The organism is Mucilaginibacter sp. MD40 (assembly GCF_002288635.1).
In the GTDB taxonomy this organism is placed as follows: Bacteria; Bacteroidota; Bacteroidia; order Sphingobacteriales; family Sphingobacteriaceae; genus Mucilaginibacter.
The window spans coordinates 1,795,715-1,853,385 of the sequence record NZ_NRSW01000001.1; the positions used below are offsets into that span (position 1 = coordinate 1,795,715).

The window sequence follows — 57,671 nt, forward strand, 5'->3', positions numbered from 1 at the left end:
GGGCATATTGGCTATTACGCCTGTTACTTTAAAGTTCTCGTTATTGTTAGCCATGGTCAGCACCCGGCCAACAGCATAAGTGGTATTAAAGTATTTTAAAGCGGCCCTTTGAGTCAATACAATGGAATGCGGTTCTGCAAGTGCCGTATGCGGATCGCCGTGAAGCATAGGGAAGGTGAACACCTCAAAAAACGTAGAATCCACATTGGCTACTTTGGGTTCACTGATATTTTCCGGTCCTTTTTTAAAGCGCACTTCAGTAGCAGCGGTTATGCGCACAGCCTTTTCTACCTGGGGTAGTTTATTTACTGCTTCCGCGGCCAGGGGCGGGGGGCCAATAGCGTAAGAGCTTGCGTTGCCACCGTAACTGATATCGGTATTAACGCGGTAAATGCGGTTGGCATTAGTATTAAATTTATCAAAGCTCAATTCATCAACCACATAAAATACAATGAGCAGGCAGCTCGCCAACCCCAAAGCCAGCCCAAATATGTTAATGAGCGTTACGCCTTTATTTTTAAACAGATTTTTAAATGCGATTTTTATTAGGGTTTTGAGCATGGTGGATGATGATATTTAGGTGGTTATCTTACGTTTATAAAAGTAGTGTTCGTTTACATAACAATATGTTAAATAAAGTTAAACTAAATTTTTAGTTATACGAAGCATTTTACTCAACTTTATTTTTAAAATATTGCCGGTATATGCGGTTAATGCTTTCTTTTGCATAAAAAACAACAACATGGCTATACAAATAGGAGAGGCTGCCCCTCAGTTTAAATTGGTATCATCAGATCTGAAAGAAGTATCATTAGCAGATTTCGCAGGAAAAAAGGTAGTGCTGCATTTTTTCCCGATGGCGTTTACCGGCGTTTGTACCACCCAGCTTTGCACCATGCGAGATAGCTTTGGCTATTATGAAGGCTTAAACGCGCAAATACTGGGCATTTCGGTTGATTCGCCTTTTACGCTGGCTAAGTTTAAAGAGGAGCAAAAATACCAGTTCCCGTTATTGTCTGATTTTAATAAAGAGGTATCAACCGCTTACGGCGCCATCTATAATGAGTTTGTTTTTGGCCTTAAAGGCGTTTCCAAACGTGCGGCTTTTGTGATTGATGAACAGCAGCAAGTAATTTATGCTGAGGTACTTGAGAACGCCGGCGACCTGCCTGATTTTAATGCCATTGCAGAAAAAGTAAAGTAATTGATAAAAAAGTTTGCAACGGATATAAGATTATTCTATTTTTGCAGTCCGTTAAAAACGGGACGTTGTTGGTTAAACAATAGCGTGTTTTACATAGTAAAGCGCACTTGTAGCTCAATTGGATAGAGCATCTCACTACGGATGAGAAGGTTTGGGGTTCGAATCCCTACAAGTGCACATAATTCTAAAGCCTTTCCGTATCCAGATGCAGAAAGGCTTTTAACTTTAATCACTCACAGGGATGCTTAACTTAGTTCTGTTTGGTCCGCCCGGTGCCGGGAAAGGTACTCAATCACAAAAACTTATCGAAAAATACGGCCTTATTCACCTATCAACCGGTGACTTGCTACGCGGCGAAATTGCACAGGGCACCACGCTTGGCCTTGAAGCAAAAAAGCTGATGGATGAGGGCCAGTTAGTACCCGATGCGGTTGTTATTGGTATGATAAGCAATAAGCTTGATGCTAATAAAGATGCAGAGGGCTTCATTTTTGACGGTTTCCCGCGTACGGTAGCGCAAGCCGAAGCATTGGATGAGCTATTAGCATCAAAGGGTTCGGCCATATCAGGCATGATCGCCTTAGAGGTGAATGACCAGGAACTGGAGCAGCGTTTGTTAAAACGTGGCGAAACATCTGGCAGGCCGGATGATGCCAATCCGGAAGTGATCCGTAAGCGTATTAAAGAGTACAATGATAAAACCGCGCCTGTTGCCGGTTTTTATCAAAACCAGAATAAGTTTACCAGCATTAACGGCATAGGTTCAATAGAAGATATCTTTGCATCTATCAACAGCGTTATTGCTAAGTATTAAATAATTAGGATAGTCTGTAAGTCGGGAAGTCCGAAAGTCGGTAAGTCGCATGACATGCTGTCTTTCGGACTTTCCGTCTAAAAGCTTTCCGACTAAATAAAAAGCCATGTCTCAGGGATCTAACTTTGTTGATTACGTAAAAATTTGCTGTCGTTCGGGCCATGGCGGGCCGGGCTCCGCACATTTGCATCGTGATGTTTTTACAGCAAAGGGCGGCCCTGATGGTGGTGATGGCGGCCGTGGCGGGCACGTGATTGTAAAAGGTAACGCCCAGTTATGGACATTGCTTCACCTTAAATACCGTAAGCACGTTATAGCTGGTGATGGCGAATCGGGCGGTAGTTCTTTGCGTTCAGGAAAAACCGGTCGTGATGAGATATTAGAAGTACCCTTGGGTACCATTGCCCGCAATGCTGAAACAGGTGAGGTTTTGTTCGAGATCAATACCGACGGCGAGACCAAAATATTAACGCCGGGTGGCCGTGGCGGCTTAGGCAACTGGCATTTTAAATCGCCAACCCAGCAAACGCCGCGTTTTGCCCAGCCCGGCGAAGATGGCCGTGAGGACTGGAACATACTTGAATTGAAATTGCTGGCGGATGTTGGTTTGGTAGGATTCCCTAATGCGGGTAAATCAACCTTGTTATCAGTTGTATCTGCAGCTAAGCCGGAGATTGCCGATTATGCCTTTACTACGCTGGTTCCTAACCTTGGTATCGTAAGCTATCGCGATAACCGTTCATTTGTGATGGCCGATATTCCGGGTATCATAGAGGGTGCTTCGCAGGGCAGGGGCTTAGGTATCCGTTTCCTTCGCCATATCGAGCGTAACTCCACGCTATTGTTTATGGTGCCTGCCGATACTAACCGCACCATTAAAGAAGAGTACGAAATACTTCTGAATGAGCTTAACGAGTACAACCCTGAACTGATGCACAAACCACGTGTTTTGGCAATTACCAAAGCTGATATGCTTGACCAGGAATTACAGGAAGAAATGGAAAGGGAAGTGCCGAAGGATGTGCCTCACATCTTCATTTCAGCGGTTGCTCAAAAAGGGATCACTGAGCTTAAAGATCTGCTTTGGAAAGAAATTAACCGTTAAGCTACCTTGCCTGTGTGGCAAAATATAATACATAATCGTCGCTTAATTCTTTAAGCGAGAAGCCTTTATATCCCGGAAAAGCTTTTAATATCATATTGGCACGTACACCAATGTACTCATGCGGCAGCAGGATATAAACCGGCCCCGCGTGGCCTTTATGCACATAATCGTCAAAGTTGATGCTGATATCCCGGTTGAGCGGATCAAGCGTAATGATACGGTTATTTTGTATTTCGAGGCCGAGGTCGGGGCTTAGGAACACAAAAATAGCGTTGTGGTTGTGTACATCTAACTGATGGATATAATTAAGGCTGGGCTGGTCAATAAACTGTTGTGCTATGCCTGTTGGCCCATGTGCGGTATCTTGTTTAAGGGCAATGTATGAGCGGGTGTAAAAACGTATGCTAAAGAAACCGATGGTTGCCACCAGGATGCCAAGCATATAAACAAAGATCCTGCTTGTGTTACTGAACAAGTAAAGCGTACCGGGAACCATTATCAGGCCCACCGTACGAAAATGGCGGCCTTCATATGAAATATCCGCTTTGCGCAGATAAGCCCATCCAAAAAATAGTATAGCGAATCCGTAAACCAACATCATTAGCATGTTGTACGCCGTATAAGGTGAGCGTTTACAGATAAAATATACCAATACGACACTTAATAAAGCCAATATAGCTATGATGATATTAGCCTGTGCCGGGCTAAATAATATGGTGTCATTATGAAAGATGAAGCCGTTGGCCAGGTCATCAAAAGAGAAACCCGCCAATAACGGCGAGGCCAGCGGAAAAGTAAAAGCGTTTAAAGAAAAACTTAAACCACCCGATTGAGAGGATGGATTATTACCTTTAGAAAGATAAAGCAAATAGATCACCGCAACAGATAACACTGCAGGCACGCCAATCCAAAAGCCGTTTTTTAACCATGTAGTTATTGCGCGGCCATGTTTTGAGAGTTGTATCCATATAAAAACAAGGCCTGCGCCATACATCCACAGGAATGACGATTTGGCAATAAAACCCACCCAGCCGGATAATAATACGAAGACAACCAATGCCGGGCCCGGTGTTTTTACAGATAAACAACCATATAAAAACCAGCCTATTACACCAAACAGTAGTACCTCGCCGCCACTGTAAAAAATGTAAGGACTAAAAAACGCTTGTTGCAGGCAAATTACCCCAACGCTAAGGGCACTAATGATTTGGCTAAAGCCCGCCTTTTTAAAAAATATGTATAAACCTGCAAGGCCGGATAGCTGGCACAGGATTATGGTAATACTGATGGCCTGCCCCAACTTGATACCCAAAAGGGTTTTAAACAGCGCAGGCACCAGGTATTGCCCCGGCGACCACCACGATTTAAACTCAGATGTATTGGCTGAGATATCCCAGGTGCTTACCTGGGTCATGATGTTAAAGCCACTGCCGTGTTGCATAGACCGTAATACCTGGAACCCCCATGAAGCGTCGGGAAAAATTGCGGCAGGATTAAGCAACAGCAGTATATTTAAAATAATAACACCTGTAAAAATAACAGATAGAATAAGGTGATGTATTTTATATGGCTTAGTAAGCATCATCGTTATTGCATTATACGGTCGCGTATTTTTACCGCCGGGTTGCCCTGGTATATGCCATGTGGCTCCAGGCTTTTATTGGCCACCGAGCCACTGCTTAAAATAGCATGGTTACCGAGTGTTACTCCTTTATTGATAATGGCCCCGCAGCCTACCCACGCACCATCTTCAATTATAATAGGGCCTATAATAAGGTCAAAAGTTGGCTTTTTGTAATTATGACTTCCGGTTTGTAACATAACGCCCTGAGACAGGCAAACATTATTCCCTATTGTTACTGTAGTTAAATTATCTATCCACACACCTTCGCCTATCCAGCTATAATTGCTTATGCGCAAGTGCCAGGGATATTTAATGTTTACCCGTGGTTTTATAATTACGCCATTACCTACTTGGGCACCAAACAGCTTTAGTAAACCTATCTTTAATGAGTTGAACGGCAACCACGCTGTATTAATTATAAAAGCGTTTACATAATACCAAAGCAGCCGTTTAAACGCGTTTCCGCCCGGCTGATAAGGATGGTTATTATAAATAGCGAGATCAGTTTGCTGCATGCAGGGGCTGTTTATCCTGGTGGCGAATGTAGAAATATATACTGATACCTATAAGCAGGTAAACTACTATATTGAATATAGTGTGGTGGTCTGATATAAAAGCATGGTTGTGCTTCCAGTAAAGCGATAGCAGCACAATACGAATGATATTAAGCAGCTGGATGCATAAGATACCCGCAAAGCCGAAAATTAGCCTGGTGCGAAGTGTTGCCGGGTAAGCGATCACAAACGCGGCAAAAAAACACATCACGGCAATACCCAAGCAATCATAACCAATATGTACAATGTTATGGCCTACTACCAGCATTTGCTCGGCACTTGTTTTGGTTTGATACCCCAGCAGGTTAAGGACATCCGAACTAATGCCTATAAGCAACGTTCTGAAGGCGTTGATAAAATTAAAGTGCTCATCCAGATAGGCGTTATAATACCCTCCAGGAGATACTACGCCGAGGTATAAAAGATAAAAGCCATAAAATGCCCCGAATAAAAGCAAGAATTTGATGATGAAAATAATAGCCGGGTTAATTTTCTTCCTGGTGCTTTTCATGCTGCCGTTGTTGTTTTAGCAGTTCATCTATTTTAATATCAACCACCATCCGGAACCAATAGCCCTGCATGAAATGGAAGATCATGCCGGTGCGCCCATCTAATATACCTAATTTAAAAATAGTACGGTAAATAAAATAGAGCATTGGTCGTGTATAACGCGGCATTTTCCACCAGCGGTATTTTAACCAAGCCGTACGTTCATCGGGCGAGCCCCAAAAAACGGGTTTTATGGTTTGCTTGCGCAAATTCTTTATCCTTTCCACTTCTTCAATAGCCAGTAGATCGCTATATCGGTTATGCTTCGCTATCCAAAAACTGATGTTATTTTCTTTCAGGTTTTCTTCAATAATATGCCCGTTCTTCCAGATCAAAGTTTTACCGGGTACAACCAGCCGGTGGTCCATATTTTCATGGGTGTCAGAAAATCCTATGCCATACCTCACCATTTTAAGCAAGTAAAAAGGATAGTAACCGCCGTATTTGAGCCATTTGCCTTTAAATATGTTTTTGCGGTTAAAGTAAATGCCATTAACATCAAGGTAATTCTCATCCCTGAAATCTTCTAACTGCCGGTAAAGTTCGGGTGTTACTATCTGGTCGGCATCAAGGCAAATAACCCAGGGCGTACTTACCGGGAGGTTTTTTAAAGCGAAATCCCATTGCAGGGGATGGTTAACAAACGCGTGATGAGTTACTAAAGCGCCATTTTGTTCTGCAATGGCTATGGTATTATCTGTACTCCCCGAATCAACTATAAAAGTACGCGCCTGTAACCCGGCTATTGACGCGAGCAGCCTGGGTAGATGCATTTCCTCGTTATAGGTGAGGACAATAAAAGTAAAATGCGCGTTCAAGATAATTTTGCTGTTACAAGCATTGATTTCCAAAGATAGGGCATCCTGCCGCATCCTTTAAAGGTAATATCATTGAACCCCTTATCAGCTAATACTTTACTCAATGTACGGTACGACCATATTTTGATATGCCCGCCAAGCCATAACGGGTCCATATGCCGGTCCCATTTGTTGAATATACTTAGCACCAGGTTTTTTAAATAGCCATGATAGGGAGTAGATAAAATAACTTCACCGCTGTTACCGAGAATGTCTTTACAGAACTGTATAAACTGCGCAGGGTCATACAAGTGTTCAATTACCTCCGTTGATATAATGGTATCAAATTTTATATGGCGTAGGGGCAAGGGTAGTTTACCGGTTGAGAGATCCTGTAAGAAAAACCTTTCAGGATTATTTCTTTGAGCTATTGCTATACCTTCTGCAGAAGCATCTGTGCCGTAAATATTATAGCCCTGTTGAAGCAGATAATTTACCAGGTATCCGTTGCCGCAGCCCAAATCAAGTATAACCAGGTTTCGGCTTTTGTCCAATGTTTGCAATAATGGTTTCAATATATAGCCAAAGTTGTGGGTGGCTTCGGCGTTATTGTAACCGTAGTCGTGGTAGTTACTCATTAATTACTTTGCTGTAAAGTTGAATATACTGTTTTACCAGTTCATCAGCGGCAAAATCTCGACGGATAATCAGCGGCGCTGCTTGCCTGATAAGGTTAATTTGAGCCTGATTATGCTGATAAATATCGTTAAGTGTATCACTAAGGGCGGTAACGCTGGCGGCACATACCCACCCTAACACATTTTCTTGAACATAACCGGCAAGGCCAACTCCGGTGCTTACCAATACAGGCGTCCCGGTGCTGAGGCTTTCTATTACCACGTTACCAAAGTTTTCGTCGTGCGATGGCAGCACCATCAAGTGGTGATTGCTTAGCAGGTTAAACTTGTCATCATGATGAAAACCCGCCCAGTTTACTTTTTCTGAAAGATGCTCAGGTATCAGTTTTTTCAATTCATTAATATACCCGGACTCACCGCTTCCGGCAATCGTTAAGGTAAACGGGAAGTTGAGGGATGTAAGCGCCATCAGTAAAATATCAAGACCCTTTTTCTCTTCGATCCGCGAAAAAAATAACAGTTTGAGCGGCTTATCAGCAGCTATGCTGGTGTTATATGCAGTAAGTAGCGGTAGCTTTACAAAATTAGGTATAACGTTACAGGATATGGGCTCAATTAAGGATCTTACCGCGTTAGCCTCGTTATTTGTAGTAGCGTGTATATGTATTTTTCGTAAAAGTTTCTTCCCTAACAGTTGGTGTATCCAGGCTTTTTTACCGCTGTTTTTGTTGTTGAAGGAATAAGCGCTTAACGTACCTCTTGGAGATAGAATAACAGGGATGCGTTTCCATACGGCTATTAAACAGACCAGTACCGATACTAAATTCCACCAGGCGTGTATATGTACGGCATCAAATTCGGTAACACGTTTATACAAATTCTTTAGCAACCTGGGCGAAAAGTGTGTATGGTCTTTTGTAAGGCGTTTGAAATACGTAACCTCAACACCATCAATTAACAATGGGGTATTGGCTACAACATCCAGTTCTAATGGCCCGTTAGCGGTGGTGGTAAACACCTCTACGGTAACGCCGGCCTGATGTAACCGCTCGCAAAGCATACTTACCGACATGGTAGGGCCGCCATAAATATAGGCCGGTTTGTAAGAGGCGTTAATGTGTAATATTTTCAAACCCTGCGTAAGAAATTAGCGCCCACCATAATCCGGTGAATGACAAGCATGGTTATAAATCCCCAAAAAACCGAGTTGGACATAAATTCAAAACTAAGACCGCGCCATACAATCTGGAAAAGACCGCTGAAAATAAGGGCTACGCCAAGCAAATAACCACCAAACAGTTCTTCTGCCTTTTGCGAAATTAGTTGTACTACCGCACCGTATGCGAACAAGGAGAGCAATACGCCCAGCCACCCACCTGAAAGGTAGCCATCTACAATATAAGCCGGTTTGGCAGATACTGCAGAGCCGCGATAAACAACACCGGCATCATACACCCGCTCCATCACCATTTCTTCGGTAATGGGTTTTGATGGCCAGAATATGCGTGGTACAATAGCATATACAGATTGTTGCACCAGGCTTAGCCCATAATAATCTACCTTTTCCGGCGTAGATTGTATGAATGTGGTAAACATATCAACTTCGCTTAGCCGGTATACTAAAAAGTCCCAGTTGTTGGAAGTGCCTTCCGCGTTTAGCGTGGCATCCAGTGCCGCTTCGTAAGCTTCGTCGCTATCCGCGTTATCAGCCCAGGCATTTTGCCTGAAAACCTGGTTATAAGTTGGCAGATAAACAAAAAGTAGAATAAGCAGGGGGATGAAGATTATGGATACGGTTCTTTTATACGACGGATATAAAAAGATGCCTAACACCAGTATACTGATGATGATAGGCTCTTTGAAGCCCGATACCAGAGCCTGATAAAAATTTGTAGCATATAAAAAACCGCAAACAGCGGTGTTTGCCAATTTTTGCAGCGGGATAGCGAAAGCAAGTGCCAGCGTACCGGCGAAAAAGCTTAGGGATGATAGCTGGATATAAAATTGTGATAACCCGGGTATTTTGTTTGATAATATGGATAACGGTAAACAAACAATAGCCATTACCATGAGTACATTGGCTAAGCGGCTTTTATCATAGGTGTATTTTATTTGAACAGGGTATTTCATGCAGGCGAGTATACCGGTAACAAAGGCGGCATGGCCTAAAACATAATATTGCTGGCACTGTGCAGCCAATGGTATTTTATCATCGAGGGAAAGATCTTGGTAACTGATAAGGTTGATGAAGTAGAAGATAGACGTGCAGGCCATATAACCGATAAAAATGATCTGCACAATGTATACAGGCCGCATAATTTGTTCACCCACGCTAAGATCTTTCGGCATAGGTTTTATTTTGCCGGTGTAACACATGTAAAATATGTAGAATGAGCCCAGCCATGAGATAAAATAAGACATCACCGGATCGGCCCTTAGCAAATAGGCTAATACCCATGGGATGTATAGCAACAGATAGCGTTCTAAGCCCCTGCTCATTTCGTCGTTGGTTTTACTACAGTAGTCTGCACATTATCGTTGTTTAACAAGCGGGTTTCTATGGCCTGCGCGATAGCGCTAAAGTTCCAGTTCTTTATTATACTGGATGAGTTTTTACCATACTCAATTAATTGCTGTTTGAATCGTGTTAATTCCCTCAATGCATTAGCAAGGCTTTCCACATCATCGCTTTTAAATATAGCGCCATTAATGCCCGGTTTTACCAGATCGGCGGCGCAGCCAACTTTGTCTGATACTAATACAGCCTTGCTGCAGGCCATCGCTTCGTTTACGGCAAGTCCCCATGTTTCGGAAACCGATGGCAGGCAATAAATATCGGCGGCGGCATAGACAACGGGTATGTAAGTCTGATTGACAAAATCCATAAAATGAATATGGCTGTTTACACAAGTTTTAGCCGCCTGCGTTTTCAGGGCATCTTCATCAGGTCCGTTACCGGTTAACAGTAAATGGGCCTTGGTATTATTTAGCTTTTCAAAAGCCGAAATTAGCAGTTTAACATTTTTAACCGGCTCAAATTTGCCGGCATAAACTATCAGAATATCGTTTGCCGGTATATGGAGTTTCTCCCTTAGGTTGATGCCTTCCTGTTGCCTGGCTTCCTTAAAACGGCTGTTATCAATAGCATGTGGCGCAAAACTTAGCTGATGTTCTTTTAAGCCATATTTTTTAAAATAGGCTTTGTTATTGCTGCCTACATAAAACGCATGATCTACATGCCGGTAAACCCATTTAAGATAAATAGTTTTTAATAATGCTTTGAATGGATGTACAGGATTTAACAGGGTTGAGTCGCCCCTGAAAAACACCGGTATTTTGTTCTTAAAATACCGCATGGCCTTTAAATGGCTCGTATAGTTCCACCCAAAAAACAGAACCACATCCGGCTGCCAGGCGTTTATCTGATGAATAAGGCCGGGGTTTACAATTCCCTTTGGATGATGCGAGCCGGGTGAAGTAGAAGTGTTGGCTACCCATTCATAATCGTAACCATCCAATAAAGGGATATCCCATGCTATTTTCTGGGCAAAGCCGTGGTCGTATCCTACATTGTGTTCGCCCAAAGTGTAAAAGACTTTTACTGCGATATGCGCGCGTTGTTGCAACAGCTTAAACACCGGCGCGTAATACTGGATAGGGTGCGTAGTAACGATAGCCAGCTTTTTCAAATGGATTTTACCTCTTGTTTGGATTTCAAAACCCCGGCGAATAATTCAACCTGTTTTAGGGTTGATTGCTTAGCGCTATATTTTTCAAATTCCGGCGTGGTTTCAACCGGGTCGAAGCTGCCCTGTACCCATGCGCTTAATAAAGCACCTATGCCGGCCTGAGTGGCGGCATCATTTGCCGGTATGGTATATACCGAAGCTTTTGGAGCGCTCTGCTTAATAATGCCTACAGCGCTGCTTTTTTCGTTAAATACAGCCAGTAAAGGTTTTTTGCTGAGCAGGTAAGGGTATATTTTTGATGCGGTATAGTCCGGATCGTCAGAACCCGCAATAAACAGCGCATGGGCTTGCTGTAAAGTGGCAAGGGTATGAAAATAGCTTATCCTATTGGTTACTTCTACCACGCTTTGTTGTACGCCCAGTTCTTGGGCAAGCGGTAATATGGTTGGCTTACCCTGGCCGGCGGGGGCGTAACTGGTGCCTATAAAATAAAATTTAAGCTTGCCATATAAATCTTCATTCTGTAACAGTAACTGCTTAAACACTTCCAGAACAGGCCGAATAGCTTTGTGCATATCGTAACCACCCCGCCCCACGTAAACAATATTTATATGGTTTTTACTCAATAGCGGTTCAAACGAGTGTTCATGTTTTAATGCTATAGCTAAATCGGGTGCAAAGGCGCCAAATGTAATAGTATCAGCAGGTATAGCTTTAATCTCAGGATACCGTGTTTTTAAATTATAAATATAATTAGCTGATACCGCTATTAAACCATCCGCATGTTTAAGCGCGATGGGTTCGAGCATTTTATTTAGCCTATAGGAGAACCAGTACTTAGGAGGCCTTTGCTCTTTAGGCTTATCCTGGTAGTATTCGGAATGCCAGGGGTCCTGCATATCTATTACGTACGGTATACCAAATCTTTTTTTCCAGTAAGCGCCGAGTACGCACACTGGGAACTGTGTTGTTGAAAAGTACATAAGGTCAAACCGGGTTTGTTTAAGTAAACGATTAACCTTAGCGTAAAAGAACCATAGCGAACGTAGCGCCAGGCTTCCTAAGCCTAATTTAGATGTCCATTTGCGGTTGAGCGCTTTAACCTTATGTACTTTGATGTAGTCCGGAACGGTCTGGAGCAGTAAATGATCTGTTGGGAGTGGCGAATAGCTTTCATCAACCGTTACCACTTCTGCATCCCAGCCAAACTCTTTAAAATAAGGTAAACTGGTACGCACTCGCTGCATATCAGCCGCGTTTTGCGGAGGGAAATGTGGCGAAATAATCAATACCTTCAAGCTTTTAGCCTTAGAAACTTTAATATTTTTAATTTCATGCTCGCCTCTCTTATCTGGTTACGCGCATCTTCCCAATTGATCATGGAATCATTGATGTCATAATAGCCCCGTTGCTGCTCAGGGATGTTATTGTTTTCAATATTCGAAACCAATAAAGGGAGATCCCTAAAAAATTGAGGGTTACGAAACGGCGGATGTAATGACCATAATCCGTTTTCCGCACCCATAAAGTCCACCCTTTTTAATCCCTTTTCACGCATAATATCCGTTATCACATCTTCCGGCAACATATAAACCGGATTACCCCTTAATAATGCTCTTAGTACTGTAGTAAAACCTGCAATACGTACAGGCAGCGGACACAGGTGCCTGGCGAAAGATCGCCTGTCAATAAAAAATATGCGGGTGCTGAAGCTGTCAAATACTACTTTTCGTAATGGCGTATCATCTGTTTTGCCATCCTGATCCATCAGTTTGCCGTCCTTACGGGGCGGGCCGGGGTGCGGACTGCAGGCAATAACATCCTGATCGCTTTGCATAAGCGTTATAGCCTGTTGTACCCATGCCGGGCTGTGTCCGCCAAAAAACATGTCGCAGTCGGTATTTAGGATATAATCATATCGGGCTTTGTAAATACCGTAAAAATAGGAGTAATAAGGCCCGTAACGGTGCGTTTTAAGCGGCACAGGCTTAGACCCAAAATAAGCGTCGCTTACGGCTTTTCTGGCCGGTGCGGAATAATCTACTTTTACCAGATTGATTGCGGGATAAGTTAAACTTAACTCTTTGATAAAACCCTCCAGGTCTTGAATAATAGCTGTATACATCCCCGTATCATAGCCATGGAGATCAAACACAATTAACACTTCGCTTACCTGGCTGTACCATACCTTTAACTGGTGCGGCAGCAGGTGCTTAATATATTGATGATCGCGTGGCGAAAGGCTGATCTTAAGGGTTACGCCGTTAGCAGGCATGTTTAGTTTGATTAAATGGCGCTTCCAGTAAGCGGCTTGCTGCCGATAGTAATTGATTTGCCTGGTTTTCCCAATGATAGTATTGCGCTGCCTCAATAGCTCGTTCACGGGCAGCTATAAGTTCGGCCTGGTTACTTAGCCATGCCGACAGTTGGATACCGTCATACTCCGAGTAATGCTGCGATAGCATGATACCCGGTTTAAATTTTTTAAAGGCCTCTGTTTGCCCCCGTGTGTTGCTGGCTATCACGGGTAGGCCAGCCTGTATGTACTGAAAAAATTTATTGGTGATGGTAAGATCTCGGCTTGGCGGGGTGGCCAGCTCCAGTGCCAGGCCAATATCAAAGCCGGCTATCTTATCGGCAAGTTGCTTATCGGGCACCGGGCCGTGAAAAAAAAGCTGATGCTGTGCAGGTGTAATGCCAATAAGCTCTGATCGAAAATCAGCATCAACATTACCCAACAAGTGTATCTCTAATGAATGATTAACTGCTGTTGAAAGCTTTATAAATTGCTCGAGCCCGCGCCCCCTGCCAATGGTTTGCGAAAACCAAAAGAGTTTTAAAGGCTGTTCATAGGTTTTGTTGGCCTGCAGCAGATCGTCCCTTTTGTTAAATACATTATAAACAACAGTTGGTTCAGGGCAATTACACACCCCGGCGAGTTCTACTGCTAATATGTTTGAAGTGGTAATATTACAGATGCCTTTTTGAAGAGCTTTTTTTTCCAGCCTGCGTAACAATTTTACCGGGCGGTAGCTGATCGCATCAGGCAGCAGGTCGGCCGAGTACCAGTCTTCAAAATCAAAACCTACCCGTTTACCATCATCCAGTAAACGGCAGCCGCAGTAAAGCCCCAGTTCCTGGTGACCCATGTACGCGTCGGCATTTAACTTTAAAGCGGCAGACACGAATCTGTCGGCTCCATAGCCCAGTGCAAGGTGAGTTTGTATACCGGTGAATTTCACCAGCCAATCGGCCATTTTTTTTATTAACCGGTCTGTAAAAGAGATAATGTTCTTGTTTTGCAGTTGCGATATACTGATCAGCTTAACGTTGTAACCGGCGATCAATTCCTCATCTTCAATACTAAGTGCAGCATCATAAGTGTTATTGATAATGGTAACATTATAATAGCGCGATAACAGGCGTGCTTCTTTAACCACCCTCGGGTTACGGCACAGGTGCGATTGTGTGATGATGCAGATGTGTTTATTCGCTTGCATTTGTATACACGCTGTTGATGATACTTAGCATAGCAGAAGCGCTTTTCTCTAAGGTGAGATTCTCCAATATATACCGGCGCGGCGCAAACTTATTTTTATTTACTGATGACCAGAATAAGGCGAAATGTTCTTTAAAGTCGGCTATATCCGTAAACTTCTTTCCGCATCGTTCATCAAAAAAAGGCGTGGAGGTAGCCTTAACAACAGGCGTTCTCCATTTAAAGCGATTAGGGTCCAGCCAGTAACCCTGGTCCCAGGCGTAAACGGGTACATCCATGGCCATCGCCTCGCAACAGGCAAAACCCTGGCTCTCATGCTCGCATAAGAAGATCATTGCTTTGCATTGCTTCAGCAGATTCATGTACGCTGGCTCTGTATAATTCCCATAGGCAATTTCCCGGTAGGTAAGGCCTAAGCTGTTCAATTTTTCAATGATCGGCTGTGCCACTTCCTCCTCAGCATGCTCTTTATTCCACAGGAATTTTTTATAGATGAGCATGTCAAACGTCTTATTAATGTGGCCGTCCGGCTTCCAATGCCCGGTATCAATACCGGCCGGCCAAAGCGCACAATTGGCTTCTCCGTAAAATGGGATGTAAATATGATTAGCCCATGCGGAATGCTGCAGGTATTTGGCCACAGGATATTCTTGCATCAGATCGGGCCATTCAGCCGGGTGTGTCATCAGGCCTATGCCTGCAATAACAGGGTTGGGCTGTTGGTAACCCTCCAACGCATAGGTACCATCACCTAAAACCACAACGGGTTCTCCCGGTGCTATTTTATTAAAGGGTAAGTTAATATCATAATCAACCTGTAAAAGGTCGAAACCTTTACAAAGGTTAATAAATACCTTCTTTACGCCGCTTACTTTCTCACCCTTTATCAGGCGCCTGATAGCGTGTACCAGCCGGCGATCGCCGGGAAGGTAGCGGCTCTTAGGCGGCCGGATTCTGAAGTAGACGTGTATCTTTTTCATTTTTAGTGAAGTAGCGCCTTACAGCCGGCTGGAAATGTATCTCTAACCAATAGGCAAGCGAAAAAGTAAGGATGAGCCATAGCAGGTATTTCAACGTAACCTCCGCAAGCTGGTTATGGATAACGATATATTTTTTGATAAGCAAGGCCATGGGTACATGTAAAATGTATAAGCCGTAAGATATTTTACCAATGCCCGTAAACCTGTTCATGATAAACATGGAGATACGCGTTTCGAAATAAAAAAGCAGCGATAGCAGCCAATAAATAAGGCACATCACCCAGCGGGTATCTTCAAATATTCTGTTGGTAATGATCAGGTAGATAAAAACACCTGCGGGTAATGCATAAGTAATCAGTTTATTGTATCGTAAAAGGCGATTGTCTGTACCTGTCAGGGTGCTCATCACCATGAGGCAAAAGGGGAGATCAAATATCCAATTTAAATTAGAATGGGTGTATATGCCTAATGTATGCAGTACAATTTGCCCTATACCTAAATGATTAAGCGATAAGTGTAAAAAAAGTATGCTGATAAAAGGCACAATGTTTTTAGGCGCATCCGGTTGTTTTGAAATCAAATTCCAGCTTAGTATGAGGCCTAACAACCAGAAATAGAAACCATTGAGATAACCACCCATAAAATAGAATGGTTCGGTGATGGGAATTGAAACTACGCTCATAATGAACATTGCAAGCAGTACTTTCCACAAACGGGGCTTGTAAATCATAAGAGGGATGAAAAGCAAATAGTAAAGTACCTCGTAATTTAAACTCCAGGTAGCATAATTAACCAGCACGGGAATCTTAAAATGATAGTACGATAGCCCATTTTGTAAAAATAAAAGATTGCCCAGCAATACAGGCAAGCTCACTTTACCAGCCACCACAATACAGATGATGATAGAGATGATATAAATAGGATACAGCCTTAATGCCCTCTTTTTTAAATAGCTTTTAATGCTGAAACCTGTACTGCTGGTAATACCTATCACGTAGCCCGACATACAAAAGAACACCATGACTGACAAGTAGCCGGCTCCCATGTATTGCATAAACAGAGGCCACGAAAAATTATTCACCAGTAATTTAGGATCGCCAACCGCATGGGTTAGCAAAACCAGTATGGCACAAAGCCCCCGGTATTGCTCTATGGAGTAATTATACTTGTATTTAATACCCGGTGGTTGTAACCGCTGCTTAAAGAAATTTACAATGACAGCCTGCATAGTATTTTCTTTAACGTTTGCGGGATGCAGTGATCTGTAAGCGCGCGATGCTGTCCGTTTATCTTCAATTTCTTACGCTTTTCAGGGTTGTTTTTTAATTCGGTTATCTTGGCTGATAGCTCTACGGCAGTTTTATACGTTTCTATTTCGTTGCCAAGCTCATATAATTGGTCAAGTCCCGGCGTGCATTCGGTGAGGTAGCATGCCCCCAGCACAGGCGCCTCAATATCTCTCAGCCTGGAGTAAGTATCAGGCTGATGTAGCGGGAACGCGTATGAGGGATAGCGGTTAACACCAAGGGTGATCATGCTGCCCGAGGTAAGCAGGTTATATTCATCATACGGAGGAATGCCTTTGAGCTTTGTTGATAACGTGCGGCTCATTTCTATATGTAGCCTGCGTTGCTTTAGTTTTTCCGCGTAACCACGCACACCATATTTGCTTACCACCTTTAACTGATGGGCTATTTTTTCATTTAAGCCGTATTGTGGCTGATGTATTTGTGCTATCGACGTTTGCTGCCAACCGCTGCCATAAACTGCCAGATCTATATCAGGCGTAAGCTTTAAAAGTTCTTCCAATAATAAATGGCGTTGTATATCCTTTGAGCCTATGAAGGTGATCTGCTGGTTTACCTCGGCTTTAAAACCCCTGTATTCAGGAGCCACCCACATGGGCATTGGCAGGTGGATAAAGTTATAACCCGCTTTCTCATATATTTCCAATGCTTTGTACTCGGGTACCCAGTTCAGGTCAAATACGCCAAATTCTTTAGGGGCCTTTTTAAACTCGCGCACATTGTCGCAAAAAAAGTTCACAGTAGGTATGCCCATGTTCTTTATCTGCTTAACTGCACCCACGTCAACCTGGTGCGGATACAGATAACTCAGGAAAACATCGGGCCTATTGTTTTTCAGATATTTGATGGTTTGCTCCCAGACATCAGCCCGCCATTGGCTAAGCATATCAACAGATTGTGGTACCAGGCCTTTCGCCCAATCAACATCAGGGCACTCCATCCATTCATGGCCAGCCTCTTTTATCCCGTTTTTAAGGTAGTGTTCCCAAAAATCATAGGCTGGTACAGGATGCCTTACCGGCGATTGTAGGAATGATAAAAAGAACTTCATTCTATGATCTCTTCGCGCTGGTTGTTACCTGCAACCAGGCCGCGTATACCTAACTGCGGCAGCAGTGCTACGTTTAGCTTACCTCTTTTTAGCACATTGGCGGCCGCAAATTCAATAGATGCATTTACCGGTATGTACGGTTTTTTAAAAGCGAGTTGAATTGTTTTTTTGATAAGGCTACGTATACCCACTATCCGTTCGGGGTAGGCAAACACTTCCGTAAGGCAATCTTTTAAGAAGCACTGAAGCTTATCCGCATCCTTTACCCAGTAGCCGCGTGTTGAAACAGCCCCGTTACGCGAGTGGTACTCATACCCCTTAACAGCGAATGCTGGAAAGTCCGGTACTGTAAAATGTTCTGTAAGGCAATACCTGCCGCTTATTTTAAATATAGGCTGGTCTTTTGGTAGATGCTCGCTCAGCAATAAAAGCATCAGTATCTCATTAATGCCCTTATTATCAAACTGATATTGATTGGTGTGATAAACGTTTAAATGCCTGGAACCAGTAAATATGCTTTGCAGATCAGCCTCAGTTAAAGAAGGAGAATTATCAACCAGGTAAACATGCTCAAAGCCATGTTGATAAAGGCTTTTTACTGTTTGCAAGGTTTGCGCCAAACGTTCATTATCATTATAAAATCCCCTTGTGCTTTTATTGCCCGGTTGAAGTGTGGAGGTAATAACGGCGATCATTTCTGACGAGGTTTAAAAATATTACCCTTCAAAAAATTGGTGAACTGTGGGCCTAATATACTCCTTGCCCTTTTTTTTACCTTCTCTTTAGGCGAAAGATACTTCGGAGAAGTTATACCCAATTTTTTAATGCTGTCTGTTATCTGTCGCCTTATTAACGGATATGCCGGATACATGCTATTGTAGATGCTTTGCAAACTACGGGTATACGCTTTTTTTAAGGCTTCTGTTGGTTCTCTGGACGAGATATGCTCATACCTTAAACCGAGCGAATGGATAAGCGATATATAATGCCTTTCTAATTTACGGGCCGATAAGCTAAAGTTATTGTTGGTGTATTTCCTGTAGTAATTATATCCACCGGTTTTAACTATACCATTAGCCTGGAGTAAAACCCTGCAAAAGTATTCACCATCATCATCAACGCTCAAGCTTTCGTTCCATGGCCCGGCCTTTTCTATTATTTCTCTTGGCGTAAGCCAGGCATTGGGCTGTACCATTGAGCCATTATCGCCGTAGCCTCCCCATAAATGGGTTAAGAACCATGCTGGGTTATCACTATCTATGAGAAATTGTTCCTCATACGCCGATGGGGTGCTGTCTTTGTGTGGACTACCGTCGGTAAAATGGATGGTACTGCAAACAGCTATTTTCTCAGGTGCATCTTTTAATGCTTTTATCTGTAGCTCAATTTTATCCTTACTAAGCAGGTCATCCGCATCTAAAAACTGGATAAAATCGCCGGTAGCATGCTTTAATCCGGCATTACGCGCGGCACTTGCGCCTATGTTGGGCTGACTGATCACCTTCACCCATTCGCATTGATACGTTTGGGCAATTGACAATGACCGGTCTGTTGAGCCATCATCTATCACAATGACCTCATTGTGAGGCCAGGTTTGCGCCATGGCCGATGCTATTGCCTCGCTTATGTATTTTTCGGCATTATGCACGGGTATAATAATAGATACGAGTGGTTCAGCCATGTCTGAGATATGGTTTAAGCAGACGGATCATTTTTTCTCTTGCCCAGGCACCAAAGAATGGGTTAATGCGGGTAAGAAGTTTAAACCCTGTACTGCCTTCGGGGCTGTAAGGGTAGCCTAAACGTTTGCTTAGATCAATAGCCTTATGTACATATTCCCAATCCTGACAAGAAGCAAGGGTAGCTATACACAGCCACAGTTGCCTTGCTAATTCCAGTGGATATTTTTGGCCATGCGTAGACGCGGTTTTTGATAAAACATGGTAATTGGCTCTTGCGCACTTGAGCACGTTGGAGGCCGACATGCTTTCGCTATACCGGTAGTTGATGCAGGTTACTCGGGGCAGGTAATCAAACCTGTAATTATGCTTTGCTAACCGCTGGTGAAAGGCGTTATCCTCGTTGTAGAGGACTTCTTTATCCAGATCGAAACCGCCGGCTTTTAAAAAAGCCTCACGTTTATACACGCCAAAGTTTACAATTTTATTGTTGATGGCGTACCTGAGCGGGTCGGCATGTAATTGTTCGCTATCATGATTGGGGCGACCTAATAGTTTGCCCGTATGGGCGTCTGTATAATCAAAGTTGAGCAGCAGCACTTCAAATTTATTGCCCTTATGTTTAATCCAATGATGTACCTCGGTAGTAAAATTGGGTAACACATCATCATCAGCATCGTGGAAGTGTATCCAATCGCATGTCGTTACTTCCGCCAATCTGTTTTTGCCGGATGCGCAGCCACGGTTGACGTCGCCTTGTATTACTTGGACACCGTATTTTTGAGCAATAGTTGCCGTATCATCAGTACTGCAATCGTTATAAACCCATATTTCATTAAAGGATATAGGTTGTTCTTTTGCCGAGTTTAACAAGCGGGGCAAATACTTTTCGGCATTGTAGGCGGGTATACAGAGCGCTAAAGTATCCAAAGTTATTGCCTGTATTTACCTTTTATGCGTTTAAGCAGATATTGCACCAGTTTTTTTAATGGCTGTTTATTTAGCACTTCTTCCAGCGTTTGGCTTTCATTGCCCGGAGAATAGATATGCCGCAGAAATACATTCGTATTTGATGGAGTGAAGTTTTGCAGTACCAATGCATATTCATTTATATATGCCTCGATAAGCTCTTGGCTATTGAGTTTTTCCTCAATAGTTTGCTGTGCTGCCGCTGCCATCTTATTGAATTCGCTTTCGGTAAGCGAGTTCATCCTAATAAGGCACTCCGCTAAAGCCTGCGTATCATTGGCTGCATAGGTGTACCCATTGCGGCCATTCTCAATTAATTCTGCCGCACCGGCACCGTTAGCACATATCACGGGCGTGCCGGCTGCCATCAACTCTGCACAGGTAAAATTAAACATATCCCAAACAGATGGTACAATGCCAAACTTGGCTTTCCGTTGCATTGCCAGCACATCGTGATGGTTTACCGGCTTTTTTACTTCAATAAGTTTGCACCATATGTTGGGATAGCTCAATTGCAGATACTCGTTAGTAGTAAGCACTTTATCATAAGCCACATCGCGTCCATACCACTTTAACGGTACTATAGTTTTTAATTCACTAACGGCTTTACAAAGCTCCTCGGGGCCTTTCCACTTTTGTATGCGTGCGGTTATGAGGCCGTAATTGTCCCTTTCGGATAGGCTTAAAGGAGAAGCCATAACCGGGCAGTATACCGGTGGCAGATATTGAATATCGGTGCCTTTTAACATACCAGACCAAAACTGCTGGTTTGCTCGGCTATGTGTAATTATCCTGTCTGATAAGGGTAGCAGCGATAATTCAGTATGCATATTAGCATCAATGCCGGGGCCTGTATCGCTGTTGTTTTCGTGTAAGGCTATCTGGCCGGCGCTGCCGTGCAGGCGCGAAATAACCGGTTTATTGTGGTGGATAAGCCATGGTACATAACCCAGGCCAAAGTCGGTACACTCAACCACATCGAAACCTTCACCCTGGTTGGCCTGCTGCCACATGGCCCATGCGGCAGCTATATTATTGCGGTATTCAGGCAGAAAAGTCAACTTATCAAATCGGGTAAGGTACTCATGGTACAGAGCCGGATCAAGATACGCTATCTCTACACCTTCGTGTTCGAAATTATCGGTACCCTGCACATAGCCGCTGCCCAGTATAACCTTCACACGTTGGCAATGCGGCTTTATGGCTTTAATATAATGCTGATAGTAGGTAGATATACCTCCGCCAGAGTGTGGATAGTATTCAGGAAGAACAAATAAGATGTTCACTATTTCAGGCTTTTATCCAGGCTGAGCAAAAATGCCTGCCGTTTTGGTCGTTACTTAACGCCAGTTCATGTTCTAATTTTCTGTAACGTTCATCCAGGTTACTGCCCATGGTTCCGTAGAAACCGTAAGTGCGATAACTGATCAGTGTATTATTTTTGAGGTAATTAACCAGTTGCTCCTTACTGATACCGGCGCCCGCAGAGTAGGGTAAACCTTCTACATGGATATCGGTTACGCTCCATATTTCACTATCTGTAAGTGGTTGGTTAATAATTTTTTGCTCGAGCAGCTTTTTGTTAACCCGGTTAATATAATCGGGCTCCTTAAACAGTCGTTTTGCTTTATGGATAGCACGCTCTATTATGGTTTTATTAACCCGCTTGCTTTCATAGTATTGCTGGTACTCCTTTTTTCGGCCCTCTAAAACCTGATTATTCTGTGCTTCCGAGGCCGGGTCTTGCATGGTAATGAGCAGCGCCCCGCTTTTTTGTAACGAACTGATCTTTTCAAGAAAAGCGGGCAGGTCCGGTATGTGATGCAATACCGATGATATCAGGATAATGTCGTACTGTTCATGCAATATATTCACATCTCCGTTAATGTCTAACACTTTCTTTCCCCATTTTGCAGAGCGTTTTACCGCCTGTTTGAGCATTTCTTCCGACGTATCCAGCAGATGTATTTCCGCGACGCGGCTATCCATATCAGCATTCAGCAGCATTTGTGTGGCTAAGCCTGTACCGCAGCCTACATCCAGCATTTTAAGCGGCTGGTTATTTTTAATGTGGGGCTTAACATCCGCTATCAGTAAATCGTATTGTACAGGCAAGCTCTCCCACATTTCGGTATGCAGCTTATCGTAGTGTTTAGCCTCCTCGTTGTGAAATATGACATTTACCCGGGCATGAAATTCCCTCGCGTCAGTAAGGTTTGATTTTTGCCTGATCAACGGCTCAAGTGTTTTTAAATACTCACTCATTTAGTCGGATAAATTCGGCATTGATAATTCCTTCGTCGGCCTTGCGGATATGATTATCCCAGACAGCACTGATGGTGAACATGCCTATTTCAGTACCCCATACCCAATCATTATCGGTATCGCCCCAGGCGCCAAGGGCAATGGTATATTCTCCGGGGCGTAGTATTCCCGCTTTGATATTAAATGAAGCATTAAACTTCCCGGAGGCGAGATGTCGCCCTGCGGCAACTTCCCGCAATGTAAATAAACGGACTCCTGCATGGTACACAGCTAATATAAACACCACGCGGTTGAAATCTTTAACTACGTCGCCCTCAATATTAAAGCAAAGTGGTTGGGCCATACTAATAACAGCATGGTCATCGGCCGAGTTGTTGATCCATATTTTATGAAACAGCAACTGATCTTTCAGATTGCCGTTAAGTATACGGGTGATGTTATCAGTACGGTTCAAAAGCTGGTTGTAAGTGTTAATGGCGTTACTCACCGGCTCAATACTTTGCAGCAGGCCATTATTAAGCACCATGCCCGTATTGCACAGGCTTTTAATGCTGCCCATGTTATGCGATACAAAAAGTACGGTGCGACCCTCGCCTTTACTAACATCCTGCATTTTACCCAGGCATTTTTGTTGGAACTCGCTATCACCTACGGCCAGCACTTCATCAACGATGAGTATTTCTGATTCGAGGTGGGCGGCAACCGCGAAAGCCAGCCTCACATACATACCCGAGGAATAGCGTTTTACCGGGGTATCTACATACCTGTCAATACCGGCGAAGGCTATAATCTCGTCAAACTTCCTTTTTATTTCGCCTTTACGCATACCCAATATGGCACCGTTCAGGAATATGTTTTCGCGGCCCGTAAGCTCGGGATGAAAGCCTGTACCTACTTCAAGTAAGCTGGCAATACGGCCTTTTACCTTTACAGAACCTGCGGTAGGAGAAGTAACACGGCTTAATATTTTTAGTAAGGTGCTTTTTCCGGCACCGTTACGGCCAATAATCCCTACGGCATCACCCTGCTCGATATCAAAATCAATATCACGCAAGCTCCACACCACATCATTGGTGCCTTTTTGCGTACGGTCGTTTGTTTCGCCAATCTTTAGGAAGGGGTCTTCCTTACCACGCAGCCGGGCCCAGTATCGCTCCAGGTCGCGCGAGATAGTTCCCGTACCGAAGTCGCCCAGTTGGTAGGCTTTGGAAAGGTTTTCGGCTTTAATGGCTATGCTCATCAGATGGTGTCTACAAATGATTTTTCGGCTTTGTTATACACTATGGTTCCCAACAGCAATATAACAATGGTAGCTAATGTACAATACAGCAGCAAACCTAAATCTAAGCTACCCTTCCCTAAAAAACCATACCTGAAAGTTTCAATAATGGCGGTAATTGGGTTGTATTTGATCATCCAGCTGTATGCGGGAAATTTTGCCTGCGCTTCTGACAATGGGTAAACTACCGTTGTGGCGTACATTAACAATGGTACGCCAAAGGTTATTACAAAAGCCAGGTCGCGGTATTTAGTAGTTACGGCTGATATCAGCATGCCCAGCCCAAGCCCCTGCGCGGCAATTAATAGCAGCAGTACGGGGAAAAGCAGCGCATACATATTAATACCAGTCAGATGACCCTTTGCATAATAGAATACCAAAAGAACCACGAATAATATAAACTGAACAGCAAACCTGATGAGGTTAGATGCTACAATACTCAGTGGCATAATGAGCCGTGGAAAATATACCTTGCTCATGAGCGCTGTATTATCTTTAAAAACAGTTGATGTTTTGGTGAGGCACTCGGCAAAATAGTTCCATAATATGGTGCCGGCCAGGTAAAAAAGTGGTTTCGGTACCCCATCAGTTGGTATGCCGGCCAGATTGCCAAAAACCAGGGTATAAAATATGATGGTGATAACCGGCTGTACAAAAAACCAAATAGGCCCTAATATAGTTTGCTTGTAAAAGGATACAAAATCACGCCGTACCAGCAGCAGGAGCAGGTCGCGGTATTGCCAAACCGCTTTAAGGTTAAGGTCGAACAGGCTGGTACGTGGTTTTATTTCCAGATCCCAGTGTTCTTTACCTGGTTCAGTCATGCTGTATCATGGTTTGCAGGGTTTCAACATAGTTAAGTTCGCTAAAATACTGCAGGCATTTCTGTTGCAACAGCTTTTTATCATCAATAGTTAAAGGGTTGGCTAAGCAAGTGGCAATGGCGTTTTCCAGCTCTTGCTCAGCATCAGGGTTTATCGCTTTGCCCAGTTCGCCGTTACGTATAGCATCCAGGCTGCCATCAACGTTGCCGCAAATAACAGGCAGGCCGCAGGCCAGCGCTTCAATAAATACAATACCAAACCCTTCCTTTTTGCTGGGCAATACAAAATTATCAGCCATTAAAAAGTGTTCGGCTAGTTCCTGTTCGGGAATGTAGCCGGTTAAAATTACGGCATCATCCAGTTTACTCTCATTGATCAGCTGTTTTACCCGCCTACCTTCGGCCTCATCATAGGCGCCAGCCAATACATATTTTATGTTGGGGTGATTAATCTTTAGGTTAGCAACAGCCCTGATTACCCTATCGTACCCTTTGTATAGCTCGGTTGATGACAGCCGTGTAAGACTAAAGATGATCTGATTGTTTTGGCTTAACCCGTATCTGTTAAGTAAATGTGCGGGTTTTGAGAATTCACGCGGCAGGTTCATGAACGGATCCAGTACATTATTGAGTACAACACATTTATCAGGCGAGGTGCGGTGCCATTTAAAAAGCTGCGAACGGGTAAAATTGCTCACACATAAAACTTTATCGCATTTGTTTAACAGGCGGCGTTTGTGGTAGGGCAGGGGGCGCCATACTTCAATACCATGGGCAATAAGCCAGATCTGTGTTCGCGGATGTATAAGTTTTATAAAAAGCCCCGCCAGCGCAAGGTTGATATGACTTAATATGACTACATCATTTTTGGCAGGACTCAACATAGTCTTCCATAAAAAATGTATACGTTGATGCCGGTAGCCCTCAAAGCTGGCTTGTGGTACATACTGTGGCATCAAATCGTTATTGCTGTCATACAGCGATGCCAGTTTAAATTTCCAACCATTTTTTCGCGATAAGGTAAACAGGGAATGCGCCAGCACGCGGGTCATTTTTTGTATGCCGCCGGTGCTGCTAAAGGTTTGGAGCGATAAGAGATAAATGCTTTTAAACATGCTCCTGTATCTGATATAGTGCAAAAGCGCGCGACCAGTGCATTTGCCCCTTGTTAAAATCAGCGATCATTTTTTTTGCAGCAGGGCTTTGGTAATTACCTAGATGGCTGATGGCCTCATTTTCGCGCATCCACTGTTGGAGCGGAAATGTAAAACCCATTTTAGGCCTGTTCCAAACGGCTTCAGGTAAAATATCAGCAAAGCTTTCTACCAGTAATTTTTTGGGAGGGTTTGCAAAACGTATTCCGGGGGATATACGTGCAACCGCGGTGGTGAGTTCTTCATCAAGGAAGGGCACTCTTACCTCCAAGCCATGGCTCATGCTCATGGCATCTGTATCGTGCAGTAACTGGTTCTGCATGTATATATTCGTTTCCAACCATGATGCCTTTAGGGCGTCATCAGCACCCTGGTAAGGCTGTGGGTCATCAGCGAAAAGAATATTGGCCACATGCTGTTCTGTTGTGCCTGTAAGCATGGCTATTTCATTTATACTAAATAGCCCCCGCAGGGTAAGGTAGTCGGCTACAATGTGGTTATAGCCCAGGTAGCTAAGCCTTTTATAGCCCGATGAACCCATATTGCGCGCAAGTCTTAGTACCTGAAATGGTATTCTCTTTATATAACCCAGATATTTAATGCGGCTAAAGGATGGGTAACCACCAAACAACTCATCGGCACCCACGCCCGACAAAACAGCTTTAAGGCCGTTTTCATTCGCGTATTTACTTATGAACCATGAGTTGATGCCATCAGTAGTAGGCATATCCATAGCCGAGATTATTTGCTGGAAATACCGCTCAAAATCCTGCTGTTTTACCAGGTGCGTAAAGTTTTCGCCCTGTAATTTATTTAGTATTGTTTGCTGATACCGGCGCTCGTCGTATTGCTTTTCATTGAAGAATATTGACACGGTTTTTAACTGGCTTACCTCTTCATTAGCCAATAAAGAAAGCAAGCTCGAATCGATACCACCGCTAAGGAAAACGCCTATCGGAGCATCGGCAATGAGTTGCCTTTTAACTGCAGCCTGTAAACTATCCCTGATGATCCCACGGGCAGCTTCCGGGCGCTCAATAAACTGGCCATCGGATGTTATGGCGTACGATACCAGCTTGCAACGTCCGTTCTTATCCCGGTGCAAATAATGACCTTTAGGCAGGCTTAGCACATCCTGTAAAGTGGTATGCGGTTCGGGTATATGCCCATAGGCCAGCAACAGAACCGGCCATTGGGCGTTGGCCTGGTAGTTTAACCCTGATTGTTTGAATGCCCTTATTTCTGACGCGAATACCAGCTTTTTTCCATCCGCATGATAATATAGCGGTTTAATTCCGGCTGTATCCCTTACCAGGTAAATCTCATTGTGGGCAATATCATGCAGAGCAAAGGCAAACATGCCCCTTAGTTTGCTGAAAGATGCCGTGCCCCAATGCCTGTAGGCTTGTATAATTACTTCGGTATCGGTATCGTTTTGGAATGCTGCGCCAAGCTTTAGTAACCGGGCCTTTAATTCGCGGTAGTTGTATATTTCTCCGTTAAAGGTTATCACAACGGTTTGGTCGGCATTAGCCATTGGCTGGTGGCCGTTACGGCTAAGGTCAATAATGGATAAACGGCGGTGGCCAAAGGCAACGTCATTCCGGTTGCTTACATAAATGCCTTCATCATCAGGGCCGCCATGCCGCAAGGCATTACACATTGCTTTTACGCTTATTACGTCCTCGTTAGTTAAGTGTTCTGATACAATACCTGTTATTCTGCACATGGGGGAGTGTACATAGCTTCGCCTGGTAAGTCACATTTTTGTTTTGCAACTTATTATTTTACAATGCTTTAGATTTAAGGTTATTTTGCCTGTCTAAAGCCTGTTTATATAGGATGGTGGCATGCTTACTATAAGCGATTGCCCCATGCTTTCTAATCTCAATAATAGCTTTTTTTGTGAGCGGTGCGCTATTATCTCACCGTTTATACCTTTTAACGGGCCTGCCTTAATGGTCACTTTTTCACCGGGCTGCAGGTCCTCTTCTGTTACTTCAAGTTCCGCGTCGGTAGCTAAAAGTAATTTAAGCTCTTTTATCTGCCTGTCGGGCATGGTGGCTACTTTGCCAGAAAAGTACAGGAAACGTGCAATGCCTTTGGTCATTAAAACTTCGGCCATATGTTGCGGGCTGATGTTTACAAACAGGTATGAACTTATCAGCGGCTCCTCTACCCATTTCTTCCTGTCGCTCCATTGTTTTAGTTTTCTCTGTAAGGGAAGGTAAGCTTCAATACCTTTAGCCTTTAGTGCCTCGTAAGCTTTTTTTTCGGCCCTGGCATGGGTGTACACCGGGTACCATCTTGCAGCGCTTTCGCCGTTCATCACAGCCATCAATTATTTCCTGAACCAACTGGTTACATCCCACCATCTTTTCTTGCGCTCATCATCCATATAGTATCCCGATTTTTCATAACCGCTGTAATCCGAATAATAATAATAATGGCCATACCCATCGCCGGTGAAACGGGTGGTGTAATACCTCGAATGCAAAAGGTCTTCAGTGAAGGCATTAAGCACTATTACTGAATTATCCAGATGATACTCCTGCGCTATGCGCTGTGGAATGGTGGCCGCGTAATATTTTGACTTGCCTGAGCGGATAACAAAGATATTGATATCGCTGATGCGGATAAGCGGTACAGAATCTGAAACCAGGCCTACAGGGGCGGTATCAATCATGATGATGTCATAGCGCTGCTTCAGGTCTTCGATGAGCTCCTTCATCCGTGTACTATGTAAAAGTTCGGATGGATTAGGCGGCACCGGCCCTGAAACGATAAAATCGAGATTGGCTTGTTCCGAATGAAGGATAATATTATCAAGGTCCGATTGGCGCGACAGGTAGGTGCTAAGGCCTTCGTTATTGGGCACATTAAAGGTATGGTGCAGCCTGGAGCGCCTTAGATCTGCCGCTATCAATATCACCTTTTTATCTATTAATGAAAGCGTACTCGAGAGGTTAACCGCCACAAAGGATTTGCCCTCGCCGGCCACTTCAGAGGTAATACAGATCACCTTGCTATTTTTTTCGGAGGCGATAAAACTGAGGTTGGTCCTAACCGAGCGTACAGATTCTGCAAACATAGACTTGGGCATGCTTAATGCCAGTAGCTGTGAGTTGCTATCATTAATTTTATTGGGAAATTTACGTATTACCCCAATAATAGGCACTGTGGTAAGGCTTTCAACGGTTTCCTTATCATAAATGTAGGGGTTAAGTACCCGTATGAGTACGATGAGGCCAAGCCCTGTAAGTATACCAAATACAATTGCCGAACGGCGCACACTATGCTCATCAGGCGATACCGGGTTAAAATTAGGCTGAGCTTGTTCTACAATACTGGCTCCGGGCAATATACCCGCGCGGCTTATCTGTGCCGATAGTTTTTTTTCTGACAGGAAGGAGTAAACCTTATCACTTACCTCGTTATCGCGGTTAAGGGATATTTGTTCACGTTCAGCAACCGGCAGTACCGAAAGCTGCTTGTTGACACCGGCCAGTTGCCCCGTTAAATAATCATAACTGCGCTTAACATTGCTGTAAGTAGCATTTACCGAATTGAGGGCAGCCGTTTTGGCCTGCAGAATAAGGCTGTTAATATCCTGTATGGGCTGCGAAGTGGGGTTGTATGTTTTAAGCAGTTCGTAACGCTGGTTAAGTAATTTGTCGAGTTTTTCAACAATTACAGGGAGGGAGGGGTCGATCTTTTCATCGCCCAGGTTAAAATTAAGGGTTACGTTATTCTGTTCTTTGGCTATCTGGTTTTTGAGCTGGTCAATAGCCAATAGCTGAAGTTTTAAGAGTGCCTGTTGTGTTTCTAAGTCTTTTGCCTTAGCCAGGGCAGCTTCTGCTGATGTACTCACTTCCATCAGCCTGTTCTTTTGTTTAAAATCAGATATCTGCTTATCGGAGCTCTTGACCTGGTTAGAAAGGAACTTTAGCTGATCGTCAATAAAATTGATCATCTGCGTAGCCGACTGTGTTTTCCGGCTGCGGTCATACACCAGGTATTCCTTCATAATGTTATTAAGCACATCAGCCGCGAACTGTGGGTTGGCATCTGTTTGCTGCAGAAGAATTATGTTGGAGTTTTTGGCCAGCTCGCTGGTGCGCAGGCCGCTTCTTACCCGGCCCAGTAGTTCCTCCGGGGTATTAAATTTAAAAAGGTAAACCGTATTGTAAGATACATTACCGGGCTTTTTAATAACAAAAGTTGTTGAGCCTATAGTTATAGGCGAGTTAAAGTTGTGCTGGTCTGTTTTATCTTTTCCCGCGTTTTTGTAGGTAAGTTTAAAGCTATTGGTATTTACAGGTTTAAACGTAATGATGTCATGGTAAAAGTTCAGGCTATCAAACTGTATTAATTGTACATCAAGCGGTTTTTGAGGGTACAATTCACTGGTGCGCACACGGCCCTCTATATAAAAGCTAACAGGATAGTTGAGGTCGCGTATAGCATTTAATAAAACGGTTTGGCTTTGTATAATAGAGGTTTCGCTTTGTATGCGTGATACGCTGCGATCAACCGGTGCTACCACACCGGCCATATCCGGAATTTCGGATTTCTTATCCTCCAGCTTCATGGTGCCGGCAGTGGCATAGGTTTTTGGCGTATACCATAAATACACGTGTGACCAAACCAAAAAAATAAGCAATGAGCCTGCTACCCAATACCAGCGGCTTACCAGTATTTTGCCTATTTTAAAATAATCAATCTCCTGGTTAGGCAGTTTTTTAACCTTGTTTTCCGTTTCTTCCATTATTGCCTGCTAAGCGTAAAGATAATTAAGGCGGTGTTAAGCAGCAACAAGGCAGGCTGCACCCATGTATTAAAGCTTTGTAAGTTATCGTTACGTATGGCTCGTTTATTTTGTGCCACATAAATAACATCTCCGTTTTGCAGGATGGTGCGTGGGTCTGTTACGGCGCTTAAATCTCCCAGGTTGATCATCGTAACCTGGCTTTTATTTTTCCCGCGGATGATCTTTACGTTTTTTTCGTTGGCTTGTGGGGTTAAACCGCCTGCCTGGCCTATGATCTCTACCAGTGTGGTATTATCTTTAGTGAGAGGGAAATTGCCTGGCGCTTTTACCTCACCCAGCAAGGTAACTTTTAAATTAACCACCTTAAGCTCAATGATAGGGTCCTTTAATAAAATTTTATGATAAAGATCCTCAATAAGTTTTGTGGCCTGTGGGCGTGTGAGGCCCGCTACCTGGATATGCCCGAGAGCCGGCAGGGTAACCGTACCGTCTTCTTCTACCTGATAGGTTTGCCCCTGCGAGGCAATAGTGTTGCTGGAAGAACTGCCCGTTGATATTGATGGGGGCACGTCGTCAACAATATACTTTAAGCTTTGCAGGTTGCGTACCTGTAAAATATCCTGCGGTTGTATGCGGTATGGGGTAATAACAGTTGCCTGCTGCAAACTATCAACACTGGTAGCAGGGTTATGAAAAAGTAACTGGTTTTGCTTGTACGAGCATGAACTCACAGTTAAAACCAGGGCTATCAAATAGGTTAAATATAACAGGCGCATATTTTGTTATTGGCTGCTAAATATCAGGGAATAAATTATGCAGCATTTTCAAAAATACATAATTTGCGGCTAAATATAGTACTTTGGAGTGCCACAACCAGCCAAAATTTCAATAATAACCGTGTGTTATAATGCTGTAAATACAATTGAACGTTGTATACGCTCGGTTATTAGCCAGCAGCATACTAATATAGAATATATCATTGTTGACGGAGGATCAACCGATGGCACCCTCGATGTGCTTTCGCGGTATGAAAAAAATATCAGCATTTTAATTTCTGAACCGGATAAAGGTATTTATGATGCCATGAATAAAGGCATTCAATTGTCATCAGGCGAAATATTAGGAGTGCTTAACGCGGATGATTTTTTCGCCAACGGAAAAATTTTAACAGTAGTACACGAAGCGTTTTCCAGCCAGCCGGCATATATTGTGTACGGCGATCTGGATTATGTCGATGCAACCGGAAATACTATACGTAAATGGCGTAGTGGCAATTATAAACACGGCCTGTTTAATTACGGATGGATGCCGCCGCACCCAACATTTTACTGCAGACGTGTGCTGTTTGAGCAATTAGGGAATTACAGCCTGGCCTATGGAACCGCGGCTGATTATGAGCTGATGTCGAGGTTTATGCATCTCAATAGAACCCACGCTTATTACGTGCCGATGGTAATGGTAAAGATGACCACAGGAGGAGTAAGTAACAGGAGTTTGAGCAACCGTGTAAAGGCGCTCATGTTTGATTTAAAGGCTATGCGGGCAAATAATATCAGTTTGCCAATTATGGCCTTTATAATCAAACCTTTAAGAAAGTTGAAACAGTTTTTATAAAATAGTATCAATTTCTATATTTGCGGGGTTAATTACCCCTAACTAATTTAACTGATGCAAACCTATTTGGGTGCCTACTATGTTGTATACTACCTATTGGTAGTTGCAGTCTCGGCTTTAATTACCATTTTCGCCATTCCTTCTATTCTTCATGTGGCCAGAACACGGCATTTGTATGATGATGTTGGCCATTTCCGCAAACAGCATGACCATGGTATACCACGGCTGGGCGGTGTAGCTATTTTCGTTGGCTTTACCATTACCCTGCTGCTGTTCAGTATTATTGATAAAACTATACCGGTAAGCTATTTACTTGCCGGCAGCCTGGTATTATTTATAATGGGGATAAAAGATGATCTTTCGGGCGTTAACCCCAGTACCAAACTGCTGATACAGATTGCCGTAGCCACTTTGCTGGTAATTGTAGGTGATATACGCTTTACCAGCATGTACGGCATATTAGGTTATCACGATATTTCTTATACAGTAAGTGTTATCCTGTCAATTCTTTTCATCATACTCATCGTAAATGCCTTTAACCTCATAGATGGTATTGATGGCCTGGCTGCAACAACTTGTATTGTTGCCAACGGTGCTTTTGCGGTGATATTCATTTGTATAAATCATTATGAACTGGCTGTAGTATCATTAGCTATTGTTGGCGCCTTATTTGGTTTTTTGCGATTCAATATTACCCCGGCAAAAATATTCATGGGCGACGCTGGCTCGCTGCTCATCGGTTTGATAACAGCATTGATGGCGGTAAAGCTTATCGAGATCAATAAAGTAACGGTATCCAATACCCCGGAGATCATATCAGCTCCCGCGGTTACATTTGCTATCCTGATAGGCCCTATTTTTGATACCCTGCGTGTATTTACTATGCGTATACTTAATGGTAAGTCGCCTTTCCTTGCAGATCGCAATCATATCCACCATCGCATACTTAACCTCGGCTTCAGTCATATGCAAACCACGCTGCTGCTGGCGGTAGTAAATATCGGCCTGATTGTGGCTGTTTATTCATTATCGTTTCTGGGTAATTTTATATTGATGATACTCATTTTTTCTTTGAGTATGCTTTTTAATTGGGGGCTTACAGTTGCTTTGCGTACCAAACAACGCGAAAAGTTATCGTTCCGTAACTTGTTTGTATAACCCGGAAAGGCTTTTTTAATTTAAGTAAATTTGCATCCTAATTTGTTACCGGATGAGGATCGCTATTAATGGATTTGGCCGTATTGGCCGTGTCTTTCTCAGAACTATATTGAACAGGCCGGGTATAGAAGTTATGGCTATTAACGATCTTACAGATACCGCCACACTTGCCCATCTTTTTAAGTATGACTCCGTTCACCGTGGTTTTAATGGTACGGTTACCGCAGTCGATGATGCCATAAATGTTAACGGAAAAAGTATCAAAGTGCTGCGCCAGTCTGATCCGTCACTATTACCATGGGGCGATATCGACATAGACCTGGTTATCGAATCAACCGGTAAGTACACCTCTCATGAGGGTGCGCAAAAACATATAATAGCAGGGGCTAAACAAGTGATCATCTCTGCACCATCTTCAGACAAGGCCATGCCTACGGTGGTATTGGGCGTTAATGATGATGCTGTGGATATTCATGCGCCCATTTTATCAAACGCCTCCTGCACTACCAATAATGTAGCTGCCATGGTAAAAATACTGGATGATAACTGGCATATTCAAGACGGCTACATTACTACCGTACACTCCATGACGGGCGACCAAAATCTGCACGATGCCCCGCATAAAGATCTCCGCCGGGCGCGTGCGGCTTCGTCGTCTATCATCCCAACAACCACAGGTGCTGCTAAGGCTATTACCAATATATTCCCCCATCTCGAAGGCAAACTGGGTGGAGCAGGCATCAGGGTGCCGGTATTAAATGGGTCGCTTACAGATTTTACTTGTAGCCTTGCCCATCAGCCTACTGTTGAGGAGATTAACCAAGCATTTAAAGCCGCGGCCGGCGGCCCTATGAAGAATATCTTAGAATACACCGAAGACCCGATTGTATCTGTCGATATTTTAGATAACCCGCACAGCTGCATTTTTGATGCTCAGCTTACTTCTATTGTAGGCGGCCTGGTTAAAGTGGTGGGGTGGTATGATAACGAGATGGGTTACTCCAGCCGCCTGGCTGATCTGGTTGAAAAAATAAGCCGGAGCAAACATGATTAAGTTTATTACCGCCGATGACGTATTGCCTATCCGCAACGAGGTTTTACGCGAGGGAAAACTTACGCTTGATGAATGCCGCTTTGTTAATGACGAAAAGGATAGCAGCTTTCATCTCGGGTATTTTGTTAAAGATAAGCTGGCTTGTATCGCATCCTTTCATGAGCAGGGATATAGAGATTTTGAGGGCCATGGTTACCAATTAAGAGGAATGGCAACGCTTGAAAAGTACCGTGGCAAAGGCTATGGTGCTATGCTGGTGAATTTCGCTATTACCTATCTGCGTGGCAGGCAGGTTAACTACATGTGGTGTAATGCGCGTAAAAAAGCGGTACCATTTTACCTCAGCGTAGGGTTCGAGATCGTGTCGCCGGAGTTTGATATCCCGGGCATAGGGCCTCACCATGCAATGTATGTTAAGATAAGGTGAATTTTTGATAAAATATAAACACCTTTTTTACTTTAGGGTTGCTCTTTAGAATAAATTTCGGCATTTTGCGCCGTTCCATCAATTATACACTATTTCAATGAAGACAATTGATCAGATAAATTTTAATGGTAAACGTGCTCTTATCCGTGTAGATTTTAACGTTCCACTGGATGAGAATTACAACATTACCGACGATAACCGCATGACCGCGGCGCTGCCTACCATCAAAAAAATTCTTAAGGATGGCGGTGCAGTTATACTGATGTCGCACCTGGGCAGACCTAAAGATGGCCCAACCGAAAAATATAGCTTAAAACACTTGGTTCCGCACCTGTCTGACCTGCTTGGCCAGCAAGTAGAATTCGCCAACGATTGCGTAGGCGAGGAAGCGGTAGAAAAATCTAAAGAGATTGAAAAAGGCGAGGTATTATTATTAGAGAACCTTCGCTTTTATAAAGAAGAAGAAAAAGGTGATGTAGCTTTTGCAGAAAAGCTGTCAAAGCTTGGCGATATCTATGTTAACGACGCTTTTGGTACAGCACACCGTGCACACGCATCAACAGCCGTTATAGCACAGTTCTTCCCGGATGCCAAGGTGTTTGGTTACCTGATGGCAGCTGAACTGAATAATGCCGAAAAGATATTGAATGGTGCTGCTAAGCCATTTACTGCTATTATGGGCGGCTCAAAAGTATCTGATAAGATACAGTTGATTGAGCGCCTGATGGATAAGGTGGATAATTTAATTATTGGAGGTGGCATGGCCTATACCTTTGCCAAAGCTGATGGCGGCAATATCGGCACTTCATTATTAGAGGCTGATAAGCTTGACCTTGCCCGTAGCCTGGTACAAAAAGCAAAAGAAAAAGGCGTAAACCTGCTGTTACCGGTTGATAACGTGATAGCCGATAAATTTGCTAACGATGCCAATAAGGATGTAGCCAAAACCGGCCAGATCCCTGATGAGTGGATGGGTTTAGATATCGGCCCTGAAACTATTCAATTGTTCAGCAAGGTTGTTGAAGAATCAAAAACCATCCTTTGGAATGGCCCTATGGGTGTATTTGAGATGGATAACTTTATGGCAGGTACTAAAGCAATTGCCGATGCTGTTGCTAAAGCAACCGATAATGGTGCTTTCTCACTGATAGGCGGCGGCGACTCAGCCGCTGCGGTTGCTAAATTTGATATGGTTGGCGATGTTAGCTACGTATCAACAGGTGGTGGCGCATTGTTAGAGTACATGGAAGGTAAAGAGCTTCCGGGTGTTAAAGCCATTAACGAATAAGAACCATTTAGTTTACATAAAGAAAGGCAACCAATTTGGTTGCCTTTCTGCTTTTATACCCGTGTTATTTATTAAGGATTATAAGTAGTGGCTTTACCATAAAGCGCATTTGATATACTGCTTAAGTAAGTATGTACATCTGTATTAGGCAAGTTGTAATACAGGTAAATACCATAATTATTATTAACCGTACGGGTAGCTAAAGACGCGGCGGTAGATGAACTGGTTGCCTGTATGTCAATAGCCGCCGGGCCGAGGTTACTCTTTGCAAGGCCGGGTACGTTTGGTACAGAGTAGGTGCCGTAAACGGCGTTCCAGCTGTAATTTACCTTTGAGCCTACGGTAACGCCATTATAGCTTAGTCGTGATGATGCCGGGCCATAAAAGTAGAACGAGATGATCTTGTTAGGCATTAATTGGCGTAATGCCGTTACCAGGTAAACAAAAGAGCTTGAGTTCGGTTGCCCTGTTCCGTTGGTGCCGTAATCGGCGTATTCGTCGTCGAAATCTATCCCGTCAAGTCCGTAGGTATTTACGGCATCACTCAGTTGCTGTGCAAATGCCTGCGCGGCGGCCTGATTAGGAAAGTTAGAAATACCTGTGCCCTGGTGGTTACCAAGGATAGATAACAGCACTTTAATACCTTTAGCCTGCAGCGTTTGTATGTAAGTTGCTTTGTTGTTTAAAACGTTGCTAACTTGAGGGTTAAAGTAAAGTACTGCTTTCTGTGTATTGGTATCATAATTAATATTGGCCGCGAAGATAATAGCAATATCAAACAATTGCTGGCCGGTAGATAACTTGTAGCTCCCTACATTGCGGATATCGTTGTTGTTCACTTCAACATAACAAACACCTTTCGGGCCGGTAACGCCTATGGCGTCAGTGCTTAACTTGCTGGCGTTTTTTGTAGTTTCAGCAGGCGTTGTTTGGGTAGTAATGTCTTTTTTGCAGGCCGTAAAAATGAGCGGCAGACTCAAGAGTGTAACAAAAGTTTTGCTTAACTGTGATTTAAAAATTGTTCTCATAATTATTACTATTGGTTTATAAATGGCAAGCGCAAAAACAGGGCATCCCTCAATAGAAAATAACAAATAGTAGGAGCAATCGACTTTAATTGCCGTTTGAAAGAAGAAAAAGGACGGCCTGTTTAAATGGTTTGTTTGGTTTATAATGATTGTAACGTATTTAACCCTGGCGGGGTTTCATTAATTTTAGAGAAAATTAGAGTGGGTGTCAAAGGCATGTATTGTTATTGTGTATAGACGGAATAATGTTGATATTCACCACATGAAAAGAACCCTCGTTATAACTTTTTGCTTTATCCTTTCAGCTTTCAGCTCCTTCGCTCAAAGTGACGCTGCTTACATCAAAGATAACTACACCAAGTATGAGTACCAGATACCCATGCGCGATGGCAAAAAGCTGTTTACATCGGTTTACGTACCTAAAGATCAGTCGAAAAAGTATCCTATCATGATGGATAGGACGCCTTACAGCGTGGCTCCATATGGGACAGATAAGTATAAAGCAGGCTTGGGGCCGTCATCGCAGTTTGTGCATGATGGGTATATTTTTGTTTACCAGGATGTACGCGGCCGTTGGATGAGCGAAGGCATCTATGAGGAAATGACTCCCGAACTGGAACAGCATAAAACCAATAAAGATGTTGACGAGGGTACCGATACATACGACACTATTGATTGGCTGATCAAAAATTTGCCTAACAACAATGGCAAAGTAGGAGTGTGGGGCATATCTTATCCGGGCTTTTATAGCACAACCGCTTTGTTGAGCCGCCATCCGGCCTTGGCAGCGGTATCGCCGCAGGCACCCATTGCCGACCTTTACCGCGATGATGCTTTTCATAACGGGGCGTTTATGCTGGTGGCGAACTTTGGCTTTTATCCGGGTTTCACCAATCGGCAGGATGATAAACCTACCCAGCGCAGGGCAAAGGGATTTGACCCGGGCACTAATGATGGCTATAAGTTCTTTATGGATTTGGGCAGCATGCGTAATTCTAACGTGAAGTATTATAAAGATACCATCCGCCTGTGGAACGAAATGATGGACCATCCAAATTATGACCAGCATTGGAAAGACCGGAATGTTTTGTTGCATCTGTATGATATTAAAACACCTACGCTGGTAACCGGCGGCTGGTACGATGCCGAAGACCTTTACGGCGCTATAAATACCTATAAAGTTTTAGTAAAAAATAACCCCGCAACGCCGGTTTATTTTGCCATGGGCCCGTGGGTACACGGTGGTTGGGCACATGGGAACGGCGACCATTTAGGCGATGTAAGCTTTGGCGGGCCTACCGGTCCAATGTACCGGGAGAAAATCGAGTTCGTATTCTTTAGTCACTATCTGAAAGGAACACCTTTGGATATCGCTAATGTAAATACCTTCGAGACCGGCGTAAACCAATGGAAAACCTATAAGCAATGGCCGCCGGTTGAAGCGCAGGAAAAGAACCTTTATCTGTTACCAGGTGGTAAACTTTCTTTCAGCGCGCCAACAAGCACTAAAAACGATTACAAGGAGTTCGTATCAGACCCCATGAATCCCGTTCCATTTATTGATGGTATTGACTTTGATATGAAAAGGGAGTACATGACCGCCGACCAGCGCTTTGCCGAAAAACGCCCGGACGTGTTGACTTACCAAACAGACGTGCTGGATAATGATGTTACCCTTGCCGGTAACATTTGGGCAAACCTAAAAGTGAGTACCACCGGTACAGATGCCGACTGGATCGTTAAAGTGCTTGATGTATATCCTGATACGGCTACTGCCAACCAGTTTACCGGTAAAGATGTAAAGATGGCCGGCTACGAGCAAATGGTACGCAGTGAGGCCATGCGGGGTAAGTTCCGCAACAGCTTTAGCAATCCCGAGCCGTTTGTACCGGGCAAGGTAACCCCGGTAAACTTCGAACTGCAGGATGTATTGCATACTTTTAAGAAAGGCCACCGCATAATGGTGCAGATCCAGAGCACCTGGTTCCCGCTAATCGACAGAAATACCCAGCAGTTCCAGGATATTATGAAAGCCAAGGATACCGACTTTAAGAAGGCAACGCACAGGGTTTATAGCTCAAAAGCCAATCCAAGTTATTTAAAGGTAAGGGTGTTATAAGCTGATACAACCAGCCGTAATGAGAACTGGCAGTAGCGACCAAACAAATAGCGATCTTTCGTACTTAATCACATATGATAAATATTGTTAACATAACTGCTATACAGCACATAGGCATACCGGTTACCAATATTGGCGATTCGCAGACATTTTATGAGCGTTTGGGATTTGAGCGAGCTATGCTGGCCGGATTTAAGCACAACGGTCTTCCGGGTACTTGTGTGATGATGCGACGTGGCGATATGATTATTGAGCTTTACCAGTTACCTGAGCCGAACCTGGATGAGGTGAGCAGCCGGGGTAACGGGCATATCGACCATGTCGCGTTTAATGTGCCTGATATTGATGTCGCTTTTGAGCATGTAAAGCAGGCTGGCTTTCATATCATTGAGCCGGAGCCTGTGTTTTTACAATTCTGGGAAAAAGGCTGTAGGTATTTTAATATTACAGGGCCCGATGGCGAAAGACTGGAATTTAACCAGATATTGTAATGAACAGATTTGGCTTTTGGTGCCTGGTAATGGTTTTGATGGCTTCTGCATGCAGTAGGAGCACAACAGTTGGCTGCCCGGCCAACCAGATATGTACCGAAATATTTACTTCAGTAGGTACCCGTTTTGTTGACCGTAATGGAAATAATGTAGCTGTTACCGATTTTACGGTTTTTAACCAGCGCACTCATAAAAAAATTGAGCCTCGTGGTGTGTTGTTGGGTGGTTCGGGTTTTAAAAATTATACCATTGTAACTGATGCCAACCGTAAGGATTTATCTACCGGCGGCGACGATATCAAAGTAACGGCAATGTATGGCAACCGAAAGGTTGAAGCGTTTTTTAAAATTTCAGGCGGTTGCAATTGCCACGTGGAGCGCCTTGCAGGGCCCGAAAAAATCATTGTTCAATAAACATTTCAGGAGTTAATTTTGTTATGTTTGCATAGTAATTATCTATGCGCTTCACTTGGCTTAAGCAAATTTTTATATTGATATGCTTGTTCTCGTTGCTCGAGAGCACAGGTATTTCTTTGACCAGGTTAATTGCCCACACCAGCATAACCCGGGTAGATAAAAACACCCAGGCTGATGATGATGCCACAGAACGAAGCGAAAGCAAAATAAAAGAGATACTTGCTGTAGAACCCTTTCATAATTTATCTGTGCCTGCTTTACATGCGGAGTATATTGTTTATCCTGTGGTAAATGACGCACGGCATTTGGGCTATATCTCACCTGTACCCACACCCCCGCCAGACGCGAGAGCCTGATCTTCTAAAAAATATCAGTTTAATTGTCACTCTCCCTCAGGGAGCTTATCTATCATTTTAAAAAATATCCTATCATGAAAATTCGTGTTTCATCTATATTATCATTTGTAATCGTTTTAGCAGCTATCAGCTTTGAAGCTTCAGCACAAACCATTAGCGATAAAGAAATTAAAACAGGTACAACGCCTATTACTAATTCCCTTAATTACATCTCTCAGCTTAAACCCATAAGCTACAGTTACGACCAGGCGGGATATAAGCAGCTTAATTTACCAGGCGGTACTCAGTATGGCTTTATAGCGGCCGATGTAAAACAGGTATTGCCTACTGTAGTAGGCAATAGGAACAGCTGGTATCAGGCGGGTAAAGGCAGCCAGCGTACCGTAACCACCCCCGAGGTCGATCTGCAAAAACTGGTGCCGTTACTGGTAAGCGCTATACAGGAGCAGCAAGCCCAAATAGAACAATTAAAGCAGGAAGTACAGCAACTAAAGAGTGCTAAATAATTAAAAGCGGCGAAAGCCGCTTTTTTGTAGCGATAACCAATTGGTGTGCGTAATCTGACTAAACCAAAACCAAAATTGTTATGAAAAGATTATGTATACTACTGCTTGTACTTGTTTGCGGCCTGAGCGCATGTAAAAAGAATAAAGGTGGGTGCGCCGCCCAGGTTTGCACAGATGAATTTGCATCTGTTGGCATAGTGTTTACCAATAGCGACGGATCTGCGGTTGCGCTCTCAGATATTGAAGTAATAAATCTCCGTACCAATAAGCCTGTACAACGCCCTCCAATGCCACCTACCATAGATTATGTTGCAGGCTTTGTGCTACTGGCAAATGACAATACCAAAGCAGAATTTTCTTCCAAAGGTGATGATGTAAGGGTAACGGTTAAAAGCAGCCAAACAGATAAGGTGAAATCTGTTACCCTAAAAATAGCCGGAGGCTGCAATTGCCATGTAAGTAAATTATCCGGGCCGGATACAGTAGCCTTTGATTAACTTTTTTATACAATCCTTGTTATATAGGGGTTTATTAGTAACTTGATAAATCCTTATTTAATAACCTGAATTGTATAAATATGAGCTTAAAGCGCTTACTCATTGGCAGTATTTTTTTAACAGCCGCGACAATTTCACAAGCACAAAAAACTACAGCTTACCACGAACCCTATCGCCCGCAGGTGCATTTTTCACCAAAAAAATGGTGGACTAACGACCCTAACGGCATGGTGTACTATAAAGGTACTTACCACTTGTTTTTTCAGCATTATCCCAAGGCCACTGTTTGGGGGCCTATGCACTGGGGGCATGCCACCAGTAAGGACCTGGTGCACTGGACGCAGCAGCCAATAGCCCTGTATCCGGATAAACTGGGTTATATTTTCTCGGGTAGTGTAGTGGTTGATGAGCGCAATACATCCGGCCTGGGTACTAAGGATAAACCGGCTATGGTGGCTATCTTTACCCACCATGATCCTAAAGGTGAAAAAGGCGGATCAAGCACTTATCAGAACGAAAGCATCGCTTACAGCCTTGACGAAGGCCTCACCTGGAAAAAATATCCCGGTAACCCTGTACTTAAAAACCCCGGTATCAAGGACTTTCGCGACCCCAAGGTTTTCTGGTACGATGAGGGGAACAAATGGGTAATGAGCCTGGCCACTAAAGACCGTATTACCTTTTATTCGTCGCCAAACCTGAAGGATTGGACCAAGGAAAGCGAGTTTGGCCAGTCGCTTGGGGCGCACGGCGGGGTTTGGGAGTGCCCTGATCTTTTTCCGCTGCAGCTGAATGGTAAACAATACTGGGTGCTACTGGTGAGCATTAATCCCGGCGGCCCTAATAAAGGCTCGGCTACGCAATATTTTGTAGGGCATTTTGATGGTAAAACCTTTACCCCGGTGAGCACCAAAACCAAGTGGATAGACTACGGCCCCGACGACTATGCAGGCGTAACCTGGGGCAATACCGGCAAACGCAAAGTGTTTTTAGGGTGGATGGGTAACTGGTTGTATGCCAATGAAGTACCTACCAAGGTTTGGCGCAATGCCATGACCGTACCCCGCGACCTTAGCTTAACGCTCGCTGCAGGTGATATTTACCTGCGGTCGGAGCCAGTGCCCGAAATGGGTAAGATAGCGAACGGTACCATTAAGGTTGACGCGGAGCAACTGGTTAAGAACAACAATATTTTCTCGGTGATAAAGCAAAGGCCGGGGCAGTTTACACTCAAATTTAAAACAAAGGCCGCTAAGGATTACTCAGTGATACTATCTAACGATGGTGGTGAAAAACTGGTAATAGGCTTTGATGCCGCTAAAAACCGCTATTACATTGACCGCTCCGCGTCAGGGCAAAAGCAGTTTAGCAAGCAGTTTACCAATGCCGGGTACGCGCCGAGGCTAAGCACCATGCTTGATAGCGATATGGAACTCGTGGTAGATCAATCGTCTGTTGAGGTGTTTGCCGATGGTGGTTTAAGCAATTTAACCGCCGTGTTTTTCCCGCGGAAACCTTACAATAAGCTGAGTTTGGTTAACCACGGCATGGAAATAGAGCACCTGCAGATACAGCCGCTCAAGAGCATCTGGTAGGGTAGCGTTCCGCTAATGGTAATACATTGGTGGCACAAACGGAACACCTTGTTGGCCAGTGATTTAGCGAACAGTAAAAACTTAGTAATATTGCTGATTTTTTCTTTAATTAATTGGCAGTCTGATGGTTGTGTTTTTTGGCTGCCGTTCCGTGCGGAACGCTTTTGGAAGCTATAACGGAACGGTAATGGAACGCATGGAAAAACCGGACTTTTTGGTTAAAGGTCTAAGTTTAGCGTAACGTAACTTAGACCTTTAAAGCGTTAAGCTTTTAGCTGCCCAAATCAAGGAGAATCCTTGCTTTGGGTACCAGATTAATCTTATGCCAGAACTTGAAAAGCTATGGTCAGTTTTTTAATAAAAAGAAGAATTCAGCAAGAGCTTAATTTATCGCATAACGATTTATCTATAATTGATGATCAAATACAGGCGGTAATCACTGGCTGGCAGTACAAAATTACCTCTATCAACGGATATCGTTACAATTTTGAGAATGCTAACCGCTATATTCCCAAACATGAGGTTGATATGATGACGCACCAAGGCTGGGTTGAAATAGTGCAGAATAATAATAGCTTAGTTTTAGAAATGGAATATGCCGTTAACTATTCTAATCAAGTCTTTATGTTTGTTTGGATGGGCATCATAGGTATTATCATAAATTATTTTGCTTACTGGGCAGTCGGTTTTATGGTTATGTACTCTTTTTTTACATTTTACATGATCCGTAAAAAGTGCACGCAAATGTTATTGCAAATGTCTCAAGTGTAGAATTTTACTCCAACACCACGGTTTTGTTGCGATAAACAAACACCCGGTCGTCAAACACCAGTTTCAGGGCTTTGGCCAGTACGGCGGTTTCCATCTCTTTGCCCGCTTTTACCATATCCTGTACAGATAGGGTATGGCTGGCCGGGATGATCTGCTGGGCAATGATAGGCCCTTCGTCCAGTTCGTCGGTAACGTAGTGTGCGGTGGCGCCTATGAGTTTCACGCCACGTTCATGCGCCTGACGGTAGGGGTTGGCGCCCGCGAAGGCAGGTAAAAACGAGTGGTGAATATTGATAATACGCATCGGGAAGCGCCATACAAATGCCGGCGAAAGGATACGCATAAATTTAGCCAGCACCAGGTAGTCAAACTCATAAGGGGCAAGGGCTGCCATCAGGTTTTCCTCAAAAAAGGTTTTATCCGTTCCGGCGGGTACCTCATGGAAGGGCACATCAAAGCGGTCGCATATATCTTGCAGCGTACTATGGTTACCAATTACGCATTGCACGGTGGCGCCAAGCGTTTTAAAATAGTTGCGTACCAGTATATCGGCCAGGCAATGGTATTCTTTGGTTACCAGCACCACAATTTTCTTTTCGGGTACGGGGTTCACTTTTATCAGCGCGCCTTCGGGCAGCAGTTGCCGCAGGTCGTCTTCCAGTTGTGGGGCGCCATCTGTACGGTCAAGTTCCAGCCGCATAAAAAACAGGTTTTCGTTATTATCCACGTGTTCCTGCATGCTAGTAATGTTATAGCCCTTTTTGGCTATCAGCCTGGCTATTGCCGCTATAAGGCCCACCCGGTCGGCGCATTGTATAACAATGATCATCGCTTAAAATATAATGTGTTTAAAGTCCTTTGGCAAAACGGTTTTTGAGCCATCTCCTTACCGGTACATCTACCCATTTTAATATCGCGCTGGCAAACAGGATAAGCGCTATCAAACCTGATATGATGATCGGGACGATCTGGTCCATGCCGGGCTTATATTTTTGTACGTAGCTAAAAAACCACCATATAAACGGGTAATGCACCATATACAGAGGGTACGAGATATTGCCCGAGAACCGGCATATGGCTTTTAGGCTGTCGCCCAGATGCGCCCCCGCGCCCAGCGCTACAATAAACGGAAAGTACAGGATAACGATCAGGGGATGTGTAATGGCATTAAAAGCGTCGCGGTAGGGTACCATAAAAGCCGCCAGCAGCAGCAGGCTAATGGCAATAAAATTCAAACGGGTGCGGATGATCCATTGCGAGCGATAAACCAGCATACCTGCCAGGAAAGAAAACGCCATACGAATGCCGCCGCCGGGGATATTATCCTTACCCCAGCCGCCGCCCAGGTTGCCGTAGGCTTGCGCTTCCCAAATAAGCGCTATGGCCGCTATGATCACCAGTATCCATAACAGCTTATGGCGCACCTTTACCAGCACAAAAGCATACAGGATATTGGCAATATACTCCCAGAATAACGACCACGTAGGCGGGTTTAAATGAAACAGGTTGTTGTAACGTTCGGGCACTATAGGGTACGGTATCATGAAACAGGCCGTCAGGAACATGGCCGCCAGGTTGCCCGCGTATTTCTGGTACAGGTCGCTAAAGGGGTCGAACAAAAAACACAGTATGCCGATAGTCGCGCCAATGATCACCAGTGGGTGCAGGCGTATGATCCGCATCTTTAAAAAATTACCGATACCTATTTTAGCGAATTTCTCATCGTAGGCATACGCGATAACGAAGCCCGAAAGGCAGAAAAAGAAATCAACCGCCAGGTAAGAGTTCTCAATAAAATTATTGGCCGGGTTGGGTACCGATATCTCCATAAAATGGAATATCACTACCGCTATGGCGGCTACACCGCGCAGGCCATCTAATATCTCAAAGTGCGGTTTGGTACTGGCAAAATTTACCTGGGTGCTTGTGTTGGTCATTTAACTGGGATTTAAAGATGATCGCTTACAGGGTTAGTTGGCATTTTTCTTAAGCCATTCCAGGCGGCGCTGGTCCGGCAGATGCTTCACTTTAAAGTTTTCAAACTTTGCTTCAAACCCCTGTCCATCGGGCGATGCTGCCATTAAACCCACCATTACCGGTTGGTTATCCTTTATAGGGGCATTACGCGTCATGATGTAATTAACATCATCTAATGAATAAAATACCTCTACCGCATCCAGCCGGCGTACAATCTTTATCCATATAAAGGGTGGTACTTTATTTAAGGTGGTCACCGCCCAATCGCTGGTATGGTGGGTAACCACGCTGCTTACATTAAACTTGCCGTCAACAAATTCAACACCCGCTTTAATATAGTTCTCATGGTCGGTACGCACCATCAGGCCCATTTGGTCAAAACGGGCTTTATAGGCGCCGGTAAGTTTCACTTTTGCTTCAAACTCGCCGCCATAGGTGGTATAATAAAAAGGGGCGTCATCAACGGTAAAACCGTAATGCGATATGCACCAGTAATCGCTTTGGGGCGTTACGGCCATAATTAAGGCGTTGTTCCTTATCTCCCACTTTTCGGGCTCGTTGAACCATTGCATTTTTTCGAGGCTCTGTGCAAAGCTCGTCTGAGCTGCGCAAAGTGCCATAACGGACAGAAGGAGTCCTTTAAATTTAGTCATGAAGGATAGCTGTTAAGTGCTTATAGTTTGTTATTACAAGTATAATAATTACCACCGTGGCTTGGGGTATTAACAATCTCCCATTTTTTACCACCTTCAAAAAAAACAGGGGTCATTTAAAGTATTTGGGGCTAATAAACCCCTTTAAATTAATTGATTAGAGCATTTTTATGGTATATGGCCTCTGTGGTAAAATATTTGAATTTATTGGCATTAAAGCAAAACCACACCCCCTAAAAATTGTTGAAAACTTTTAAGTGGAGAAAAGTGGTAAAAAGTGGTAGAAGTGTTTTACTTTTACGTTACAAAAATTGCCGACAATCTATAATGTCCTATTTAACCGGAGAATTTGAATGTAAACTGGATGCCAAGGGGCGGATGATGATCCCTGCGGGCCTCAAGAAGCAGCTTCCAGAAGCTGACACTGAGGGGCTTGTGATCAACCGTGGCCTCGAGAAGTATCTGGTTATTTACACCAAAACCGAGTGGGACAAAAAGCTGGACGAGCTGAGCAAACTTAACGAATATGACCGTAAAGTAAACCAGTTTGTGCGGTATTTTACGGGTGGTGCCACCGCGGTGGAGCCTGATGCTGCCGGGAGGATCAACCTGCCGAAGAGTTTGATGGAATACGCGGGCATTACCGGCGAGGTGGTTTTAACCTGTATGTTAAATAAGGTAGAGATATGGGATAAGAAAGCGCATCAGCAAATGCTGAGCAATGAGCCCGAGAACTTTGCCGACCTGGCCGAAGAGGTGATGGTTAAAAGAGGAAAGGGTGGCAATGAGTAATTATCATGTACCGGTGATGTTGCAGGAGTGTATAGAGGGTTTAAATATTAAGGCCAATGGTACCTATGTGGATGTAACCTTTGGCGGTGGCGGCCACTCGCGCGAGATAATGAAGCACCTGGGTGAAGGCGGCCGCTTGCTGGCTTTTGACCAGGATGCCGACGCGCAGCGTAACCGCATAGACGACGGGCGTTTTGAGTTTATTGACCAGAACTTCCGTTTTCTGAAAAATTTTGTGCGTTTGCATGATGCTATGCCTGTTGATGGTATACTGGCCGATCTGGGTGTGTCATCGCACCAGTTTGATGAAGCGGAGCGTGGTTTTTCTATCCGCTTTGATGCCGAGCTGGATATGCGCATGAACCAGTCGTCAGACCTGAGTGCCAAAGAAGTGGTAAATACTTACAGCGAGGCCGATCTGCACCGCATTTTCGGCGTTTACGGCGAAATTAAGAACGCGAAGTCGCTGGCAAAAACCATCGCGACGGCCAGATTAAATGGCCCGCTGAATACCATTGCCGATCTGAAGAATGCGATAAGTAATTTGATACCCCGCGGGAAAGAAAATAAATACCTGGCCCAGGTTTTCCAGGCGCTGAGGATAGAGGTGAACCAGGAGTTGGAAGCCTTGAAGGATTTCCTGGAGCAATCAGCAGAGGTGTTAACAAAAGGCGGCAGGTTGGTGGTAATGTCATACCATTCGCTGGAAGACCGGCTGGTGAAGAATTTCATCGCCAAAGGCAAATTCAGCGGAGAAGTGGAAAAAGACATCTATGGTAATGATAACCGCCCGCTGGAGGCGGTAAGCAGGGGTGCCATTACTGCCACTGAAGAAGAGATAAAACAAAATAACAGGGCACGCAGTGCAAAACTCAGAATAGCTGTAAAAAAATGAGCAACCGTTTACGTACAGAAATTCAGGAAGAAGAGGAAGAGGCGAAGAAGCTGGTAGTAGAGGAGAAACCGCGTAAGGCGGAACTTCCTGACAACCTGTTCATGCGCTTTCTCACCAAAGGGGTCATCAGTACGGATGATGCCATACGCGCGCTGCCTTTTGTTTTATATGTGGCCTTATTGGGTATGTTTTACATTGCCAACAGGCACCTGTCTGAAAACAACATCAGGGAGCTGGATAAGCTGAATAAGGAAGTTAAGGAATTAAGCTGGGAATATAAAAGTACCAAGGCCGACCTGGCGTTCAAAAGCACGCTCACTGAAGTAGCTAAACGTGCGGATACGCTGGGTATAAGGGAGAGTAATGAACCACCCCAAAAAATTAAAGTAAAGGAGGATGCACAGTAATGGGTATCAGAACTAACATATTGCTGAGGGTTTACCTGGCTTTTGGGTTGATCCTTTTGTTTGCCGGCGCGGTGCTGGTGCAGCTTTGCCGTGTACAGCTCATACAGGGCGATAAATGGCGCGCGCTGGCTGTAAAAAAATCTATCCGTTATAAAACTATTGAAGCGGCCCGCGGCAACATCTTCTCGGTTGATGGCAGCCTGCTGGCTACATCGGTACCCGAGTATGAACTGCATATGGATATGCTGGCCGGCGGTATTGCTGATGAGAAAGCATTTGATGAAAAGGTAGATTCGCTGGCTACCAAGCTATCGGCTTATTTTGGCGATAAATCTCCGCGCGAATACACCCGCATGCTGCGCGACGCGCGTAAGGATAGTTCGCGCTACCAGCTCATCAGGCGTAAGGTAAGCTACGCGCAACTGAAACAGATACGTACCTTCCCGATATTTAACCTGGGGAAATACAAAGGTGGTTTAATTGTGGTACAGCAAAACAAGCGTATACTGCCTTTCCGCTTCCTGGCGGCGCGTACTATTGGGTATAAGAACGAGAACGTGAAGAACCCGGTAGGCCTTGAAGGAGCCTATGCAGACTACATCAACGGTGAAAGCGGTAAGCGCCTGGAGCGCCGTATGGCCGGTAACGTTTGGATGCCGGTGAATGATGATGATGAGGTAGCGCCAAAGGACGGTGCGGACATTATATCGACAATTGACGTGAACATGCAGGACCTGGTACAAAACGCCCTGCAAAAGCAATTGATATATACTAAGGCCGACCACGGTACGGCTATACTAATGGAAGTGGCTACCGGCGAGGTAAGGGCGGTTGCCAACTATACCCGCATGCCCGATGGTTCTTTCAAAGAGAAATTTAACTATGCCATAGCCGGTAACCAGGACCCGGGTTCAACTTTTAAGCTGGCCTCTTACATGGCGCTTATTGAAGATCATAAGGTAGATACAAGCACGATGGTAAATACTGGCGAATACCCTATCCCGGGCCATACCATTAAAGATTCGCATGGTAGCATAGGCAGGGTATCGGTTAAAAAGGCTTTTGAAAAATCATCAAATGCCGCAGTGGCTTACCTGATCAACTCGAGTTACAAGGAAAATCCGTCAAAGTTTACTGATCACTTGTATGACTGGCATCTGAACGAAAAAATGCAGCTGCAAATACCGGGTGAAGCCAGCCCCGTAGTTAAAAACCCAAGCAATCGTAGTTGGAATAAGAACATGACCCTGCCGCAAATGGCTTACGGCTATGAGATGCAGCTTACCCCATTAAAAATGCTCACCTTCTATAATGCGGTGGCTAATAACGGTAAGCTCATCACTCCGGTATTTGTGAAAGAGATAAGAAGATTGGGTAACACGGTAGAGCGTTTCCAGGCACGTGTGGTGAATGAAAAGATATGCTCTGATGTAACGCTCAAAAAAATGCGCGAGATGCTGGAGGGCGTGGTAATAGAGGGTAGCGGCCGCGAATACGTTTACAACCCGCTGTATAAAATTGCCGGTAAAACAGGTACCGCGCAGGTGGCTGATGCCAATAAAGGTTATAAAGCTAAAAAGCAGTACCAGGCATCGTTTTGCGGATATTTCCCTGCCGACAGGCCTAAGTATTCGCTTATCGTAGTTATTAACGATCCTAAGAACGGGTATTATGCGGCTTCGGTTGCCGGCCCGGCTTTCAGGGAGATCGCGGATAAGGTTTACGCCGGTGATATGGAACTTAACCAGTCGCCAATAAGATATGTAGGTAATACCACCCTGCCTAAGTACAAGCAGGGCAATGTAAAGGCGCTTAAAAAGGTTTACGAAAAGCTGGGTGTAAAACCGCTTTATGCTTCGGCTAATTTAAACGGTATCGATACCAGCAATGGTATTGGTTTCGAGGATAATAAATACAAAACAGGTACCGTGCCCAATGTAACCGGCATGGGTTTAAGCGATGCGTTGTATGCGCTGGGTAACGCCGGCTACAAGGTGTCGGTAAGGGGCAGCGGCACGGTTGCTTCGCAATCAGTAACGGGTGGCAGCATCATACCAAAAGGATCAAAAATTTTAATAGAACTGCAATGAGATACCTGAGCGATATAGTTGAAGGCTTAGCCTTTACCGAACTGCAGGGCAGCGCGGATGTAGAGATAACAGCCATTGTGTTTGACTCGCGCAAAGTAGTGCCGGGCTGCTTGTTCGTAGCTGTAAAAGGCACCGCGGTTGACGGGCACGACTACATTGACCAGGCTATTAAAGATGGCGCTGTGGCTATAATTTGCGAAGAGTTACCCGCACATACTGCTGCCGAGGTTGACTTCCTGATGGTGGCTAACTCGGCAAAAGCTTTGGGTACCATGGCAGCCAATTTTTACGAGAACCCTTCAACCAACTTAAAGCTGGTGGGCGTAACCGGTACCAATGGTAAAACCACTATTGCCACGTTGCTTTACAAGCTGTTCCGCGATATGGGTTATAAATGCGGCTTGCTTTCAACGGTAGAGAACCAGATCAACGGCAAAGTGATCCCATCAACCCATACCACGCCGGATCCCGTGGCTTTAAACAAGCTTCTGGCTGATATGGTACACGAAGGTTGCGATTACTGCTTTATGGAAGTGAGCTCTCATGCCGTAGCTCAACACCGTATAGAGGGTTTAAAGTTCTCGGGAGCTATTTTCTCCAACTTAACCCACGACCATTTAGATTACCACAAAACTTTCGACAGCTACCTGAAAGCCAAAAAAGCCTTTTTTGATCATCTGCCAAAAAACGCGTTCGCGTTAACTAATGCCGATGATAAGAATGGTAACGTAATGCTGCAGAATACCGCGGCGCATAAAAAGAGCTATGGCCTTAAAAGTATGGCAGATTATCGCGCCCGCATTGTAGAGAACCAGTTTAGCGGCCTGTTACTGAACATCGATAATGAGGAAGTTTGGTTTAAACTGGTAGGTACATTTAACGCCTACAACCTGCTGGCTGTTTATGCTGCTGCCATGCTGTTGGAGCAGGACAAAGCCAAAGTATTGGTAAGCCTAAGCAAGCTCACCGGCGCCGAAGGTCGCTTTGAATACCTTACCGCGCCTAACAAGGTGATCGGTATTGTTGACTATGCCCACACGCCTGACGCCGTGCAAAATGTGCTAAGCACTATCCATGATATCCGCAAGGGTAACGAGAAAGTGATCACCGTTATTGGCTGCGGCGGCGACAGGGATAAAACCAAGCGCCCGGTAATGGCCCGCGTGGCCTGCGAGTGGAGCGATAAGGTGATCCTGACCTCAGACAACCCGCGTACCGAGGACCCTGCACAGATCATCAAAGACATGGAAGAAGGGGTTGATCCGGCTTTTAAACGCCACACGTTAAGCATTGCGGATAGGAAAGAAGCGATTAAAACTGCCTGCATGCTGGCACAACCGGGAGATATTATCCTGCTGGCCGGTAAAGGGCACGAGAAATACCAGGAGATAAATGGCGTGAAAAACCATTTTGATGATATGGAGGAATTAACCGAACAATTTAAACAAATGGTTTAATGCTATACTACCTGTTTAACTACCTGAACAAGAATTACACCATCCCCGGGGCTGGTGTGTTCCAGTATATCACGTTCCGTATGGCTATGGCGGTTATCGTGTCCTTGCTGGTGACTACGGTTTTCGGTCGCAGGCTGATCGATTACCTGCGCTTTAAACAGGTAGGCGAAACCGTGCGTAACCTTGGCTTAGAGGGCCAGATGCAAAAATCAGGTACGCCTACAATGGGTGGTATCATCATTATCCTGGGCATCCTGATTCCAACGCTGTTGTTCGCCAAGCTGGAGAACATCTACGTGATCATGATGCTGGTAACTACCGTTTGGTTAGGTTTGATAGGTTTCCTGGACGATTATATTAAAGTATTTAAAAAGAATAAAGAAGGCCTTGCCGGCAAGTTTAAAATAACCGGGCAAGTGGGCCTGGCGCTCATCATCGGGTGGACCATGTACAGCCATCCCTCCATTACCATCCGGCAAGAAGTTAAGCTGCCCGTAAAGTATGATGCCCCGGTTGATTTCCACATGCGCGGCGACAAGCCTGTATACACGCAGGATGTAAAATCAACCAAAACCACTATGCCGTTCTACAAGAACAACGAGTTTGATTACGGCAAGGTGCTTAAGTTTTTGGGTAAAGGTTATGAGCAGTACGCGCTGCTGGTGTTCATGGTTTTTGTTATCGTCATCATTACGGCGGTATCAAACGGCGCTAACATTACGGATGGTATTGATGGACTGGCCACGGGTACATCGGCTATTATCGGGCTTACGCTGGCCATACTGGCCTACGTATCCGGTAACATTATTACAGCTGATTACCTTAACATCATGTACATCCCCAACTCGGGCGAGCTGGTAATTTTTGCCGGTGCCTTTGTGGGGGCTTGCGTGGGGTTTTTATGGTACAACTCTTACCCTGCGCAGGTATTTATGGGCGATACGGGTAGTTTGGCTATCGGTGGTATCATCGCGGTGTTTGCCATCATTATCCGTAAGGAGTTACTGGTGCCGGTACTGTGCGGTATTTTCCTGGTAGAGAATATATCTGTAATGATGCAGGTGGGCTGGTTTAAATACACCAAAAAGAAATACGGCGAGGGCCGTAGGATATTCCTGATGGCGCCGCTGCATCACCATTACCAGAAAAAAGGGTTCCATGAGGCCAAAATTGTAACCCGCTTCTGGATCATCTGTATTTTCCTGGCGATCATCACGGTGATAACGTTGAAGTTACGGTAAGAGAATCAAGATATAAGAATCAAGAAACAAGATAGAAGTTGAACGACAATAAAAACATATCATCCCAAACAGCTCCCTCTCCTTTGGAGAGGGTTGGGGAGAGGTTTTGCATCCTCGGTGCCGGCGAAAGCGGTGTTGGCGCGGCCTATCTCGCTAAGCAGCAGGGGTATGATGTTTTTGTTTCTGATTTTGGTGCTATTGCTGATAAATACAAAGAACAGTTACAGCAGTGGAACATCCGCTTTGAAGAAGGTGGCCATACCGAGGCGGAAGTACTTGCCGCCGTTGAAGTGGTAAAAAGCCCGGGCATACCCGAAAAGGCGCCCATGATAAAAAAGCTGCGCGAGGCAGGCATCCCTGTAATATCTGAGATAGAGTTTGCAGGGCGCTATACCGATGCGAAAATGATATGTATAACCGGCTCTAATGGTAAAACCACCACCACCAGCCTTACTTATCATATCCTAAAAAATGCAGGGCTTAATGTGGGCCTTGCAGGGAACATTGGTAAGAGCTTTGCCTACCAGGTAGCTACCGAGAAGTTTGAGTACTATGTGCTGGAGATCAGCAGCTTTATGCTGGACGATATGTACAGCTTTAAAGCGGATGTAGCGGTGCTGCTTAACATCACACCCGACCACCTGGACAGGTATGATTATAAAATGGAAAACTATGCGGCATCAAAATACCGCATTACCCAGAACCAGACCGCAGCCGACTATTTCATTTACTGCGCGGATGATGCCGAAACGCTAAAGGTGCTGGAGGGGAAGGATATTGCAGCGCAGCAGCTGCCATTTTCAATAGAACAAAAGATGGAGCCGGGAGCATATCTCGACGCCGACAACCTAATTATAAACGTGAATAAACAACATTTCCAAATGTCAATAAACGAACTGGCCTTGCAGGGAAAACACAACATCTACAATTCTATGGCTTCGGGTATCGTAGCCAAGGTGCTGGAGTTACGTAACGAAACGATGAGAGAGAGTATGGGCAACTTCCGCAACATCGAGCACCGGCTCGAGTCGGTTGGTAAGGTGTCGGGCATCAGTTTCATCAATGATTCCAAAGCTACCAATGTTAACTCCACCTGGTATGCGCTGGAAAGCATGACCACTGATGTGGTATTGATATTGGGCGGTGTAGATAAAGGGAACGACTACAGTATGCTGAAAGACCTGGTAAAGCAGAAGGTGAAAGCCATTGTTTGCCTGGGTAAAGAAAATAAGCGTATCCACGATGCTTTTGAAGATGATGTTGAAGTGATCGTGAACACGAATTCGGCACAGGAGGCAACGCAGGTAGCTTATCACCTGGCCGAAAAAGGCGATACCGTACTGTTATCACCGGCTTGTGCGAGTTTCGACCTGTTTAAAAACTACGAAGACCGCGGCAACCAGTTTAAGGCGGCGGTAAGGGAGCTTTAGAATAGAGTCGAGAGACAAGAATCAAGAATCAAGAATCAAGATAGGTTACGATATATCTAAAAGAGATAATTAACAAATATAGTCGAGAAACCAATGAGTGCAAGCAGTGAAAATACGGCTTCTCAAAAGCTCCCCCTTCAGGGGGTTGGGGGGCTCTTGAACAACGTTAAAGGCGATCGTTGGATATGGCTTATCGTCATATTGCTGTCGGTATTGTCATTACTGGCGGTATATAGTTCAACCGGTACGCTGGCTTATAAACGGGGGCAGGCTAATGAGTTTATCCTCATGAAGCACTTATTTATGATAGTGGGCGGTTTAGCGCTGATGTATTTTTCGCACCTGTTAGATTACCGTTACTATGCCGGTATATCCAAATTGCTAATGGCTATCACCATCCCGTTACTGTTATACACACTGGTGTTTGGTAACCACGTAAATGATGCCAGCCGATGGATATCTATCCCCGGTACAGGTTTAACCTTCCAGACATCGGATTTAGCCAAGCTGGCCCTTATTACTTACCTGGCACGCACCTTATCGCGCAAGCAGGAAAATATTAAAGACGTTAAGCAGTCTTTTATCCCTATCATGGGGTCGGTTTGTTTGGTATTTATACTCATTGCGCTGGCTAACCTTTCCACCGCATTAATGCTGTTTGGCGTAAGCATATTGTTGCTGATCATCGGCCGTATCAGTATCAAACAAATTAGCGTGGTATGTGCCGCGGGCGCGGTATTGTTACTGGCGGTGGTTTTCCTTGGTCCTCGCCGTACCACTTATATTTCACGTGTACATGCGTTTATGCACCCGGAGATGGCCAACCCGGATAAATCTTTCCAGTCTGACCATGCCAAGATAGCCATTGCTACCGGCGGCGTGTTTGGGAAAGGGCCTGGCAACAGTACCGAGCGTAATTATTTACCGCACCCCTATTCAGATTTTATTTATGCAACAATTATTGAGGAATACGGTTTAATTGGCGGGTTCGCGCTGGTGGGTATCTATCTCTTCCTGTTGTATCGCTGTATAAAAATTGTTACTAAGGCGCCCAAGGCGTTTGGCGCGTTGCTGGCCTGCGGCTTAAGCTTTAGCCTCACCATACAGGCATTCGCCAATATGGCGGTGGCGGTTGGTTTGGGGCCGGTAACCGGGGTGCCATTGCCGTTGGTGAGTATGGGGGGAACCTCCATTTTGTTTACCAGTGTGGCCTTTGGCATTATCCTGTCGGTAAGTAAGGATATTGATGAGCCCCGCAAAGTAGTGGTAGGCGAAATAAGGGAAGTAGCGGCTTAAAAGAGAACTAAGATATAAGAATCAAGAATCAAGAAAGAAATGGGTAAAAGGATCATCATTAGCGGCGGCGGCACAGGGGGGCATATTTTCCCGGCTGTGGCTATTGCCAACGCCTTAAAAAAGCTTGATCCTGATACCGAGATACTGTTTGTAGGAGCCAATGGCCGCATGGAAATGGAAAAAGTTCCGGCGGCCGGCTATAAAATTATCGGGTTGGATATTACCGGCATCCAGCGTAAATCGCTTTGGAAGAACGTAATGTTCCCTGTAAAACTATTACGCAGTGTGCGCAAGGCCCTGCAAATTATAAAAGATTTTAAGCCCGACGCCGCTGTTGGCGTAGGTGGTTTCGCCTCAGGGCCGTTGCTGTACGCGGCATCGTTACGCGGTATACCCACACTTATACAGGAGCAAAACTCGTACGCAGGTATCACCAATAAATGGCTGGGCGGCAAAGCGAAAAAGATATGCGTGGCTTTTGATGGCATGGAGAAGTTTTTCCCGTTTGAAAAGATCATCAAAACCGGCAACCCGATACGTAAAGAATCGGTGAATATAGCGGGTAAGCATATGCAGGCGCTGGAACTGTACAAGTTGTCGTCGTTCAAGAAAACTATCCTGATAACAGGAGGTAGCCTTGGCGCACGCACCCTGAACAACAGCGTTATGGCGGGCATTGAGAAGCTGATAGCTGCCGATGTGCAGGTAATATGGCAAACCGGTAAGTTTTATTACCAGAACATATTGCAGCAACTGGGCCCTGACAGGCACCCGGATATTTGCGTGGTAGAATTCCTGAACCGGATGGACCTGGCATATGCCGCCGCGGATATCATCATATCACGTGCCGGTGCCGGTACCATTGCCGAGTTGTGCGTCATAAAAAAGCCGGTGATACTGGTGCCATCGCCCAACGTGGCTGAAGACCACCAGACCAAGAACGCGCTGGCACTAGTTGAAGAGAACGCGGCCCTGTTTGTGCCCGACCGCGACGCCGAAACGAAACTGATTGATAAAGCGCTGGAATTATTAAAAGACAACGAATTACAAAAAACATTAAGCAATAATATTGGCAAGCTGGCCCTGCCCGATGCCGATGAAGTAATTGCGAAAGAAGTTATCCAAATAACAAACAACAATTAAAGTAAAAGCCCCTGCCTTTTAGGGCAGGGGTCTTTTTAGAGATTAGTTAATTAGTGATTGGAGATTAGGAGTTAATAAAAAAAATGGAATTAAACAACATAAAACGAGTTTACCTGGTAGGGATAGGCGGCATAGGCATGAGTGGCCTGGCACGCTATTTCCATCACCTGGGTTGTGTTGTTTGCGGGTACGACAAAACACACACGCCACTAACCGAGG

General features: G+C 44.5%; 57 protein-coding genes and 1 tRNA gene (2 of these 58 running past the window's edge). 27 read left to right on the forward strand and 31 right to left on the reverse strand.

Annotated features, from left to right (window positions below):
• Nucleotides 1-561 carry the start of an ABC transporter permease gene (locus CKK33_RS08140; RefSeq protein WP_233138166.1) on the reverse strand. It extends 1,860 nt beyond the left edge of the window, so the window shows 561 of its 2,421 coding nt (coding positions 1-561); it begins with the start codon at nucleotides 559-561; its stop codon lies beyond the left edge, outside the window.
• A gap of 181 nt (nucleotides 562-742) precedes the next feature.
• Here CKK33_RS08140 and CKK33_RS08145 point away from each other — a divergent pair, with 181 nt between their 5' ends.
• The 4 genes from CKK33_RS08145 (at nucleotide 743) to obgE (ending at nucleotide 3,123) form a co-directional block, all read left to right on the forward strand.
• Nucleotides 743-1,204, forward strand: a complete 462-nt coding sequence (locus tag CKK33_RS08145; protein ID WP_095703627.1) for a redoxin domain-containing protein — start codon at nucleotides 743-745, stop codon at nucleotides 1,202-1,204.
• A 103-nt stretch (nucleotides 1,205-1,307) separates the two neighbouring features.
• Nucleotides 1,308-1,381, forward strand: a tRNA-Arg gene (locus tag CKK33_RS08150).
• Nucleotides 1,382-1,445: 64 nt separating this feature from the next.
• Nucleotides 1,446-2,018, forward strand: a complete 573-nt coding sequence (locus CKK33_RS08155; protein ID WP_095703628.1) for an adenylate kinase — start codon at nucleotides 1,446-1,448, stop codon at nucleotides 2,016-2,018.
• Nucleotides 2,019-2,124: 106 nt separating this feature from the next.
• Nucleotides 2,125-3,123, forward strand: a complete 999-nt coding sequence (obgE, locus tag CKK33_RS08160) for a GTPase ObgE (protein ID WP_095703629.1) — start codon at nucleotides 2,125-2,127, stop codon at nucleotides 3,121-3,123.
• 1 nt (nucleotide 3,124) lies between these two features.
• Here the strand turns inward: obgE and CKK33_RS08165 are convergent, their stop codons facing one another.
• The 26 genes from CKK33_RS08165 to CKK33_RS08290 all read right to left on the reverse strand — a co-directional run bounded on the left by CKK33_RS08165 (nucleotide 3,125) and on the right by CKK33_RS08290 (nucleotide 31,527).
• The gene (locus tag CKK33_RS08165; protein WP_095703630.1) at nucleotides 3,125-4,708 is read right to left on the reverse strand and encodes a hypothetical protein; all 1,584 of its coding nucleotides are present in this window, start codon (nucleotides 4,706-4,708) and stop codon (nucleotides 3,125-3,127) included.
• 2 nt (nucleotides 4,709-4,710) lie between these two features.
• A complete protein-coding gene (locus CKK33_RS08170; protein WP_095703631.1) occupies nucleotides 4,711-5,262 on the reverse strand; it encodes a WcaF family extracellular polysaccharide biosynthesis acetyltransferase in 552 nt (183 codons plus the stop codon).
• Nucleotides 5,249-5,812: an exosortase Y gene (gene xrtY / locus CKK33_RS08175; RefSeq protein WP_095703632.1), complete on the reverse strand. Its 564-nt coding sequence runs from the start codon at nucleotides 5,810-5,812 to the stop codon at nucleotides 5,249-5,251. Before xrtY ends, CKK33_RS08170 begins: the two co-directional genes overlap by 14 nt.
• On the reverse strand, nucleotides 5,787-6,668 hold the full coding sequence (locus CKK33_RS08180; protein ID WP_233138167.1) for a glycosyltransferase family 2 protein: 882 nt from the start codon (nucleotides 6,666-6,668) through the stop codon (nucleotides 5,787-5,789). Before CKK33_RS08180 ends, xrtY begins: the two co-directional genes overlap by 26 nt.
• Nucleotides 6,665-7,285 (reverse strand): bifunctional 2-polyprenyl-6-hydroxyphenol methylase/3-demethylubiquinol 3-O-methyltransferase UbiG, encoded by a 621-nt coding sequence (locus CKK33_RS08185; protein ID WP_095703633.1) that lies wholly within the window; start codon nucleotides 7,283-7,285, stop codon nucleotides 6,665-6,667. The genes CKK33_RS08180 and CKK33_RS08185 overlap by 4 nt, the downstream gene beginning before the upstream one ends.
• Nucleotides 7,278-8,417, reverse strand: a complete 1,140-nt coding sequence (locus CKK33_RS08190) for an XrtY-associated glycosyltransferase XYAG1 (RefSeq protein WP_095703634.1) — start codon at nucleotides 8,415-8,417, stop codon at nucleotides 7,278-7,280. The genes CKK33_RS08185 and CKK33_RS08190 overlap by 8 nt, the downstream gene beginning before the upstream one ends.
• Entirely contained in the window at nucleotides 8,414-9,784 is a 1,371-nt protein-coding gene (locus CKK33_RS08195; RefSeq protein WP_095703635.1) for an exosortase Y-associated Wzy-like protein, read from the reverse strand. Before CKK33_RS08195 ends, CKK33_RS08190 begins: the two co-directional genes overlap by 4 nt.
• On the reverse strand, nucleotides 9,781-10,974 hold the full coding sequence (locus tag CKK33_RS08200; RefSeq protein ID WP_233138168.1) for a glycosyltransferase family 4 protein: 1,194 nt from the start codon (nucleotides 10,972-10,974) through the stop codon (nucleotides 9,781-9,783). The genes CKK33_RS08195 and CKK33_RS08200 overlap by 4 nt, the downstream gene beginning before the upstream one ends.
• Nucleotides 10,971-12,272, reverse strand: coding sequence for a glycosyltransferase (locus CKK33_RS08205; protein ID WP_233138169.1), 1,302 nt, complete (start codon nucleotides 12,270-12,272; stop codon nucleotides 10,971-10,973). The genes CKK33_RS08200 and CKK33_RS08205 overlap by 4 nt, the downstream gene beginning before the upstream one ends.
• The gene (locus tag CKK33_RS08210; RefSeq protein ID WP_095703636.1) at nucleotides 12,269-13,249 is read right to left on the reverse strand and encodes a hypothetical protein; all 981 of its coding nucleotides are present in this window, start codon (nucleotides 13,247-13,249) and stop codon (nucleotides 12,269-12,271) included. Before CKK33_RS08210 ends, CKK33_RS08205 begins: the two co-directional genes overlap by 4 nt.
• The gene (locus CKK33_RS08215) at nucleotides 13,239-14,474 is read right to left on the reverse strand and encodes a hypothetical protein (protein ID WP_095703637.1); all 1,236 of its coding nucleotides are present in this window, start codon (nucleotides 14,472-14,474) and stop codon (nucleotides 13,239-13,241) included. The genes CKK33_RS08210 and CKK33_RS08215 overlap by 11 nt, the downstream gene beginning before the upstream one ends.
• Nucleotides 14,461-15,453 carry a glycosyltransferase gene (locus CKK33_RS08220; RefSeq protein WP_095703638.1) on the reverse strand — a complete coding sequence of 331 codons (993 nt, stop codon included), beginning with the start codon at nucleotides 15,451-15,453 and terminating at the stop codon, nucleotides 14,461-14,463. The genes CKK33_RS08215 and CKK33_RS08220 overlap by 14 nt, the downstream gene beginning before the upstream one ends.
• Nucleotides 15,413-16,681 carry an acyltransferase gene (locus CKK33_RS08225; RefSeq protein WP_095703639.1) on the reverse strand — a complete coding sequence of 423 codons (1,269 nt, stop codon included), beginning with the start codon at nucleotides 16,679-16,681 and terminating at the stop codon, nucleotides 15,413-15,415. The genes CKK33_RS08220 and CKK33_RS08225 overlap by 41 nt, the downstream gene beginning before the upstream one ends.
• Entirely contained in the window at nucleotides 16,663-17,811 is a 1,149-nt protein-coding gene (locus tag CKK33_RS08230) for a glycosyltransferase (protein WP_095703640.1), read from the reverse strand. The genes CKK33_RS08225 and CKK33_RS08230 overlap by 19 nt, the downstream gene beginning before the upstream one ends.
• A complete protein-coding gene (locus tag CKK33_RS08235) occupies nucleotides 17,808-18,506 on the reverse strand; it encodes a hypothetical protein (protein WP_095703641.1) in 699 nt (232 codons plus the stop codon). Before CKK33_RS08235 ends, CKK33_RS08230 begins: the two co-directional genes overlap by 4 nt.
• Nucleotides 18,503-19,492, reverse strand: coding sequence for a glycosyltransferase family 2 protein (locus tag CKK33_RS08240; protein WP_095703642.1), 990 nt, complete (start codon nucleotides 19,490-19,492; stop codon nucleotides 18,503-18,505). Before CKK33_RS08240 ends, CKK33_RS08235 begins: the two co-directional genes overlap by 4 nt.
• Entirely contained in the window at nucleotides 19,485-20,420 is a 936-nt protein-coding gene (locus tag CKK33_RS08245; RefSeq protein ID WP_158223413.1) for a glycosyltransferase family 2 protein, read from the reverse strand. The genes CKK33_RS08240 and CKK33_RS08245 overlap by 8 nt, the downstream gene beginning before the upstream one ends.
• Nucleotides 20,421-20,422: 2 nt before the next feature.
• On the reverse strand, nucleotides 20,423-21,745 hold the full coding sequence (locus tag CKK33_RS08250; protein ID WP_095703644.1) for a glycosyltransferase family 4 protein: 1,323 nt from the start codon (nucleotides 21,743-21,745) through the stop codon (nucleotides 20,423-20,425).
• A gap of 4 nt (nucleotides 21,746-21,749) precedes the next feature.
• Nucleotides 21,750-22,724: a class I SAM-dependent methyltransferase gene (locus CKK33_RS08255; RefSeq protein ID WP_095703645.1), complete on the reverse strand. Its 975-nt coding sequence runs from the start codon at nucleotides 22,722-22,724 to the stop codon at nucleotides 21,750-21,752.
• Nucleotides 22,717-23,964, reverse strand: a complete 1,248-nt coding sequence (locus tag CKK33_RS19700) for an ABC transporter ATP-binding protein (protein WP_233138170.1) — start codon at nucleotides 23,962-23,964, stop codon at nucleotides 22,717-22,719. Before CKK33_RS19700 ends, CKK33_RS08255 begins: the two co-directional genes overlap by 8 nt.
• Entirely contained in the window at nucleotides 23,964-24,827 is an 864-nt protein-coding gene (locus tag CKK33_RS08265) for an ABC transporter permease (protein WP_095703646.1), read from the reverse strand. Before CKK33_RS08265 ends, CKK33_RS19700 begins: the two co-directional genes overlap by 1 nt.
• Complete coding sequence (locus tag CKK33_RS08270) at nucleotides 24,820-25,941, reverse strand: glycosyltransferase family 4 protein (protein ID WP_095703647.1); 1,122 nt, start codon at nucleotides 25,939-25,941, stop codon at nucleotides 24,820-24,822. Before CKK33_RS08270 ends, CKK33_RS08265 begins: the two co-directional genes overlap by 8 nt.
• Nucleotides 25,934-27,709 (reverse strand): asparagine synthase (glutamine-hydrolyzing), encoded by a 1,776-nt coding sequence (gene asnB, locus CKK33_RS08275; protein ID WP_095703648.1) that lies wholly within the window; start codon nucleotides 27,707-27,709, stop codon nucleotides 25,934-25,936. The genes CKK33_RS08270 and asnB overlap by 8 nt, the downstream gene beginning before the upstream one ends.
• A 93-nt stretch (nucleotides 27,710-27,802) precedes the next feature.
• The gene (locus CKK33_RS08280) at nucleotides 27,803-28,318 is read right to left on the reverse strand and encodes a UpxY family transcription antiterminator (protein ID WP_233138171.1); all 516 of its coding nucleotides are present in this window, start codon (nucleotides 28,316-28,318) and stop codon (nucleotides 27,803-27,805) included.
• Between the two features lie 3 nt (nucleotides 28,319-28,321).
• Nucleotides 28,322-30,748 carry a tyrosine-protein kinase family protein gene (locus tag CKK33_RS08285; RefSeq protein ID WP_095703649.1) on the reverse strand — a complete coding sequence of 809 codons (2,427 nt, stop codon included), beginning with the start codon at nucleotides 30,746-30,748 and terminating at the stop codon, nucleotides 28,322-28,324.
• On the reverse strand, nucleotides 30,748-31,527 hold the full coding sequence (locus CKK33_RS08290) for a polysaccharide biosynthesis/export family protein (RefSeq protein WP_095703650.1): 780 nt from the start codon (nucleotides 31,525-31,527) through the stop codon (nucleotides 30,748-30,750). Before CKK33_RS08290 ends, CKK33_RS08285 begins: the two co-directional genes overlap by 1 nt.
• 88 nt (nucleotides 31,528-31,615) lie before the next feature.
• Between CKK33_RS08290 and CKK33_RS08295 the strand changes: the two genes are divergently transcribed.
• The 5 genes from CKK33_RS08295 (at nucleotide 31,616) to pgk (ending at nucleotide 36,292) form a co-directional block, all read left to right on the forward strand.
• Nucleotides 31,616-32,365, forward strand: a complete 750-nt coding sequence (locus CKK33_RS08295) for a glycosyltransferase family 2 protein (RefSeq protein ID WP_095703651.1) — start codon at nucleotides 31,616-31,618, stop codon at nucleotides 32,363-32,365.
• Nucleotides 32,366-32,419: 54 nt separating this feature from the next.
• The gene (locus CKK33_RS08300) at nucleotides 32,420-33,523 is read left to right on the forward strand and encodes an MraY family glycosyltransferase (protein WP_095703652.1); all 1,104 of its coding nucleotides are present in this window, start codon (nucleotides 32,420-32,422) and stop codon (nucleotides 33,521-33,523) included.
• A 52-nt stretch (nucleotides 33,524-33,575) separates the two neighbouring features.
• Nucleotides 33,576-34,577 (forward strand): type I glyceraldehyde-3-phosphate dehydrogenase, encoded by a 1,002-nt coding sequence (gap, locus tag CKK33_RS08305; protein ID WP_095703653.1) that lies wholly within the window; start codon nucleotides 33,576-33,578, stop codon nucleotides 34,575-34,577.
• On the forward strand, nucleotides 34,570-35,004 hold the full coding sequence (locus tag CKK33_RS08310; RefSeq protein ID WP_095703654.1) for a GNAT family N-acetyltransferase: 435 nt from the start codon (nucleotides 34,570-34,572) through the stop codon (nucleotides 35,002-35,004). The genes gap and CKK33_RS08310 overlap by 8 nt, the downstream gene beginning before the upstream one ends.
• A gap of 97 nt (nucleotides 35,005-35,101) precedes the next feature.
• Nucleotides 35,102-36,292, forward strand: coding sequence for a phosphoglycerate kinase (gene pgk, locus CKK33_RS08315; protein ID WP_095703655.1), 1,191 nt, complete (start codon nucleotides 35,102-35,104; stop codon nucleotides 36,290-36,292).
• A 71-nt stretch (nucleotides 36,293-36,363) separates the two neighbouring features.
• Here pgk and CKK33_RS08320 read toward each other — a convergent pair whose 3' ends face one another.
• Nucleotides 36,364-37,320, reverse strand: a complete 957-nt coding sequence (locus CKK33_RS08320; protein ID WP_095703656.1) for an endo-beta-N-acetylglucosaminidase H — start codon at nucleotides 37,318-37,320, stop codon at nucleotides 36,364-36,366.
• 262 nt (nucleotides 37,321-37,582) lie between these two features.
• Here CKK33_RS08320 and CKK33_RS08325 point away from each other — a divergent pair, with 262 nt between their 5' ends.
• From CKK33_RS08325 to CKK33_RS08360, 8 genes are all read left to right on the forward strand, one after another.
• Nucleotides 37,583-39,439: a CocE/NonD family hydrolase gene (locus tag CKK33_RS08325; protein ID WP_095703657.1), complete on the forward strand. Its 1,857-nt coding sequence runs from the start codon at nucleotides 37,583-37,585 to the stop codon at nucleotides 39,437-39,439.
• Nucleotides 39,440-39,513: 74 nt separating this feature from the next.
• Nucleotides 39,514-39,930: a VOC family protein gene (locus tag CKK33_RS08330; RefSeq protein ID WP_095703658.1), complete on the forward strand. Its 417-nt coding sequence runs from the start codon at nucleotides 39,514-39,516 to the stop codon at nucleotides 39,928-39,930.
• Nucleotides 39,930-40,343: a hypothetical protein gene (locus CKK33_RS08335; protein ID WP_095703659.1), complete on the forward strand. Its 414-nt coding sequence runs from the start codon at nucleotides 39,930-39,932 to the stop codon at nucleotides 40,341-40,343. Before CKK33_RS08330 ends, CKK33_RS08335 begins: the two co-directional genes overlap by 1 nt.
• Before the next feature lie 119 nt (nucleotides 40,344-40,462).
• Complete coding sequence (locus CKK33_RS08340) at nucleotides 40,463-40,702, forward strand: hypothetical protein (protein ID WP_143822929.1); 240 nt, start codon at nucleotides 40,463-40,465, stop codon at nucleotides 40,700-40,702.
• Nucleotides 40,703-40,776: 74 nt separating this feature from the next.
• A complete protein-coding gene (locus CKK33_RS08345) occupies nucleotides 40,777-41,208 on the forward strand; it encodes a tail fiber domain-containing protein (protein WP_095703661.1) in 432 nt (143 codons plus the stop codon).
• A gap of 80 nt (nucleotides 41,209-41,288) precedes the next feature.
• Nucleotides 41,289-41,705 (forward strand): hypothetical protein, encoded by a 417-nt coding sequence (locus CKK33_RS08350; RefSeq protein WP_095703662.1) that lies wholly within the window; start codon nucleotides 41,289-41,291, stop codon nucleotides 41,703-41,705.
• 80 nt (nucleotides 41,706-41,785) lie between these two features.
• Entirely contained in the window at nucleotides 41,786-43,300 is a 1,515-nt protein-coding gene (locus CKK33_RS08355; protein WP_095703663.1) for a glycoside hydrolase family 32 protein, read from the forward strand.
• A gap of 342 nt (nucleotides 43,301-43,642) precedes the next feature.
• Nucleotides 43,643-44,071, forward strand: a complete 429-nt coding sequence (locus CKK33_RS08360; protein ID WP_095703664.1) for a hypothetical protein — start codon at nucleotides 43,643-43,645, stop codon at nucleotides 44,069-44,071.
• Between the two features lie 4 nt (nucleotides 44,072-44,075).
• Here CKK33_RS08360 and purU read toward each other — a convergent pair whose 3' ends face one another.
• The 3 genes from purU to CKK33_RS08375 are packed head-to-tail and all read right to left on the reverse strand — an operon-like array spanning nucleotide 44,076 to nucleotide 46,701.
• Entirely contained in the window at nucleotides 44,076-44,900 is an 825-nt protein-coding gene (gene purU, locus CKK33_RS08365) for a formyltetrahydrofolate deformylase (RefSeq protein ID WP_095703665.1), read from the reverse strand.
• Between the two features lie 19 nt (nucleotides 44,901-44,919).
• The gene (locus tag CKK33_RS08370; RefSeq protein WP_095703666.1) at nucleotides 44,920-46,008 is read right to left on the reverse strand and encodes an acyltransferase; all 1,089 of its coding nucleotides are present in this window, start codon (nucleotides 46,006-46,008) and stop codon (nucleotides 44,920-44,922) included.
• 33 nt (nucleotides 46,009-46,041) lie between these two features.
• Nucleotides 46,042-46,701 (reverse strand): DUF1349 domain-containing protein, encoded by a 660-nt coding sequence (locus tag CKK33_RS08375; protein WP_198952451.1) that lies wholly within the window; start codon nucleotides 46,699-46,701, stop codon nucleotides 46,042-46,044.
• 327 nt (nucleotides 46,702-47,028) lie between these two features.
• On the opposite strand from CKK33_RS08375, the gene mraZ reads away from it, so the two are divergent.
• The 10 genes from mraZ to murC form a co-directional block, all read left to right on the forward strand.
• Nucleotides 47,029-47,493: a division/cell wall cluster transcriptional repressor MraZ gene (mraZ, locus tag CKK33_RS08380; protein ID WP_095703668.1), complete on the forward strand. Its 465-nt coding sequence runs from the start codon at nucleotides 47,029-47,031 to the stop codon at nucleotides 47,491-47,493.
• Nucleotides 47,486-48,388, forward strand: coding sequence for a 16S rRNA (cytosine(1402)-N(4))-methyltransferase RsmH (gene rsmH, locus CKK33_RS08385; protein ID WP_095703669.1), 903 nt, complete (start codon nucleotides 47,486-47,488; stop codon nucleotides 48,386-48,388). The genes mraZ and rsmH overlap by 8 nt, the downstream gene beginning before the upstream one ends.
• Nucleotides 48,385-48,795 carry an FtsL-like putative cell division protein gene (locus CKK33_RS08390; RefSeq protein ID WP_095703670.1) on the forward strand — a complete coding sequence of 137 codons (411 nt, stop codon included), beginning with the start codon at nucleotides 48,385-48,387 and terminating at the stop codon, nucleotides 48,793-48,795. The genes rsmH and CKK33_RS08390 overlap by 4 nt, the downstream gene beginning before the upstream one ends.
• Nucleotides 48,795-50,885: a penicillin-binding protein gene (locus CKK33_RS08395; RefSeq protein WP_095703671.1), complete on the forward strand. Its 2,091-nt coding sequence runs from the start codon at nucleotides 48,795-48,797 to the stop codon at nucleotides 50,883-50,885. Before CKK33_RS08390 ends, CKK33_RS08395 begins: the two co-directional genes overlap by 1 nt.
• Nucleotides 50,882-52,342, forward strand: coding sequence for a UDP-N-acetylmuramoyl-L-alanyl-D-glutamate--2,6-diaminopimelate ligase (locus CKK33_RS08400; protein WP_095703672.1), 1,461 nt, complete (start codon nucleotides 50,882-50,884; stop codon nucleotides 52,340-52,342). Before CKK33_RS08395 ends, CKK33_RS08400 begins: the two co-directional genes overlap by 4 nt.
• Complete coding sequence (gene mraY, locus CKK33_RS08405) at nucleotides 52,342-53,583, forward strand: phospho-N-acetylmuramoyl-pentapeptide-transferase (RefSeq protein WP_095703673.1); 1,242 nt, start codon at nucleotides 52,342-52,344, stop codon at nucleotides 53,581-53,583. Before CKK33_RS08400 ends, mraY begins: the two co-directional genes overlap by 1 nt.
• Before the next feature lie 83 nt (nucleotides 53,584-53,666).
• Nucleotides 53,667-55,013, forward strand: a complete 1,347-nt coding sequence (gene murD, locus CKK33_RS08410) for a UDP-N-acetylmuramoyl-L-alanine--D-glutamate ligase (RefSeq protein WP_095703674.1) — start codon at nucleotides 53,667-53,669, stop codon at nucleotides 55,011-55,013.
• Nucleotides 55,014-55,106: 93 nt separating this feature from the next.
• Nucleotides 55,107-56,309 carry an FtsW/RodA/SpoVE family cell cycle protein gene (locus CKK33_RS08415; RefSeq protein WP_095703675.1) on the forward strand — a complete coding sequence of 401 codons (1,203 nt, stop codon included), beginning with the start codon at nucleotides 55,107-55,109 and terminating at the stop codon, nucleotides 56,307-56,309.
• A gap of 39 nt (nucleotides 56,310-56,348) precedes the next feature.
• Nucleotides 56,349-57,452, forward strand: coding sequence for an undecaprenyldiphospho-muramoylpentapeptide beta-N-acetylglucosaminyltransferase (gene murG / locus CKK33_RS08420; RefSeq protein ID WP_095703676.1), 1,104 nt, complete (start codon nucleotides 56,349-56,351; stop codon nucleotides 57,450-57,452).
• An 83-nt stretch (nucleotides 57,453-57,535) separates the two neighbouring features.
• Nucleotides 57,536-57,671: the start of a UDP-N-acetylmuramate--L-alanine ligase gene (gene murC / locus CKK33_RS08425; RefSeq protein WP_095703677.1), read on the forward strand. 1,220 nt of this gene lie beyond the right edge of the window; the window shows 136 of its 1,356 coding nt (coding positions 1-136); the start codon lies at nucleotides 57,536-57,538; its stop codon lies off the right edge, out of view.

Bases quoted from the DNA above. Each gene is read 5' to 3' on its own strand.
- CKK33_RS08350 (WP_095703662.1), top strand. From the start codon at position 41,289: ATGAAAAGATTATGTATACTACTGCTTGTACTTGTTTGCGGCCTGAGC.
- CKK33_RS08395 (WP_095703671.1), top strand. From the start codon at position 48,795: ATGGGTATCAGAACTAACATATTGCTGAGGGTTTACCTGGCTTTTGGG.
- CKK33_RS08335 (WP_095703659.1), top strand. From the start codon at position 39,930: ATGAACAGATTTGGCTTTTGGTGCCTGGTAATGGTTTTGATGGCTTCT.
- CKK33_RS08345 (WP_095703661.1), top strand. From the start codon at position 40,777: ATGAAAATTCGTGTTTCATCTATATTATCATTTGTAATCGTTTTAGCA.
- murG (WP_095703676.1), top strand. From the start codon at position 56,349: ATGGGTAAAAGGATCATCATTAGCGGCGGCGGCACAGGGGGGCATATT.
- CKK33_RS08225 (WP_095703639.1), bottom strand. From the start codon at position 16,681: ATGCAGGCTGTCATTGTAAATTTCTTTAAGCAGCGGTTACAACCACCG.
- mraZ (WP_095703668.1), top strand. From the start codon at position 47,029: ATGTCCTATTTAACCGGAGAATTTGAATGTAAACTGGATGCCAAGGGG.
- CKK33_RS08300 (WP_095703652.1), top strand. From the start codon at position 32,420: ATGCAAACCTATTTGGGTGCCTACTATGTTGTATACTACCTATTGGTA.
- CKK33_RS08265 (WP_095703646.1), bottom strand. From the start codon at position 24,827: ATGACTGAACCAGGTAAAGAACACTGGGATCTGGAAATAAAACCACGT.
- CKK33_RS08230 (WP_095703640.1), bottom strand. From the start codon at position 17,811: ATGAAGTTCTTTTTATCATTCCTACAATCGCCGGTAAGGCATCCTGTA.
- CKK33_RS08330 (WP_095703658.1), top strand. From the start codon at position 39,514: ATGATAAATATTGTTAACATAACTGCTATACAGCACATAGGCATACCG.
- CKK33_RS08390 (WP_095703670.1), top strand. From the start codon at position 48,385: ATGAGCAACCGTTTACGTACAGAAATTCAGGAAGAAGAGGAAGAGGCG.
- CKK33_RS08155 (WP_095703628.1), top strand. From the start codon at position 1,446: ATGCTTAACTTAGTTCTGTTTGGTCCGCCCGGTGCCGGGAAAGGTACT.
- asnB (WP_095703648.1), bottom strand. From the start codon at position 27,709: ATGTGCAGAATAACAGGTATTGTATCAGAACACTTAACTAACGAGGAC.
- CKK33_RS08375 (WP_198952451.1), bottom strand. From the start codon at position 46,701: ATGACTAAATTTAAAGGACTCCTTCTGTCCGTTATGGCACTTTGCGCA.
- CKK33_RS08310 (WP_095703654.1), top strand. From the start codon at position 34,570: ATGATTAAGTTTATTACCGCCGATGACGTATTGCCTATCCGCAACGAG.
- CKK33_RS08360 (WP_095703664.1), top strand. From the start codon at position 43,643: ATGGTCAGTTTTTTAATAAAAAGAAGAATTCAGCAAGAGCTTAATTTA.
- CKK33_RS08400 (WP_095703672.1), top strand. From the start codon at position 50,882: ATGAGATACCTGAGCGATATAGTTGAAGGCTTAGCCTTTACCGAACTG.
- CKK33_RS08185 (WP_095703633.1), bottom strand. From the start codon at position 7,285: ATGAGTAACTACCACGACTACGGTTACAATAACGCCGAAGCCACCCAC.
- CKK33_RS08355 (WP_095703663.1), top strand. From the start codon at position 41,786: ATGAGCTTAAAGCGCTTACTCATTGGCAGTATTTTTTTAACAGCCGCG.
- pgk (WP_095703655.1), top strand. From the start codon at position 35,102: ATGAAGACAATTGATCAGATAAATTTTAATGGTAAACGTGCTCTTATC.
- CKK33_RS08145 (WP_095703627.1), top strand. From the start codon at position 743: ATGGCTATACAAATAGGAGAGGCTGCCCCTCAGTTTAAATTGGTATCA.
- CKK33_RS08325 (WP_095703657.1), top strand. From the start codon at position 37,583: ATGAAAAGAACCCTCGTTATAACTTTTTGCTTTATCCTTTCAGCTTTC.
- obgE (WP_095703629.1), top strand. From the start codon at position 2,125: ATGTCTCAGGGATCTAACTTTGTTGATTACGTAAAAATTTGCTGTCGT.
- xrtY (WP_095703632.1), bottom strand. From the start codon at position 5,812: ATGAAAAGCACCAGGAAGAAAATTAACCCGGCTATTATTTTCATCATC.
- CKK33_RS08285 (WP_095703649.1), bottom strand. From the start codon at position 30,748: ATGGAAGAAACGGAAAACAAGGTTAAAAAACTGCCTAACCAGGAGATT.
- CKK33_RS08270 (WP_095703647.1), bottom strand. From the start codon at position 25,941: ATGTTTAAAAGCATTTATCTCTTATCGCTCCAAACCTTTAGCAGCACC.
- mraY (WP_095703673.1), top strand. From the start codon at position 52,342: ATGCTATACTACCTGTTTAACTACCTGAACAAGAATTACACCATCCCC.
- CKK33_RS08235 (WP_095703641.1), bottom strand. From the start codon at position 18,506: ATGATCGCCGTTATTACCTCCACACTTCAACCGGGCAATAAAAGCACA.
- CKK33_RS08290 (WP_095703650.1), bottom strand. From the start codon at position 31,527: ATGCGCCTGTTATATTTAACCTATTTGATAGCCCTGGTTTTAACTGTG.
- CKK33_RS08220 (WP_095703638.1), bottom strand. From the start codon at position 15,453: ATGAAAAAGATACACGTCTACTTCAGAATCCGGCCGCCTAAGAGCCGC.
- gap (WP_095703653.1), top strand. From the start codon at position 33,576: ATGAGGATCGCTATTAATGGATTTGGCCGTATTGGCCGTGTCTTTCTC.
- CKK33_RS08415 (WP_095703675.1), top strand. From the start codon at position 55,107: ATGAGTGCAAGCAGTGAAAATACGGCTTCTCAAAAGCTCCCCCTTCAG.
- CKK33_RS08170 (WP_095703631.1), bottom strand. From the start codon at position 5,262: ATGCAGCAAACTGATCTCGCTATTTATAATAACCATCCTTATCAGCCG.
- CKK33_RS08280 (WP_233138171.1), bottom strand. From the start codon at position 28,318: ATGGCTGTGATGAACGGCGAAAGCGCTGCAAGATGGTACCCGGTGTAC.
- CKK33_RS08165 (WP_095703630.1), bottom strand. From the start codon at position 4,708: ATGATGCTTACTAAGCCATATAAAATACATCACCTTATTCTATCTGTT.
- CKK33_RS08195 (WP_095703635.1), bottom strand. From the start codon at position 9,784: ATGAGCAGGGGCTTAGAACGCTATCTGTTGCTATACATCCCATGGGTA.
- rsmH (WP_095703669.1), top strand. From the start codon at position 47,486: ATGAGTAATTATCATGTACCGGTGATGTTGCAGGAGTGTATAGAGGGT.
- CKK33_RS08320 (WP_095703656.1), bottom strand. From the start codon at position 37,320: ATGAGAACAATTTTTAAATCACAGTTAAGCAAAACTTTTGTTACACTC.
- CKK33_RS19700 (WP_233138170.1), bottom strand. From the start codon at position 23,964: ATGAGCATAGCCATTAAAGCCGAAAACCTTTCCAAAGCCTACCAACTG.
- CKK33_RS08370 (WP_095703666.1), bottom strand. From the start codon at position 46,008: ATGACCAACACAAGCACCCAGGTAAATTTTGCCAGTACCAAACCGCAC.
- CKK33_RS08215 (WP_095703637.1), bottom strand. From the start codon at position 14,474: ATGCAAGCGAATAAACACATCTGCATCATCACACAATCGCACCTGTGC.
- CKK33_RS08240 (WP_095703642.1), bottom strand. From the start codon at position 19,492: ATGGCTGAACCACTCGTATCTATTATTATACCCGTGCATAATGCCGAA.
- CKK33_RS08255 (WP_095703645.1), bottom strand. From the start codon at position 22,724: ATGAGTGAGTATTTAAAAACACTTGAGCCGTTGATCAGGCAAAAATCA.
- CKK33_RS08210 (WP_095703636.1), bottom strand. From the start codon at position 13,249: ATGCCTGCTAACGGCGTAACCCTTAAGATCAGCCTTTCGCCACGCGAT.
- purU (WP_095703665.1), bottom strand. From the start codon at position 44,900: ATGATCATTGTTATACAATGCGCCGACCGGGTGGGCCTTATAGCGGCA.